Here is a 57,671-nt window from a genome sequence, read left to right as displayed (position 1 = left end):
AACGACGAGCGCGAAGTGCTGGTTATTAGAGTGCCGCGCAGCCCGACTCGTCCGCACTACATCATTCCCGATCCGGCCGAACCCGACAATAAGAAAGCCTATGTGCGTGTGGGCGACAAGTCCGTTCAGGCCAGCCGCGAAGTGCGCGAGATCCTGAAAGGCGAACAGGCCGAGCGGGATATTCGCTTTCATTACGGTGAGAAAGAGCGCAAGCTGATGCAACACCTCGGCGAACACAATAGCATAACGGTCGATTTGTTTGCGTCTATTGCGGGTATCTCACGTCGGATCGCTTCCCGAACGCTGGTCTTGCTGGTGCTGGCGCACGTTCTCGACATTCATCCCAGCGATGTGATGGATAAATACACGACACGGGTGCTTCAATAAAGTTAACGGGTATCGTGCGGTATGTTTGGAGAATGGCTTACTTTGTTGGGTTCAGGAATGAAGCCCAATAAATCTTACGATAATGTCCTTACCCACGCCTGCCCACAAGCCGTTTGTGCCCGCAACGGAATCACCCGCCGAGTTTACCCTTAAAGCGATTATAACCGGTTCGGTATTTGGCGTTTTATTCGGGGCCGCTACCGTTTACCTCTCCTTAAAAGCAGGACTTTCTGTATCGGCCTCCATTCCTATTGCCGTGCTAGCCATCTCGCTGGGCCGCAGGTTCCTCAATACCACCATTCTCGAAAATAATATCATCCAAACCACCGGATCGGCGGGAGAGAGCATCGCATCGGGCGTTGTCTTTACAATGCCAGGTTTCCTGTTCCTGACCAACGGTACGGGTGCTGACTTTTTCAATTACTGGACAATTCTTACGCTCGCCATCCTGGGCGGACTGATTGGCACGCTGATGATGATCCCACTTCGACGGTCGCTGATTGTGCAGGAGCACGGCACGCTTCCCTATCCCGAAGGAACCGCCTGTGCATCGGTACTGATTGCGGGCGAGAAAGGGGGCGACTTTGCAAAAACGGCCTACCTGGGTTTGGGAGCAGCCTTGCTGTATGCTTTTCTACAAAAGGTGCTGCATATCATTGCCGAGGTGCCGATTTGGGCAACGAAACAGACCAACCGCTATTTTCCATCGGCTCAGGTGTCTGGCGAAATAACGCCCGAGTATCTGGGGGTGGGTTACATCATTGGCTTTCGTATATCGGCGGTGCTAGTTGGTGGCGGTATTCTGGCCTGGCTTGGCCTCATCCCGCTGCTGGCATCTGTCGTGCCGGGTGACACCATTGCGTTACAGCTACAAAAACTCGGTTATTTGACCAACCTTCAAACAGCCGGCGGACCCGGCGGCTGGAATCCCGCCACACATACGTTTACAGACACGGCCGCAGCCGTATATCGGGCTTATATTCGGCAAATTGGTGCCGGAGCGGTTACGGCCGGTGGGTTTATGACACTCATCAAAACGATTCCAACCATTATTTCCTCGTTTCGGCAAAGTTTCAGCCGGGCGTCTATCAATGCTATTGAAACCGAAGATGCATTGAGCGGTAAGAGTGCCATTGCCCGTACCGAGCAGGATTTGAATGTCCGAATTGTTATCATCGGTAGCATCGTGTTGGCAATATTGATGGTCGTATTGCCCCAAATTCCGGGTGATTCCATACTGACCAAGTTACTGATTGCCGTCCTGGTCATCGTTTTTGGGTTCTTTTTCGTCACCGTCGCCAGCCGAATTGTAGGGCTAATTGGGTCAAGTTCGTCGCCAGTGTCTGGAATGACCATTGCTACCATTATGGGAACCGCGCTTATCTTTATCGGCTTCGGACTAACGGGAAAAGCATTTGAACCGGCGGTGCTGGTTGTTGGCAGCATGATTTGTGTAGCGGCTGCCAACGCGGGAGCTACCTCGCAGGACCTCAAAACAGGTTATATCGTTGGTGCTACGCCGAAATACCAGCAAATGGCGTTGTTCATTGGTGTCATTGTCTCATCGCTAGTCGTTGGGGCAACGGTAAAAATTCTGGACACGCCCACACCCGATCTGCTGGCGCAGGGAATCACCCACGCCATCGGCTCCGACAAATTTCCGGCGCCACAGGGAACACTGATGGCTACCCTCATTAAAGGCTTATTGTCGTTCAACCTCGATTGGCAGTTTGTATTGGTTGGTGTGTTCATTGCTTTTGTATTCGAGTTATGTGGGGTTAGCGCGCTGGCCTTTGCGGTTGGGCTCTACTTACCGTTATCAACAACGTTGCCCATTTTTGCGGGTGGACTTGTGAAAGCCCTTGTTGACTGGAATGCCAAGCGAAAAGGCACAGTTGAGGAAGATGCTGATCTGGGAAAAGGAAGCCTGTTTGCAACCGGACTGGTTGCGGGTGGAGCACTGGCCGGGGTCGCGGTGGCTTTACTATCGGTTAACGAAGCAATATATAATGGGTTACAGGCGCTCACACTGGAGCCATTTCTGAGCAGAGCCCTGGGCGAGGGGGGCTACATGCTGCTGGGCGCATTGGCCTTTGCAGGTCTGGCTGTCCTATTGTGGCGCATAGCAGAAGGCAAGCAGGAGGTATAGGAACCACCGCTTAGTAAACTAAGTGGACTTTGTTGGTAGGAAGCGGAGAATTAGCGTTTATTGATACGTTATGATCGCCAGACCTAACTTTCATATCCATGCTCAACAACCTGTCCACTCTTTTTTATCGAATCTCATCCTGGAAAACGTTATTACTGGCCATTGGCCTCTTCGTACCTTTTCCAGCTTATTTCTTAAAAAATCTTGAAGCGAGCATTAACGCTCAGGCAGGCCAACCCATCGGGCCAATCGACCTGCTGGTTGGCTATAATCCGACCAGAATTAACCAAATGGTTGCCGAATATGGGCCGACTGGGCGGGCTATTTATACACAGGGCGAACTGACAATTGACGTTGCTTTCCCGTTTATCTACACATTCTTATTTTGCATTTTACTGACCTTGTTGTTCAGACATAGAACGTACACCTCTTTCCGGTTAGTCAATCTGCTACCCGTTAGTATATTGGTTTTCGATCTATTAGAGAACAGTTGTATTGTCTACCTGCTCAACAGTTACCCAGCGACCTCACGGGTTGTTACGGCCTTTTGTTCACTACTGACTAACCTGAAATGGACGGTGACGGCCATTATACTGGGGTTAATAGTATATGGGCTGGTAAAGTTGGCGATGCGTAGCGGACACCAAAAGCTGGAACGTAACTAGCCGTAACCGGTCAATGTAGCTGGCCTGCTTTCCGGATCAACTCTACCACTTTTTCGACAGGTAATTGCTCGACCCGATGACCCTGATCGCCGGTGAGTGTCTGGGCCGCAAACAACGAATTGATAATTGCCTCTTCGGTTGCTTCAATTACAGCCATAAATAGCGGGGAGACATTGTCATTACGCAGAACTTTCTGTTCATCGAACGAGCTGGTTGTCTCGTGCGGAATCTGGTAAGCGGTCGAAACGGCAATGACATAATCCCCGCTGCCGTTCGAGGCAATACCACCGGTTTGGGCCAGGCCCATAAACGCCCGTTTGGCCAGCCGTTTGAGGTTGCGGGCATCTAAGGGTGCATCGGTCAGCACGACCATCATGCACGAGCCATCCAGATTTTTCTTAAAGTCATAACGACCCAATGCCACACCAACCGGAACACCGGCAATTTGCAGAACGCCCCCAAAATTCGTTTGTACCAGTACTCCGACTGTGTAGCCACCCAACGATGCCGGTAATTTACGCGATGATGTACCGATGCCGCCTTTGAAGCCAAAGCAAACGGTACCCGTTCCGGCTCCAACGTTTCCTTCGGCAACAGCCCCCGCTTTTGCCTGCTTCAAGGCATCGAGCACATGTTGTTTCGTAACGTGGCGCCCACGAATGTCATTTAAAAAGCCGTCGTTGGTTTCGCCCACCACCGCGTTGACCGACCGGACCTGTTCGTTGCCTTTTTGCGCTAGCGTGTAGTCAATCAACGCATCTGCAGCGGTGGGCACACTGAGCGTGTTGGTCAGAATGATTGGCGTTTCGAGCGTCCCCAACTCCTCAACCTGGCTGTAGCCCATCAGTTTACCAAAGCCGTTCCCGATATAAATGGCCGCTGGATTTTTCTGTTGAAACTGGTTGCCGCTGTGGGGAAGTATGGCCGTAACGCCTGTGCGAATGGTTTGGTCCTGCCTGAGCGTTACCTGCCCGACAAGAACCCCCGGAACATCGGTAATCGCATTGAATGGACCTGTCGGTAGCACACCAAACCGGATGCCGTAGTCGCGGGGACGTTTGGGTGTCTGGGCCATTGCAGACTGAACAATAGTAAGCAGCGAAGTTGCCAACAGGCAATGAAGGTACGGGATCATCAGGAGCTTTTAGCGCTTTGTCAGGCTAATATACACGGCCACCTGCTATTTGCCCATCGCTCGTACTTAAGAATGCTCCTTCTAACGGTACTCGTCTGGTAGCATATATGCTGACCCGGATGAACGGATTATCTTATCGTTCGTAGAAAATGAGTCTATTCTGTAGCCGCGTTACTTGCTGCTGGAGGTCTTCCATCCGGTCCAGCAGATCGTTTACAACATCGAGGTCATCGGGGTGAATAGCCAGATCCTGGTGAAGCCGAACAAATTTTTCTAGGCGCGGAAGTTGCTCGGGCTGAATGTAAACAGCCTGCTCAATCGCTACGGTTTCGACAAGGCCCTGTTGTGCTAAAAATTGAATAAACGTGATTTCGACATGATTGTGTACGCAGAATTCACGAATGGGGATAAGGTGATTGGGCTGCATAGGAAGAAAGTTTGCGGTTTACGGTAGTTGCGGTTCCCCGCCGGGATTTTCGGTTGACGCGTCATCCACCGAAAATCCCGGCGAGGAACCGCAACTACCGTAAACCTATTTTTTACATACTGGCTAATTGCCGGAATAAGTCTTTCTGCTCATCGGTAAGGTTGGTTGGGAGTTTGACCTGCCATTGCACATAGAGATCGCCAAACGAACCGTCCTGTTTATAAACCGGAAATCCTTTGCCTTTCAGCCTGACTTTGCGGCCATTTTGGGTTTCGGGCGGAACGGTTAGCTTTACTTTCCCGTCCAGCGTTTCAATTACTTTTTCGCCACCCAGTAACGCCGTGTACAGATCAATCTCTTCATCGACGTATAAATCATTTCCTTTGCGCTTGAAGCGGCTATCGTCGGCGATAACAAAGGTGATGTATAAATCACCAGCAGGGCCACCGTTAACGCCCGGAGCCCCGTAGCCCGTCAACTTAATTTTCTGACCGTTTTCGATGCCTGCCGGCACGGTGATCCGAATGTTCTTTCCATCGACCGTCAGTGTTTGTTTATGCGTCGTGTAGGCATCTTTCAGGTTCAGATGCAGCTCTGCCTGATAATCCTGGCCGCGAAATTTAGCCTGTTGGCGGCTTCCTCGCGATCCTGCATCCTGGCCGAACATCGATGCAAAGAAGTCTGAGAAATCGGCCCCGCCGAAGCCGTCCGAGAAATCGTAGTCGCCGGTATCGCCCTGTGTATATTGCGGGCGTGAGCGCTGTTGCTGACGTTGCTGTTCGAACTGGTCGGCATGTTGCCAGTCTTTGCCGTACTGGTCATATTTCTTGCGCTTTTCGGGGTCGCTTAGTACCTCGTTTGCTTCGTTGATCTGCTGAAACTTTTTGTTAGCCTCCGCATCGTTGGGGTTCAGGTCGGGATGGTGTTTCCGGGCCAGCTTACGGTATGCTTTCTTTATATCTTCGTCTGAGGCCGTTTTCGGTAGGCCCAGAACGCTATAATAATCGATAAAGTCCATGTTATGTCGTGGCGGGTATGTATAGATGAATGATCGTTCGTAACTACCCCTGTAAACACATAATTAAGGAGGAAGGTTGTTGAAAAACCTGCAAATCCTACCCGTCAACGTTAGTCATGCGAAGCGAACGGGTGAATTTGCCCGGCTTGTGTTTCGTCAGAAGAACAAGCTGAACCTGACGAATCGGATGATTATTCCGAATGATACAAAACTGTTTGCACAGGCAGATACGGAGGCAAATGTGCTTTACTATCTGTCGTCAGATACCGAAAGCGAAAAGGTTTATGGAGCGTTAAGAACATTGAACGCAGGGCCAAAATTTGAGTTTCTAAACCTGAACGTGCCACCTTCTGAAGCGTTCGGCCTTCTTGATTTACGGTAAATATTCGTGTTTTACTTCTTTGCAAAAAGCCGTCTTGTGGTATCATGAGACGGCTTTCTTGCAAAAACCAGTTCCAACCTTACGTCCCCTTAATTCCATGAATCGACTTTTTTTTATCCTTGCTCTCTTCGTATCCTTAACAACGCAGGCCCAAACAACCAAAGGCTCTCTTTCCGATGTTGCCTTTATGGAAGGCCGCTGGCGAGGGACGTTTAATGGCGGCCCAATTGAAGCTTCCTGGATTGCGCCTGTGGGCGATAATCTCACTGGGTTTATGCGGATGATGAAAGATGACAAAGTTAGCATGTACGAAATGCTGATTTTTGAGCAGACCGAACAGGGGCCTGTGGTTCTGGTCAAACATTTTAAACCTGGTCTGATCGGCCAGGAAGAAAAGGATAAATCGGACCGCTACAAGTTTATCGAAGCTGGTAAGGAAAAGGCGCTGTTCGAGAAAGAGGACGGCTCCATTCGGATTATTTACGAGAAACGTGGGAAAGACCAGCTAGCTATCCAGCGTGGGCAGCAGAAAGACGGGAAGTGGACATTTGCTGATTTATTTGTCTTCAATCGCGTGAAATAAGTCGTGGTTGTTTCCGGGCCAATCTCTGGCTTAGCCCGGACAACAAGTAAATAATTGGCCCGGCCTCTCAAATTAACGAGAAGCCGGGTCGATCACTTTGGCTGACGTAATAGCCTTATTTACCGCTGCTTAATTTCGACGCTTTCGCTTCATTCAATTCTTTTAGTAATTCGGCCACTGCGGTATCCAGTTGTACATTTTTATCCGTAAAGCTCTCCCCAATTGGCCGCGACACGGCGATATCGACCGGGCGGGGTGCCAACTCCATATTTTTGCCCATATTATCCGTAATCTTTGAAAACGGTAACCGCAGGTTCGATCCATCTATAAGTTGGGCGGCTGAGGTGTAAATGATCCAGCCTGCCGTGGGTTCGCCTACGACTTTACCCACCTTAAGCGTCCGATAGCCTTCGGTAAAGTCTTCGGCATCGGATAGGGAATGCTGGTTTGTTACCAGAATCGTTGGCGTTTCCAATGCTCGCTGGCCCAGTTGCGTTCGGGCCGGAGCTGCCGGTAGGCCGCGTGATGTCATGGTCATGTAACCTTTGCGCGTAAACACATCCAGCGCATAGGCATTGACGAACCCGCCGTTGTTATTCCGAACATCGACCACGACACCTTCACGGGCGTGATTGTCGGCATCCAGGTCGAGACTCAGTTGCGCCAGCGATTCGGCCGACATGTCGTACATATGCACGTAGCCAAGTCGACCACCGCTGACTTTTTCAACGTACTGGCGTTGTTGCTGGACCCATTGTTTGTAAAGCAACCCTTTCTCGGTCGTTAAATTGACCGGGCGAACCGTCACTTCCTGCGGTGGCGCCGTGGGCGATGAGGCAATCATAAGCGATAGGCGACGGTTAATCTGGTTCTCCAGTAACTGGTCGAGATTTGTCGTGGCCGTAATTTTTGTGTCGTCAACGCCGAGCAAGTAATCGCCCGGTTTGATGGTTCCGGATAGGGCGGCCGGACTAAGGGCGATGACTTCGGTAATTTTTAGCTTACCGGTATTTTCATATTCGACCCGGTCGAAGCGTAGCCCAAGCCGCCCTGTGGTTGTTTGAATCGAACCCGCTGGGGCCGAAATGCCCGAGTGCGACGCATTCAGTTCTCCCAGCATGAGACTAATCAATCGACGCAACTCGTCGGGTGTTCGAGAACCCGCTGCCAATGGTTCATATTCCGCCCGGATCGCTTTCCAGTCGGCCCCATGGAATGTCGAATCGTAGAAACCCTTATGCTGAATGTCCCAGGCTTGTCGGAAAACCTGCACCTTTTCATCGCCGAAATCGACGTCCATTTCAGCCGTTACGGCCAGTGGTTTTGGCTCGCGCTTGTCCAGCGCAATCGACTGAATCCGACCTTGTTCCAGGTAAAAAATTTCTTTACCATCGGGCGAAAACTGTGCCCCATTTTTACTGCCCGCAGTTGAGGTTAATTGCCGGGCTACACTTTGATCGCGCCCTAATTCATCAAGAGAATACGTGTATAAATTCTGCTGACCCGCTACTGTGGCAATCAGGAGTAATGTTTTGCCATCTTTACTGATCGAATGCGCATCGACATCGACGCCCACCGGCAGAAGGCTCAACCGTTGCCGGATATCGTCAAAGACAATCTTTGTCGCGCCACCCCGGCCTGACTTAGCCGTGTCGCCAAGGGCGAGCGAGCTGGTGTCGCGGGTAGCTGTTTTGGCAACAGCGGGCGATGTGGGTGCTGGCTTCAGCGTTTTGGGTACTTCTTCGTTGAACAAATCCCGGAATTGATCTTCGCGGAATTTGGGTGAACGGGGCACCAGATCGATGCGGGCAATCTGGGCGGTTTCAGTGCGTTGAGTCGTACCAAACAGGATGTATTTTCCATCGGGGCTCCAACTTACATTGCCGCCAAAGGTATTGGCCAGGAAACTCACGGGCTTGCTTTCGCCACCAGCCGCTGGAATAATAGCGATGTTTCGAAAGGTCTTTGCGCCATAGGAGGCAAACGCGATCCATTTACCATCCGGCGACCAGGCAACCGAGCCGTTTGAGCCAAAAGGAGGCCTTCCGAGATACGCTTTTTTTAGCAAACGATCCTTTTTGGTCGCAATGTCCAGCACGCGCAGTTCCTGCCCATTCCGAACGTAGGCGAGTGATTTGCCATCGGGCGAAAATACCGGCGACCCATCATCCAGCGTGCCGTCCGTTAGGCGTGTCTCATCGCGGGTAGCAAAGTCATAACGGTAAAGGTGAGACACACCGTCGCGCGTTGAGGTGTAGACAAGGCTTCGGCTGTTGGGTGTCCAGACGGGTTGTGATTCATTGGCAGCACTATGACTAATGCGGGTTGCATCGCCACCGTCTTTAGCCGAAGCGGCAAACACCTCGCCATGCGCCACAAAAGCCACTTTTTTGCCATCGGGCGACAGGCTAAGTTCGCGAAACTGATTCGTTAGTTTCAGCCGTTCAACGGCCGGGCTTGCGGCTACGCCCCGAAGCCGAACGGCAATTGGGGCGGCCTGACGGCTGCCCATGTCGTATTTCCAGAGCTGAAAGTCGCGCTCAAACACAATGGCTTTGCCATCATACCCGATGGACGGCCACAAAACCCGCCCATTGGTAAATGTTGTAAGCATGGTAGGTTTGCCACCTAAGGGTTGAGTCCAGAGATTCTGCGCCTGTGACCGATCAGAGACGAAAAAGAGTGATTTGCCGTCCTGACTCCACATTGGCCAAAGCTCTTTCGCTCCGCCTTCGGTGAGCCGTTCATAAGCAGATCCGGCTTTTTTCGCGTCGGTATGATATAGCCAAAGTTCGGTTTCGTCGAGGTGGCTATGTCCTTTCCGCCACCATTGGTTGGACGCAATTCCCCGCGCCGAAAAAGCCAGCGTTTTACCATCTGGCGAGGGAGCACCATAAAATTCATTGGCGTATCGGTCGGCGGTAATGGCCATTGGCGTACCACCCGCCACCGAAACCCGGTAGATGTCGTTCATACCGGCAATATCCCGGCTGGTTGATTGAAAATAAATCATCTTTCCATCCCGCGACCAGGCATTGAGTACTTCGGCGCCATCATCGTAAGTAAGGCGCTTTATGGCGCCGGTTTCGAGTGTCAGCAGATACACATCACCGTTGCCAGTGCGAGACGAGACGAATGCCAGATACTTACCATCCGGCGAATAAAGTGGCCTGGATTCATTGTCGGGGTGAGAAACCAGCAGTCGGGCCTCTCCACCGGCGGTGGGAACCGTCCAGATATCGCCACCCGATACAAACGCGACTTCGGCTCCATCGGGAGAAAGGCTCGGCTCGGCAAAGGCGAATTTAGGCGTGGGTATGGCTGGTTGCGATTGCCCGGCTACAGGAAAAGCCATGGCAAAGAATAAGGCAAATCGTAGAAAGGTAAATGTAGTCGAGGTGAACATTGGAAAATGGATCAGTTGATTGATGAGTTGGGTAGTTAGACTTGGAAGGGGTGCTTCGTGAAAGGTTTTTATTCCGGATGCATTACACTATAAAAATACGGCTGTTATACGGAGTTGGCAAATTATATAAGGGTTTGCCAGGCTTTTGCTTCGCGTATGGGATCTGGCCAAACCACTTGGTTTTGCCGAACCGGAGGATGAGCTGGGCGGATTGATCAAGCCAAGTATCGACGAAATGCGGGAGATGCGCTACCAGAGCGACTCGGACTGTTTGATGGGTAGCAGCAAATTCGAGAAACAGTTTTCCCGGCTACCAGCTATAGAGAAGAAATTCGTCGGTGCAGGTATTTGAGGGCTGGTCGATGGGTTACTTCGTTAATTGACCCAGCCAAAACGAAAGCTGACAGATTCGTGTTGATACACCAAATTAGCCACTTGTTTGAACTCGTTTAGTCATGTCTGATTACACCATTCCCGCTCAAACGCGCATTGGTCATATTCACCTGAAAGTCGCCGACCTCGACCGGGCACTGGCATTTTACCGGGACCTGCTTGGTTTCTCGCTCGTCACCATGTATGGGAAGGAGGCCGCCTTTATTTCCGCTGGTGGCTACCATCATCATATTGGCCTGAATACCTGGTACAGCAAAGATGCCCCACCTGCGCCAACGCGGGCTGCCGGTCTGTTTCATACCGCCATTTTATACCCGACACGCCGTGATCTGGCAGTGGCCTTGAAGCGGCTCCTGGACGCGAACTACCCCATTACGGGTGCATCGGATCATGGCGTCTCGGAAGCCATTTACCTCAACGACCCGGACCGTAATGGCGTTGAACTGTATTGGGACCGACCCCGTGACGAGTGGCCACTGAAATCCGATGGGTCCATCGAGATGTTTACGCATCCATTGGATTTAGAAGGACTGCTTGGGGAAATAGACTAGCCGGACGATCCTTTCACTGCTTAATTCTGATAGCACTGATGGCGCAAGGCTCTAGCCTTGCGCCATCAGTGCTATCAGAATTACTACTTGACCAATTCCGCCGGTAACTGGCTAATGTTCCGAAGTTGAATGTTGCGGTAGAACACCTCAGCTCCTTCGGACTGAATCTGAAGTTTACCCTTTGTTAGTGGTTCTACCTGACCGTTGACAATATGCCTTGTTTTGGTCAGGACCAGGTTTACTTTACCATTCATGACGTGTACACAGGTATCACCGAAGCAGTATAACTCCAGCACATTCCATTGACCGGATGGTTTCTCGGCGTCCGGGTTTTTAAGGCATGACCGTCCAACCGGTGTTTTGTCCTGAAATTGTATGATAGAGGCACTTGGATCATACACGTAAGCACCTTTTTCAGTCTTACGGGCGGTAATGTCGGCCAGTACATTCATAACACCCCAGTAATCCCCGCAATCGCCCTCCTGCACTTGTAATTCGAAGGATTCCATCCACAACATGGGCGTTCCGTGCGGACCAACGCTGTGATACAACAACCCACTATCGCGGGGGCGATCGAGTTTGGGAGGCCATTTCTTCGTGCCCCATTTAAATTCCATACGGAGGTGATAGTTGCCATAGTCAGCCAGCGTGTTGATGCCGCCGAAGGTTTCGCCCGAGATTCGCAAGGCTGGTTTACCATCCACCGTAACGACCGAAAAAACGTGGTTTGGGTCGTTGTTCAGCCCGATTGAGGGCGTTTTGTCATTCTCGCCGTCTTTAGCGTAGGGCTTATCCAGATAGGTTTCCCAGCCGCTTAGGTCTTTTCCATTGAACAACGATTGCCATTTAGCCGACGATTGGGCCATGGCAGGTGTAACCATCAGCCAGCAGGCATAAACGGGTAGAAGACGTAATGTCATTGAGATAACGTTTAAGTAAGAGATTTTTCTGGACACGAGGGTATAGGTTTATTTACGTTCCGGGCTGATCACTAAGCATTCCAACTTTTAAGCGAACGTTGGGTTTATGACGAGATATACATACTCGACATAAAATCATGAAACAGTCAATTATTGCTATTCTACTTGGTCTCAGCTTAGCAACCGGTTGCCAGAAGAAAGAAAATGCCAAAGGCGTCGATACGGGTAACCTCGACAGTGCTAAAGAAACGGTCTCAACGGTTGGGGATCCCAAATTGCTTTATACACTTCCTGCCAAATACAACACTCCCGATGGGATGGCACTAGCACCTGACGGGTCCGTTTACTTATCTGTTCCGAATCTGGCTGATAACAGCTACCCTGGTGTTCTGGTGAAATTTGCTGCTGATTCAGTGCAGCTCTTTACGAGTCTTCCTGCGCACCCGGATACAAAACATGCCTGCCCCATGGATTTGGCTTTCGGGCCCGATGGTCATCTTTATTATGCCGATAACCAGTACGAAAATGATAAAAATTACAAATCCCGACTGATGCGGGTTCGAATCAAAGATGGGAAAGCCGTTGGCGTTGAACCCGTTGTGACGGGCTTTGGCTTATCGAATGCTGTTGTCTGGAAGGGAAACACCATTTATGTGACCGATAGCCAGTGGGACATGCCCGATAATGACAAAGGGAGCGCCGTTTTTCACTTTACACTCGATGAACTGAACAAGGGAATTGTTACCCTGAAACCTAAAACGCTGGATCCGCACGTGCTGGCAACGTTCACCACAACGGTCAACGAAACCGGCGTCGACAACGGTGTCGATGGGTTGGATTATGATAGTAAGGGGAATCTGTTTACCGGCACCTTTGGCGACGGGACACTTTACAAACTAACGCTCAAGCCCGACGGGAAGCTGGCATCCAAAGAAGTCGTCAATGTGAGCCAGGAAATTTCCTGTGTCGATGGGTTAATTATTGACCGCAAGACGGATGTCATCTACCTCTGTAACTCACGCATGAACGCCATCATGCGTGTTTTACCCGACGGTAAAGTGGCTACTGTGGTTCAGAACGGCGACACCGATGGGAAAGACGGGCGAATTGACCAGCCGGCCGAAGTTTTGCTGAAGGGAAATCGGCTATTCATCACCGACTACGATAAACCCGAAAAGAAGTTTGTGAACACCAAAGCCGACGATGTTCATACGATGTCATACATCGATCTAACCAAGTAATATAGTGGTTCGGCATTTCGACCAGGGGCCGGAATGCCGAACCACTATATTACTCTTACAATTCCTGCAGTTTGAAATTCTTCCAGCGGACTTTAATGCCGCCACCATCATGAATTTGTAGCGCCACGGAGCCTTCGCCTTTGCCAATTTTCTCATCGGTCAGATCGACCATTTGTGTGCCATTCAGGAACGTTTGAACATGATCGCCCTCTACCCGAATGCGAAGCTTGTTCCACTCGGTAGGTTTCAGGATGTTTTCTTTTTCGTCGGGAATCTGCACAAGCCAGTTCCGGCCGTAGGATTCGTAGATACCACCTGTATCGTGGTTAGGCGGGGCTACTTCTACCTGCCAGCCGCTCACTTTGGTGCCTTCGATGGTAGAGCGGAAAAACACACCACTGTTTCCATTCGCTTCCTGTTTAAATTCCAGCGAGAGATCAAAATTTTTGTAGTGTTTCTCGGTTGCCAGGTAGCCATATTTTTTGTCCGGGCCGCTTTCACAAATGAGTTCACCGTTTTCGACGTACCATTTTTCGGTGCCATAAATTTTCCAGCCAGTCAGGTCCTTACCGTTGAAGAGCTTAATCGTTTTCATGGGTATCGTGAAGGCAAAGGCCGCCATGACGAGGCAAATTGCAATGCAGTATTTCATTGAGTATTGGGTTTGTGAATTAATCGTAAAGAATACACGGGGCAAATTAGTGTGTTATTCGTTATGGCAAAAATGTTAATTGCCCGCCATGAGCACACACACCGGCGCTGGAACCTTCACCGATTGACCCGTGAAGGTCAGTTTTCCGGTTTTTTGGTCCCGTTTAAAGATCGTAATGTTATCCGTATCCTGATTTGCCACAAAAACAAAATCGCCTTTTGGATCGATCAGAAAGTTACGGGGCGTTTTTCCTTCCGTTGGCTGGTCCCCCACTTTCGTAAGTCGACCGTCGGCTCCAATAGCGAAGATAGCCAGCGTATTCGCGCCCCGATTGGAGTGGTAGAGAAACTTGCCTGATGGGTCAACGTGAATATCAGCGCTTGTATTCTGGCCACTGAAACCTTCAGGGAGCGCTTTTACATTATCATCCATCAGAGTTAAGGCACCAGTTTTCGCATTTCTGGCGAATACCGCTACCGTTGAGGTCAGCTCTTCAACCAGGTAAGCGTACTTTCCATTTGGGTGAAAGGTGAAATGACGCGGACCGGAACCAGGTTTCACCGTTACGTATGGCGTGGCAGCTGGTTTTATCGTACTTGTTTTGGTATCTATATCGAAGATGTTCAGCTTATCGGTTGTCAGGTCAGCTACGTACACAAAGCGGTTATCGGGCGCAAGCGTTGCTGAGTGCACATGAGCTTTGTCCTGGCGTTGCGCATTGGGTCCGGTTCCGGCATCCTGAACGCTATCGGTGGGTGCTGCCAGACTACCATCAGTATTGATCGGCAACACGGCCAGACTGCCACCGCCATAGTTGGAAACAAAAGCAGTTTTGCCCGTCTGGTCGACACTGACATGACAGGGACCGGCACCAAGTGAAGACTGGCCGTTTATAAACTGGAGTTTGCCGGTTGCTTTATCAATCGCATACGAACTGACTCCACCCAGTTTGTCAGCTCCTTCGTTTACGGAATAGAGGTACTTACCCGTAGGATGAATGGCGAGAAATGAAGGACTTTTGGCATTTGAAACAGCCTGAACCGGCTGCATAGAACCCGTTTTGCGGTCAAACGTAAATACGTAAATACCTTCGCTGCCTCGCAGTGAATAGGTGCCGACGTACATAATTTCGTTACCCGATTGGGCTTGTGCTGCCAGGCTTATACTGGCCAGAATGCCTACTACTAGTTTGTTCATGGTACAATAATGAGTCGTTTTAATAAGCGCAGAAGTGCGCTAAACTACCGATTCGATTCCTGGTACAGAAGCAGACAATAAACAGTTTTTGAAAAATTGAGTAGTAGATAAGGAAATTATATAGCCAGAATGGTTTTAGATTAAAATGATATAAAGACGATTGATTGGAATGCGTTACTTTTGTGTAACGATTAGTGCCGTTCATTCTCAGCATTTATCATTTAAACCTAACTTTTCGTTAACTCCTCCAGTACTATGAAACGAGTATTGATTCTTTTTGCGGCCGTAGCAATGTTAGCCTCCTGTAATAGCAAGAAGCGCATGGCCGAAATTAAAGCGTTGCAGGATGCACGCGACAAAGCTGTTGCTTCCCTGAATGACTGCGATCAACGTACAGCCACCCTCCGTACACAACTATCGGCGAAAGACACCGATTTGCAGGGGAAAGACAAACAAGTGAGCGATTTACAAGCTCAGGTAGATTATCTTAAAAAGACAAATACAAACCTCCTGGACCGGATGTCAGATTTGTCTATTGTGAGTAAGTCGGGCGCCGAAAGCATTAAAAAATCGCTGGAAACCCTCAATGAGCAAACCAAATACACCAACAACCTGAACTCGACCATCCAGCGGAAAGATTCCCTGAATCTGGCCCTGGTAATGAGCCTAAAGCGGTCGCTGGACGATATCAACGATCAAGATGTTCAGGTTGAAGTGAAAAAAGGCGTTGTGTACGTCTCGATCTCCGATAAACTACTGTTTAAATCAGGTAGCTACGACATTACGCCAAAAGCTGAAGTCGTGTTAGGCAAGGTAGCTAAAGTGGTAAATGACCACAAAGACCTGGACATTCTGGTTGAAGGACACACCGATGCTGTCCCCATTTCGACGGCCGCCATCAAGGATAACTGGGATTTGAGTGCTTTACGCGCTACCTCTGTTGTTCGGACGCTGCAATCTAAATTTGCTGTTGCGCCTGAGCGCCTGACGGCCGGTGGTCGGTCAGAGTTCGCCCCTAAAGATGATAATAGCACTGCGGTGGGACGCCAGCAGAACCGTCGTACAGAAATTATTATTACGCCAAAACTGGATCAATTCTTCAACTTGTTGTCGAGTGGTCAGGCAGGCGGAAGCAAATAATTTTCAGCTTTTCAAACGTAAAAAGGTCCGTTCCAATTCAGGGACGGACCTTTTTACGTTTGAAAAGCTGAAAATTATTTAACGGCTATCTCCTGTGTCCTCACAGACACGGGAGCATCGTGATGTGACGAGGGAATTAGAAGTAATAGGTAGGATATGGCACGTTAGGTTAGTGGTGAGATGTTTGCCGAAGCGTGCTTAGAACGCCCCTTATCCGTGCCGTCAGGTATGCAACCAAAGTGGGTTGCATACCTGACTTAAGTAAGTAAACACAAGGCGTTGACAAAGCTAGGACCTATAGCCGCTTGATTAGCAACGTTTCAGCTTAGTCAACGTTCTGGTAATTCTAATTCGGCGCTCTGCCTGAATAAAATGTGAAGGGCAACCTAAATAAATTAGGCTGCCCTTTTCTATTCGATTTAAGCATTGTTCAGGAGATCGCTTTTCCTGACTATATTATTCAGAACGTTTGGGCTCTTCAGGTTCGGGCCAAACGGATTCCGGCGTTGGCCGCTGACTATCGTCCGCTGGCGTTTCCCGGTCTTCATCAGCGGGTTTTGGCGTTTGTTCTTCGTCGACTAATTCGGAAGCCGGCAAGACGGAGGCTTCCGTCGCGTCGGGGCCTGTAATAGGTAGAAGGCTATCTTCAATGGGCGGCTCACCAAAAAACCGGCGCTGGAAGAATAAAATGATACAGACGCCTACAAAAATGCAGGAGTCAGCGACGTTGAAAATAGGCGTCGAATAATATTGGCCGCCCCAGACTGGTACCCATTCTGGAATGAAACCCTCCCAGACATCCACAAAAATCATGTCGATTACCTGACCATGAAACCAGGGGGTAGGTGAGCCATAAGGCGCATTATTCAGAAAAACACCGTAGAACGTGCTGTCGATGACATTGCCCACGGCCCCGGCCAGAATCATGGCCATAGCCCACAGCAACCCATTTGGCGCGCCCCGGTGCGCCAGGTTAATCAGATAATACCCAATGCCGACCATGGCAAATAAGCGGAAAATGCTAAGCAGAAGCTTCCCGTATTCATGGCCCAGTTGCATCCCAAAAGCCATTCCCGGATTCAGAACATAGTGAAGCTTGAGCCACTCACCAGCCACTTTAATTTGCCCCGCAAAGCCGGGTGCCATGTAAAAATGTACCGCCAGCTTTACGCCCTGATCGAGTGCAATCAGCAGTAGCGTCAGCAGGAAAAACTTATAGGGGCTTTTCTGAATCATGTTAAAAAATACAGCAAGGTACCGATCGACCAACCGGCGCCTTGCTGTCTATGAATACTCGGTTACTTACAGCCCTTACGGCGCTTCAATTCATTACTCACTAACGTAAATTCCCGGCTGCTCTGACCAGCAATTGACTTGTTCTCATCGGCCCGACGGAATAAATAAGGCATAACGGCTTCAACGGGTCCATAGGGCACGTATTTGGCTACGTTGTATCCCGCATTAGCGAGGTTGTACGAGATGTTATCGCTCATACCCAGCAATTGTGCGAAGTAAATATGCCTGTCGGTGGGCTCAATACCCATTTGGCTCATGTGCTGCACACAGTACTGACAACTTTCTTCATTGTGCGTGCCCAGACAAATGGATATGATATCAAGGTTCTGCAGGCAGAAGTCAATGGCTTCGTTGAATGCGATATCGGTGTCTTCTTTCGTCGCCTGAATGGGGTCCTGGTATTCCTCTTCATGCGCCCGAAGCCGCTCTTTCTCCAGATAAGCACCCCGCACAAGCTTAACGCCAAGGTAGTAGCCTTTAGCCTTGGCCTCGGCTGTATCCCGACGAAGGTGTGCCATACTTTCCCAGCGATACATCTGGTACGTATTGTAAACGATGGGACGCTCGTGGTTGTAGCGATCCATCATCTCGTAGGCTAATGTGTCGATCGTATCTTGTATCCAGCTCTCTTCAGCGTCGATAAATACCCGCACATTACGTTCATGAGCTCGCTGACAGATGGTGTCTACGCGCTTCATGACGCGGTCAAATTCAGCTTTCTGGTCTTTCTTCAGTGAATCACCGATCTGAATAGCTTCCAGCAGCTCAGTAGAGGCAATGCCGGTCACTTTAAATACAGAAAATGGAATGTCGTTGGATTCGCTGGCGCGCTCGATGGTACGAAGAATTTCGAGCGTTGTTTCATCAAAACTTTTTTCAGTTTCCTCACCCTCAACGGAATAGTCAAGGATCGTTCCTACATGAACATTGTGCAGGGTCTGAATGGTTTTTTCAGAATCCTGAATGCTCTCTCCCCCACAAAATTGTTCGAAAATCGTGTTTTTAATGAGGAATTTGATGGGGAGACGTAAACGTAGGGCGATCTTTATAAAAAAAGTCCCTAAATTTACCAGCCATCCCTTATTCATCAACGCAAATAACCAGTAGGTCTTTCGGAGTTTGAAATCCGACTGGGACGAAAAAGCAATCGAAGTGTCCTCAAATGATAAGGGGCGTGTGTTCGGCTTTAAGTCTGTAAGGCCCTGGACAGTCTCCGGCATTAAATTACTTCGGTTTGACATATCAGTGCTCCGTTTGGGCGGTGCTACTAGCATAGCTTAAGTGCGTGTCGGCTAACACGACCGAAATATATAACGAAATTTCGGTCAATCGGTTAAAATGCCAGCACGGCTTGGTTCGACAAACTAAAAACGGTTATAGACAAATGAAGGAACCGGCTTGAAAAACAGCCAATTCCCTTACAAATATACTATAAAATTAAATTGAAAGTTCCCCATAGAGTAGCCCTGTTACTCTTAGATTAAGCGTTTAGTATGAAAGTAGAATTAACCGTAGAGCCGCTTGGATCTTGGATTGATACCAATGGCAAACCTCTGATCATTGCAGGGCCCTGCAGCGCAGAGACCGAAGATCAATTAGTAGAAACCGCTCGTCAGTTGAAAGAACTGAACGCGGTGCACGTCATTCGTGCGGGCGTATGGAAGCCCCGCACCCGGCCGGGTAGTTTCGAGGGAATGGGCGAAGCCGCTTTACCCTGGATTCAGCGCGCTAAAGCCGAAACGGGTCTGCCGTTTGCGGTTGAGGTGGCTACACCCGAGCACATCGAACTCGCGCTGAAATATGGTGTTGATATTTTGTGGGTTGGTGCCCGTACGACGGTAAATCCATTTAACGTACAGGAAATTGCCGATGCCCTGCGCGGAGTAGATGTGCCTGTATTGGTAAAAAACCCGGTTAATCCTGATCTGGCCCTGTGGGTTGGTGCATTCGAGCGTCTCGCCGGAGCCGGTATCAGTAAACTGGGGGCTATTCACCGGGGCTTTGCCACGGGTGAAGCCAGTAAGTACCGCAACGTACCGATGTGGCAGATGGCCATTGAACTGAAGTCGATCTTCCCTCAGTTGCCACTCATCGGCGATCCGAGCCACATGGCCGGAAAACGGGCTTATCTGAACGAGTTGGCTCAGATGGCTATGGACCTGAACTACGATGGTCTGATTGTTGAGTCGCACATTGACCCCGATAAAGCTTGGAGTGATGCCGCTCAGCAGTTGACACCGGCTGCTTTTGGCGACATGCTCGATCACCTCCAAATTCGGCAGGTAGAGTCGCAGAACCTGGAGTTCCAGAGCTTTATGGAACAGTCACGTCGTAACATCGACAACGTTGATCGGCAGATTGTCGAAATGCTGGGTGCCCGGATGGCGCTTGTTGAACGGCTGGCTGAATACAAGCGGGATAATAATGTTACATTGTTTCAACCCGATCGCTGGAAGGAAATTCTGAAAACGCGTACCGAGCTGGGTAAAAAGCTGAATCTGTACCCTGAATTGGTGGAAGAAATCTACAAAATCATCCACATGGAGTCAATTCGGAAACAGACTGAAATTATTCACAGCGCAACGCAGGACGTATAGAAATGTAGGCTGATGTAAGTTGGCTTTGACAAACAGCCCCGATTTCATCAGGAAATCGGGGCTGTTTTATTTTAAAGTAAAAGTAGTGGTTGCGTTATTATAACCAGCAAAGCAACCCAGGCCTCCTTCGATGTTGCTCGGAATTAAGACGGGCTCAGCGAAAGGATTATTGCGCACACGTCGTTGACGAATCACCGCTTCCTGAAATCGGTAATATGTCTGCTCGACACTCATCAGGTTTACCGTTACAGATGCTGTTTGGTATTGGCCGTAGAAGCTGGTCGATTCATTCGTTTTAAAGGTGGTTGATGTCAGAAAGGAACGCCCTGAAACCAGTACTGTTCCATCTAAACCTTCGTCGGTGAGCAGACCCCGATTGTCATCGTCATACGTTAAGGGGAAGTTACCGATCTGATCCAGTTTACTTCGGTAGCGAAAATAACCGACCAACTGGTAAAAATTATCCTGTCTGGCAGGGTCTGTCCAAAGGGCTTTAATAAAATACCGGCGCACCAGCGAGCGCCCCTGGTTTTGGGTTAATGAGTCGAAGGTGATGGACTTCAGTTTAACCGGAGCTGGTATGGTGCAGGTGCTGCTGGCGCGCTGACCGTTAGCGGTCACTACGGAAAGTTTGTATGTCCGGCCTGCCAAGATGGGTAATAATTGAGCGCTTGCGCTGTAATAGGACTGCCTGGTTGAATCGGTAGGACGCGTACTGGTGTACTGCAACTGGACCGATTTGTTACCATCAGACAGCGTCACGGTAGCGTCGGTAATGTCATTGCCCGTCTGTAATTGGCTAAGGCTATCGCCCACCACGGTGTTCGAGCGGATTACTTTTATCGCTAACGTGGTATCCTGAGGAGATAAATAACCGCTAATGACAAGTTTAGGCGATGCCAGTCCCAATTGGCTGGGATCGACTTCGTTTCGCAGGCTGCTGCAACCACTCAAAAGCAAAGCCACAGTCAGGCCGTTAACGCATGTGTTGAGCGTAGTACAGAGTTGAGTAAAAGAGTGCATCAGAATTTGATGTTATAGCTGATGGCGGGAACAATAGGGAAAACCGAGTAACGAAACAGAGCCGTTCGGGCGGCTTCCGTCGATGTGGCTGACACGGACTCAAGTCGGTAGAAAAATGGATTTCGGCGGTTGTAGAGATTGTAAACGCTAACCTCCCAAGTGCGTTCATGATGCTTTTTCTGTTTATGGAACTGAATGCCAACGTCAAATCGGTGATAGGGTTCTGCTCGAAAACTGTTCTTCTGTGTGCCATAATCATCAGACGTACGGACATTCTGAAAAAGCAATTGGTTGAGAGCAGGATCACCGCCATACACCAGCGTATTGCTGGCCCGGTATGTACCAAAACGGCCAATAGGCACCGTCAGGGCATTACCGGTGCCGTATACCCAGGTTGCTGATAATGTGATGCGCTTGTTGAGTTCATAAATACCAACCAGTGAAATGTCGTGCCGCCGATCGTAGCGCGGGTAGTAGGGCTTGCCACCATTCAGTTCGGCAAATTGCCATTGCGTCCAGGAAAGCGTATATCCTAGCCAGCCAGAGAATCGCCCCACTTTCTTCTGGAGCAACATTTCGGCACCATACGACCAGCCCCGGCCTGCCGTTACATTGTCTTCCCAACGAACACTGTTGGCCGACGTGGGATCATTAATCAGCAGAAAACTGGCGCCTTCTTTGTAGTTGATGATGTTGTTCATCGCCTTATAATAACCTTCTACGGTGAGGGTTACGCCTTTGTCGACAAAGTCTTTGGCAACGCCAATGGCTACCTGTTGCGACTGCTGCGGCTTGACAATATCGGTCGTCGGCACCCATAAATCAGTGGGGAGGCCAATGCCCGTATTCGAGAGCAGGTGCACATACTGGTTCATCAACGCATAGGAAGCCTTGATGGATAAATCCGGCCTGATGGTGAGAGCCGCTGACAAGCGCGGTTCCGGCCGAATGTACTGCGCCTTTTGTTGCTGAAAATAACTTAGCCGAAACCCCGCGTTCAGGCGTAACCGGTTGGACGGACGCCACGTATCCTCCGCATAAATACCCGATTCCAGCACATCGATGTTATCGACATTGTTGACTGACTGATTAATGCCCGCGTTTTGCAGGACAACAGCGCTGGGCGTAAAGCGATGATAGGTACTTTGCAGCCCCATGCGCACCGAGTGCTGGGGCGTCGGGTAATAGTCTACGTCGTATTTCAGTGAGAAATCCCGAATCCCCGAATTATAGAAAAGCGAATACGTATCCGTTCCCTGTGTGCTCTTCTCGACTGATGAGATCTGAAATTTATAGTCACTGAAAATCAGGGATAGATTCGAAAATAGCTTCTGATTGAATAAGTGGTTCCAGCGAAGTGTAGCCGTTGCGTTGCCCCAGCTCAATCCGGTGTCGGTGCTTTCATCGGTGTCGTTCGCGTAAAACCGGTCTCGGCCAAAGTAGGTGCTTAAGTAGAGTTTGTTTTTTGGCCCGAAGTCGTAGTTTGCTTTGGCGTTGAGGTCATAAAAATAATACCCTGCCGTCAGCGTCCCACCCGACTGCGCTCGAATCAGGGGGGCTGCCAGTATATCCAGGTACGTCCGCCGACCCGAAATAAGAAAGGATGCCGAACGCGGCCCGGCCTTCTTGTTTTTCGTCAATGGTCCTTCGAGCAGAAGTCGGGAGGCAATCAGGCCAATACCGCCTTCGCCATGCAGTTTTTCGCGGTTTCCCTCTTTCATGTTCAGGTCGATAACCGACGAAAGCCGCCCGCCATACCGCGCTGGAAAACCGCCTTTTATGAGTTCGACACTTTTGATCGCATCGCCATTAAAGACCGAAAAGAAACCAAAGAGATGGTTAGCGTTATAAACGACCGCATCGTCCAGAATAATAAGGTTCTGTTCGGGGCCGCCCCCCCGAACATAAATTCCCGTTTGCCCTTCTGAGCCTTTTTGTACGCCCGGCATGAGTTGAAGCACTTTCAGAACGTCTTTCTCGCCCAGAAAAGCCGGTATTTTTTTGATCTGACTAACTGGTATATCAATGGAGCTCATCTGAGCGCTTTCACTGACTTTATTGGTCAGGCGTCCGGCTTTCACATCCACCTCCGTCAAGGCCCGTCCGGGCGTCAGCGATATATTGAGCGTTTGATTGGTTCGCAGGCTAATGGTTCGGCTCACGATGTCGTAGCCCACGAAGGAATAAGCCAACTGCAGACTGTCCTGCGCCGGGATGGTTAACGAGTAGAATCCGTATGTATTTGTGGTAGTACCGGTTGTGGTACCCGGTAAGTATACATTCACCCCAATCAGTGCTTCCTGACTACCCGTTTCATGGACGTAACCGCTAACGGTGAAGCGCCTGGTGGGGATTTGAGCTTTCAATAGGCTGATGGACAGGAGGACTAATAAAAAACCGGGTAAATAATTAGGCATAATGGCGGTTGACAGTGACAACTAAAGACGAGCTAAACGTAAGAATAGTTAGCTTCACTGGGTGAATTGGGCAAGTAACATCGATTAAGAAAGGAATCCTATAACGAAACGATGAGGGTGGCCATCCATTGCTCAATTTATAGGCTACAATTAAAACAAAACAACTGATTGTAAGGTACTATAGTCGGAAAAGATCGGTGTGTCAAACGCCTTACCCGTATGCTTCAATTCGATAAACTTTCACTCAATATACCTGATACAACCAAACCCCGCGTTGTCATCATTGGTGGCGGATTTGGCGGAATGAATTTAGCCAAAAGTCTGCGCAACACCGATGTGCAGGTGGTGCTGTTCGATAAGCAAAATTACAATGGGTTCTGGCCGCTGCTGTATCAGGTCGCTACGGCTGGTCTGGAGCCCGACGCCATTGCCGAGCCCTTTCGTAAAATGTTCGATGGGTTCGAAGATTTCCACTACCGAATGGTGCGGGTCAATAAGGTCGACCCTACGGCAAAAACAGTAACAACCCTGATTGGTGAGTTGCATTACGACTACCTGGTGATCGCCAGTGGCACAAAATCCAACTTTTTCGGAAACGATCAGATCAAAAAATATTCGTTTCCGCTGAAAACGATTCCAGAAGCGCTTAATGTCAGAAGTCAGTTCCTGCAATGTTTTGAGCAGGCCAGCGTCACAACCGATCCGGCCGAGCGGGAGAGTTTGCTCACGTTTGTAATCGCCGGGGCCGGCCCGACGGGTGTAGAGATGGCGGGCTCGCTGGCCGAAATGCGGAAGCACGTACTGCCCAACGATTATCCGGGTCTGGATTTTAGCCAGATGCGCATTTACATTGTGGAAGGGCTGGGGAAAGTGCTGCCACCCATGTCGGATGAGGCCGGGCAGAAAGCGAAACGATACCTCGAAGACTTAGGCGTTATCATAAAGTTGAATACGTTGGTCGAGGCCTATGACGGCGAGACCGTTACTTTCAAAGGGGGCGAGCAAATCAGAACCCAGACGCTGGTTTGGGGCGCTGGTGTAACCGGCGCGATGATCGATGGTATTCCAGCCGAATCGACCGAACGTGGGCGTATCCTGGTCGATCCGACCAACCGGGTTCAGGGATTGACCAATGTATTTGCCATTGGCGATATTGCCTTTATGAAACTGGACGATTATCCTAAAGGCCATCCTGGTGTTGCACAGCCCGCTATTCAGCAGGGTGAGCATTTAGCTAAGAACCTGCGTCGTTTGATAAGAAACGAACCAACCGAACCCTTCAAATACTTTGATAAGGGTTCGCTGGCCATCGTGGGCCGCAGTCGGGCCGTTGCCGATCTGCCCGGCAATATTCACTTGGGTGGGTTCATTGCCTGGATGGCCTGGCTGTTTGTCCACATCTGGTACCTAGTTGGATTCCGCAGTAAACTGGTTGTCTTCAGTAACTGGGTATACCGGCTGTTTACTTACGAGCGGGGCACCCGGATTATCATACGGCCCTTTGTCCGTAAAGATGACAAAGTTGGTCAGGAAATTGTAGCGCAAAACGAAGTAAGCTAATGGTTCCGGGCCTTGTCCCAAAGAGCCGCTGTTGGTTCGTGTGTAACTAGTGGTTGACACACGAACCAACAGCGGCTCTTTGGGACTTAGTTTACAACTTACCGATTGGATAGTTAAAGCCGAAAGCGTAGATGTACTGTAAGGAATAGAAGTGGTGGGTAGCCAGCCCCTGATGATCCGCACCGAGCTTGGTATTTGTGTAATCGACCCAGGCACCCTGCAGGTTAGTTTGCAAAAAGAAGTACTTGAATAAATCCAGCTTAAGCCCCGCACTGAGTGCCGCTACCACACCATGGTAGTGAAAATAGCCTTCGTCGTTATTGCCTAACACGGTAGAGATGGTGTACGAAATGAGTGGCCCGGCCCCTACCTTGCCGATGCCGCTCAGGTCAAGGTACTTTGAATGCCACAACTTCTGTCGTTTCACCAAATTGAGCATCAGATAGTTATTGCCATTCGTGTGTTGCAGGTGGACAAAGTCCGGTGTCACGAGCGTATCCTTGTCAATCTGATGCCCCCTGATCTGGCCCTGCACATGGATAATCTGGTCATCCGTAACGATGTACTTGAGGTGGTCCCAGCTTAGTTCGATGCCCAGATCATGTTTATCGTTAAAGAAATAACCGATATTCATGTCATACTGAGGAACCGTCAGATTATTGAGTTTGTAGAAATCGTGTAAATCGGGACGGTCGTGCGCCTTGGCCTTAATGAAGGTAAAATCGTAGTTGTCGGTTGTCGTATTACGGAAGTGAATTGTGCTTTTCGTGTACCAGTCCCGGTTATAGCCCCAAGTGAAATAAAGACTGCCGGGATGTTTGCCGAGCTTCAACGTGTTGTTGGGTAGTGGCTGTTGCGCAAACGTACAAACGGATTTTAGCAAGCAATAGAAAACCCAAGGCACAAGTAAACGTGTCTGTTTCATACTGTATGTAGTGAATGGTGGTATTGAGGTATGTATCCTCAGAGAGAGAATTGTAAAACAAGCCCAGGAGTTCCAGGAATAAGTAATCAAAAAAAAGCGCTTACTACTTTTAAGTAAGCGCTCTCCTGATTTTTGGTCTCATTTACCAGCCGGGTCGGCCATAATGACCATACCCATAACCACGGTTCCCGTTATAGGGTCGTGGTGGCGGACCGTAATGACGACGGCCATAATGGGGTGTATTTCGGTTCGTATAATAGGTAGGCCCACAACTGGTTACCGAAATCATCAGCATTAGGGCAACTAAGAATCCAAGCACTTTTGTCGTTTTCATAAAGTTAGCATTGTTTTTTTTCAATTCATCTATTAGATAGACAAAGACCCTGGTTGATTAAAATCGGTCGATTAAGCTTACATTAAAGTTTCAACATCCGTGTATGCGTTTAAAGACGTGCCGAAATAGTCGAAACGTTTGAGTTAAATTCACGTTCTAGCACATAGTATTGATTCAATCAATGAAGTATATGAAATTTCGTTCTGCTCAGCTAGCCATTCTGGGTGTTGCCTTACTGGCTGGTTCGGCTTTAGCCCAAAATACGCCTATAACCGGAGTCGATTCCAGCAAAGGCGGCCCACTTGACTTGGGCAAGATGTGGACCTTCGACAATCCACCCTCGGCCTTTTTTCAGAAGACCTATAAGTTCACGGCTGATGAAAAGTGGTTCGACGAAGCCCGGCTGGCCTCACTGCGGTTTGCCGATTACTGTTCAGCTTCGTTTGTGTCGGCCAATGGCCTGGTTATGACCAATCACCACTGCGCCCGCGAATCAGGAACGGGTGTAACGCGCAAAGGTGAAGATTTGAACGCCACCGGTTTTTTTGCCAAAACACCCGCTGAAGAGCGTAAGGTCGATGGCTTGTTTGTGGATCAACTGGTGGAAATCGATGACATCACTAAGCGCGTTCAGGATGCTATGGGCAGCGCAACTTCAGAACAAGCCCAGTTGCAGGCCCGCGAACAGGCGTTTGCGGCCATAAAGCAAGAATATGGCACTAAAGAGGGATGGAAAGGGCTGGAATTGCAGACCATTACCTTCTACAACGGCGGTCGTTACGCGCTGTATGGATTCAAGCGGTATACCGATGTGCGGCTGGTGTTCATGCCTGAGTTACAACTTGGCTTTTTTGGGGGCGATTACGATAACTTCACCTACCCACGCTACGCGCTCGACTGTTCGTTTTTCCGGGTATACGATGAGGGAAAGCCGCTCAAAACAACGCACTTCTTCAGGTTTAACACCAATGGTGTTCGTGATGGAGAGCCTATTTTTGTAATCGGTAATCCGGGCCATACCGAACGACTGAAGACCGTTGCCGAACTTGAATTCGATCGGGATCTACAAACACCGGCCACAATTCAACTCCTTCGCAACCGCTCGGCAGCCTTGCAGGCATATAATGAAACGGCAAAAAGCGACAGTGTACTGAATGAGATTTTTAGCTATGAAAACAGTCTGAAAGCGTATGATGGGCAGCTCGATGGGTTGCGCGATACGGGTTTAATGGCCCGTAAGTCGGTTTTTGAGGAGCAGTTTAAAGCGGCTGCCAAAGCGAAAAACTTACCCACCGATCAACTCAAAACCTGGGATGATATTGCCGCGAATACGGCTCAGCTTCGGTCTATTTTCAAAGACGCTAACTACCTCGCCCCCAGCGAGCGAACGATGGGTGAACTGTTAACCTTTGCTAACGTCGTGAGCCAATACAGCGAGTTGCTGGCTACTCGTCCGCAGGATGCCGAACGCGCACGCTCCCTGATGGAGCCACCGGTTGTTAAAAACAGGGCGTTGGAAGATGCCTATCTGGCAGCCCATCTGGCCGAAGCACAGGCGGCTCTGGGCAACGACGACCCGTATGTAAAAGCCGCGCTCACCGGCGCTGATGGTAAACTTCGAACCCCAAAAGAGACAGCGGCTTACCTGGTAAAAAACACTAAACTGACCGATCCCGCTTTTGTGAGTGAATTGGCCACACGGCCCGGCGCGGCTGCCGTCTCGAAAGACCCAATGTTGGCACTGGCGCGTATTGGCTTCCCCCGGTATATAGCTGCTGGTCGCCAGGCCCGTCAGATCACGCAAAAACAGGAAGTGCTGCGTGGTCAACTAGGTCGGATGTTGTATGATGTATATGGCACGGCTGTTCCGCCAGATGCAACGTTCTCCCTGCGCATCAACGATGGCGTGGTTCAATCGTACAACTATAATGGCACGAAGGCACCTATATTGACCACCTTTGCCGGTTTGTACGACCGCAATTACTCGTTTGCCGACAAGGCTCCCTGGAATTTGCCCACCCGCTGGAAAAATCCGCCAATGGAGTTGTTAAAACAGCCGATGTGCTTTATTTCCACCAATGACATCATTGGGGGCAACTCCGGCAGCCCGATGATCAACAAAAACCTGGAAGCTGTAGGCCTCGCTTTCGACGGCAACATGGAGAGCTTACCAGGCGAGTTTATCTTCGTACCCGATGCCAACCGGACCATTTCGGTCCACACGGGCGGCATCATTGCCGCCATGCGCTACATTTACAAAGCGGATCGGCTGGTTAGCGAGCTAACAGGGGCAACCGGTAATGTGCCCGTAGCTAAGCCCAAAACAGCAAAAAAGTAGTCAATTATAGTGGTCTCAGATCAGCGAGCCGCACAAACTCCCCGAAAGTTCAGTACTTTCGGGGAGTTTGTTTTTTGACTCTACACAACCTGACTATGACCAAATCTGAAATTCCGGTGATGCCGAAGTTCTTTGATCGGTACATCAATCTGGCCGGGAATGACTGGCTACTGCTTGACGCGCTCACCCAGGGTGCTTCGTTTGAAGACCTTATACCGGCCCAAACGCTCGAACGACTTGGTGATCTACGGTATGCTCCCGGCAAATGGACGGTAAAAGATATTTTGCAGCACATTATTGATACCGAGCGGATTATGAGCTATCGGGCCATGCGGTTGTCCCGAAATGACCAGACGCCACTACCTGGTTTTGATGAAGAAAAATTTGGTGAAATGGCCATGGGCTCCCGACGTACCATTCCTGATCTGTACGACGAATATACTGCTGTCAGAAAGTCGAATATTGCGTTGTTTAGTAGTTTCGACGAGGAGATGCTCCTGCGGACCGGTACCTGTTCAGATCAGAAAATTTCAGTATTGGCCCTCGGGTTTGTGCTGGTTGGCCATGCTACGCACCATGTGAATGTGATCAATGAACGTTATCTCCCTCTTCTAGCTTAATCAACAGGTCATGAAAGCAACCTTTATCGTCCTGATTGCCCTTACGGCACAGACCGTTTTTGCCCAAACGAAAGCCAAAGTTACGGCCACGGATTTGACTCGAATCAAACAGGTTGGTGGTATCGAACTGGCTCCTGATGGACAGCGGGCCGTGTATGCGCTCGCCACTATAGAGCCGAATCCCGATCAGAAAGAAGAGTACGAATACAAAACACACATTTATCTAACCGGTCTGAAACCCGGTGACGGCAAAGCATTGACCCGCGGCTCCGAGTCAGCCCGGCAGGCCGTATGGTCGCCCGATGGGCAGCGGATTGCTTTTGTGCGGTCGGTGAAGGGGAAGGGACAGATTTTTGTTATGTCGCTCGATGGGGGCGAAGCCTGGCAGTTAACGAACAGTACGTATAGTGCTTCTTCGCCACTTTGGTCGCCCGATGGCAAGCGTATTGCGTTTACGGCGGGCCTGACGATGAACCAGGTGCTAACGGACTCGTTGGTGAATCCCGCTAAAAACGCGCCACTCTGGTCGCTCGAAAAGCCGGGTTTTTCAACCAATGATTTCATTAAGAAAGACAAGAAAGTAAAGCCCAATCCCGATGGATCGCTGGCCGAAGTACGGGCTTATCTGGAAAAAGATGTCGAAGACAAAAAAGCGAAAGTCATCAATCGACTGAACTTTCAGGGCGAATCGACGACGGAGCCCGAACTCAACTTCACTCATTTGTATGTTGTGGACGTCATGGAAGGTGCAACGCCAAAGCCCCTCACCCGTGGTTTTTCATCGTATCAGGGCGCTAACTGGTTGCCAACGGGTCAGGGATTGCTGGTCGTTACGGATCGGGATTCATTGAAACACCCGGATCGGGAACAGGATAACGCGATTGTTTATGTGCCCGCCGATGGAACCGGTACGCGGAAAGTTGTCCTGGCCGAAGCCGGCAAGAGTTATCGCTCCCCCGAAATCTCCCCCGATGGCAAGCAACTGGCATTTTTGGTTAGCCCGTCAGAAGGGGTCAATTTCGCTCAAATCGGCTTGGCAACGTTAGCCGGTACAAGTGTATCGGGCATTGAACTCGTCACCTTCGACCGGGCAGCAAACGCGTTGAGCTGGGCGACAGCCCCTACTTCGGCAAAAGGTAAGAAAGGGACCGCAGGCTACACGATTTATTTTACCGCCCCGGCCAATGGCGGATCGCCCCTTTATCGACTCGATCCGGCCACACGGCAGGTTACTCAGCTAACAGATTTTACACAGGGCGTTACCAGCTTCGATGTAAATGGTAATCGGGTGGTGCTGGCCAGAACGGAAGTCGCTAATCCGTCGGAATTGTACCTGACAGACGCTTCGGCCAAAACCCAGACGAAACTGAGCAACCACAACGATTGGGTAGCCCAGCGTCAACTCAGTACGCCAGAAAAACGGACGTATAAAAATTCGTTGGGTCAGACGGTTGATTACTGGATTATGAAACCCGCTTTTTTTGACGCTTCTAAAAAGTACCCACTTCTGCTCAACATGCATGGTGGCCCGACGGCCATGTGGGGACCCGGCGAGCCGTCTATGTGGCATGAGTTTCAGTATATGTGTTCACAAGGCTATGGCGTCGTGTATGCCAACCCTCGTGGATCGGGTGGATACGGCCTCAATTTCCAGCGGGCAAATATCAAAGACTGGGGAACCGGCCCCACTGAAGATGTGCTGGCGGCCGTGACTGATGCCGCGAAAGAGAAATGGGTAGATACCAGTCGGCAGGTAATTACGGGCGGCTCCTACGCCGGTTACCTTACCGCCTGGATTGTTAGTCACGACAACCGATTCAAGGCAGCTTTTGCCCAGCGGGGCGTTTATGACTTGACTACGTTTCTGGGCGAAGGCAATGCGTGGCGGCTTATCCCGAACTACTTTGCCTATCCCTGGTCGGCTGATGCTAAAGTACTCGATGCAAATTCGCCGTACACCTTTGTTCAGAATATCAAAACTCCGCTGTTGATCAAGCACGGTGAAAATGACCTTCGAACAGGGCCGATTCAAAGCGAGATGATGTACAAAAGCCTCAAAATTCTGGGTCGGCCGGTTGAATATGTTCGGATGCCCGGTGCCACGCACGAACTGAGCCGGTCGGGGAATGTGCGGCAGCGAATCGACCGCATCCTGCGCATTTATGAATTCTTTGAGCGGTATGTAGGGGCTGATGCGCAGGCGCTGACCCAGAAGTAGGGAGGACCTCTCCGGTTGCCCCAGGTGTCAACTAGTCCGGACGGGGTCAACCGGAGAAGTGTAAATTAGTATTAATAAGCTTTTGGCTTGTCTAGCAACGGTTTATCGTTCTTTTTGAACGCGTTTCAGCCACTGTTTTATGGCTTAGCTGAACATAATTGCATTTACATAACAGTGAAGTTCCAACCCTATCATCTTAGTTTAGGTCAGTTCAGTAAAAAACCATATGACTATGAAATATATTGGATCGTTGCTGGCCTTATTACTCATTTGGAGCTGCCAATCCAAGGTATCAATTGAACCTACAACGGTGGGGCCTGAGCCTGAACCGTACCGGATCGTCCGAGATAGTGTCAAGACGGGGGCTTATCTGGACATAGCAATTGGTGAAGAGGCAGCCACTGCTTATCCCAAAATTCAAGCCCTTCGCACAACCAAGGGTGTTGCCTATCTGAACATAGTTAGCAACGTATTTGCCGATCTGTCTCCCTTGAAAGAGCAATTACCCCTTTATCAGTACATTCTACTTGATCAAAGGCCAGGTACTGACACCGGTGTACAGATTACCATCGAGGGCCAAACCGTTAAAAGTATCTATCTAAACAGTGGTCAACAGCTTAGTCAATGGCCTGAAAAGCAAAAAGCTAGCTCATCGGTGCGGGTGGGTGATGCTGTCTCAGACTTGTATGATAAACTAATTAATGTGCGTAATATAGACCGTTATACTAACAAGTTTGAATACATCTCCTTACTGACCAAAAACCTGTCTACCAAGTATGATGAAGTTATGAGTCTATCTCCACAATGGTACTTTGGGTACTCGACCGGCCAAAACCAGATGGATCAGATTCAAGTCCATTTTCAGAGGAGTAAAGTCAGTAAAATTTACATCGACCACTACTCCAAATAGTAACTCAATCTCTGATTTCGAGGTGTATCGAAACGTTACAAGTGAAAGGGTATTCATAAAACTATGTCAAGAGCTGGTCAGGCAAATGGGATTTTTGCTCATCTATCAAGGCTTTATCGTTCTAGTTGATGGCTGTCCCTGACTGGAAGTGGTAACTAATATAGATACGTTTGTCTGAAAACTTGCCGCAAACTAAAAGAAACGATTTGGCAATTAGTGGATTGGGTTAATTTGTCTTTAGTCAAAAACAGGTCAACTCAATCCAATGAACAAACAGCACATTTTACTCGCTCTACTTTTCGTCACGACGACCACCTTCGGGCAAATTGCCAACAGCAACACGCTGAAAGCCCAGATTGACGGTAAAGAATTTTCGACACAGCCACGACGGATCAGAATTGGTAATTTCTGGTGGATCACGGCCAATACGGTCAAGCCTGATAAGTCGCTGAGAATATGGCTGAGCGCTTACAATAAAGGCGATATTCTCGAAACAGGTACGTATCTGGTTGTCGATGCCGACAAGCCAGACACCAAAGAGAACCGCAAAAAGGTGGAGGATTTGACCAAGTATAAAGGCTTGGCGGCCATAAAGTACGTGGAAGAAACCCGGGAACCCCGCATGGAATACCATACGGGCAAATCGCAAAACGCCGACGAAACAATCGAAGTAAAAATGGGAGCCGATGGGTATCTCGAAGCCACCTTCAGTACTACCCTAGTGGGCAACTACTGGAAGGAGAAAGCTACCGCAACCGTTTTTGGCGGTATGGGCCGACTGGTCAGCAAAATGGAAGACAAGGCTATTACAAAAACGTCCGGCTATGATTCGACCATTGACCCCGAAGGAAACGGCTACAAAAAACAGGATAAACAAGACCAGATTGTGATCACAAACGGTAGCTTTAAGCTGAAAATGAACTAGGGAAAGCACGTAACCATCCCGATAAGTGCCTCGTTACGTCTTTAATCTGATGCTGTTTGTCAGATTAAAGACGTAATTTTTTGTATACTTGATCTATGAGCAATCACAAAGAATCACTTGACGAAGCGCCCAAGTTTCGGTACTGGAAAAGCCAGGCTGAAGCTAATGGGTTAAAAATTAACGCTGTAAACGATTTTTATATTCGTCGTCGGCACAATGGCGAGGTGCTGTTTGCCATGCTTGAGGTAGACGCCGACACCCCCGAAGGGGATAAAATTCCGCCCGCGCTCTTTCTGAAAGGCCATGCTGTTTGTATGCTGGTGTGTTTACTGGATAAAGAAACGCGGGAGAAATTTGTGGTTCTGGTGAAGCAACGGCGCATTGCCGATGGCTCACAAACCTACGAACATCCAGCGGGTATGGTCGATGCCAGCGATGCCCCCGACGAAGTGGCGGCCCGCGAATTGGAGGAGGAAATCGGCCTCACCGTTACGGCCGCTGAGCTAACTAAATTAAATGCCAGGGTGTGGCATCCCAGCACAGGCACCAGCGACGAAGGTATGCACTTTTTCTATATCGAAAAGGAAATGACCCGTGATGATATTATGAAGTTTCACCTTAAAAATATGGGAAATCAGTTCGAGCACGAGCGCATTACGAGCGTTGTGGCTACCCTGCCCGAAGCCCATAAACTGATCACGAACGTAAATGGGCTATTGCTTCATTTTCTGTACCTGCAACATGTTGGCGATTACGAAACAATGAAATTGTTGTGATTTACGGTTTTGGGTATTCGCTATACCGATCAGAACGGTGCACAGGCGTCAGCATGAGGGAGTCCACCGTAAACCGTATACCTCAAACCAACTACCCTATACACAAACCCAACTAGTATGGATGAATTTATGCAGGAGGCCATCAATCAGGCCCGGAAAAGTTTGAGCGAAGGCGGTATTCCCATTGGGTCTGCGCTGATCAAAAACGGTGAGCTGGTGGCGTCGGGGCACAACAAGCGTGTGCAGGAAAACAATCCCATTCTACACGGGGAGATGGATTGCCTGAACAATGCGGGGCGCGTTGGCTCCTTTCGGAATACCGTCATCTATTCAACGCTGATGCCCTGCTACATGTGCGCCGGGACAATTGTGCAGTTCAAGATTCCTAAAGTGATCGTCGGTGAATCCCGGACGTTTCCGGGCGCAAGGGAATTTATGGAGCAACATGGCGTTGAAGTGATTGACCTCGATCTGCCCGAATGCGTCGATATGATGAATCAGTTTATTGCCGAGAAACCAACCCTTTGGCATGAAGATATTGGCGAATTATAGAAGATTACTAAATTAGTTACCTTTCTTTGCCAAGAACGTCACATAGCCTCTCCTTAATCAACTGATTTTGTGAAGCTTCTGTGGCGTTTTTTCTTTCTGGCTTCCTCCCTTGGCAGTTTTGCCGACTGTCTGGCCCAGCGTTCTGTAATTTGGCGGGAAAAACCAGGTACCTGGCTCATGAACGTCGGGTTGGGGGCTACTTATTATTTAGGCGATTTGACCGAAGCAGGTAATTTTGGCCACTTGCGGCTGGGTGTAGCGGTCAGTGCGGCAGTTGCTTACCGCTACTCCCCCCATCTGACGCTTCGGGCCGAGGGCCAGATTTATTACATTAGGGGAAGTCAGAAAAATACGCACCTTGCTTACAATAACCTGTCCTTTTTTAGTGTAAATCCTGATGTCTGGGCGGGTGCGCAGTGGGATTTCTGGCCGGAAGATGACCGCAACCATGTTATAATCCCCTACGTGCTGGCAGGTGTGGGCCTTACTCACATGACGCCCAAGGCCAATTATGGCGGCCGGTCCGTTAGTTTGGCTCCTTTGCAGACTGAAGCGATAGCCTACAATCGCTGGCCGATGATTATACGCTACGGACTAGGTGTGCCGATTACCGCTGGCGAGCGATTCAAGTGGAATCTGGAGGCTACTTACACGCACGTACTGAGCGATTATCTGGATGATGTAAGTACCGTGTACCCTGATCAAAGAAATAGGAGCGTTCTGGCGGTTGCCCTGTCGGATCGACGGGCTGAACTGGGGCAAGGGCTTAATCCGCCGGGTGCACAACGAGGGAACAGTAATCGGCGCGACGGTTATCTAATTGTGTCGGCCCGGCTTGTTTACGTTCTCATAACACCCTTGCAGCGGAATTACCGCCGGATATTCCATCGTTAGGCTTTTGGGGGCTTTTGCTGTATTTTTGGCGTAAAACCCTCGCCTTGCCGAATGAATCCAGCTATTTTTATTGATGCCCTTCACAACGAACTTCAGTCTATTCAATACGGGCAGAATCCGCCTGAACTTTACGATCCCATCCGGTACATTATGAATTTGGGCGGTAAACGAATGCGCCCATTACTGACCTTGATGGGGGCTTATTTGTTTACCGATGACTGGCAGAAAGCTATCCGGCCTGCCTTGGGCGTAGAGGTGTTTCACAACTTTACGCTCATGCACGATGACATTATGGATCAGGCTCCTTTGCGCCGGGGTCAGCTAACGGTGCATGAAAAATGGAATGGTAATGTGGCCATTCTGTCGGGCGATGTGATGCTCGTCAACGCCTACCAACTCCTATTGAATGTAGAAGCCGCTAAACTAGCGCCTGCACTGGCTCGCTTTAGTCGTACGGCGGCCGAGGTTTGTGAAGGTCAGCAGCTAGATATGAATTTCGAGACCCGATGGGATGTTTCAGAAGCCGAGTATATCGAGATGATTCGCCTTAAAACATCGGTTCTGCTCGGCTATGCGCTTGAATTGGGCGGATTGATTGGGGGCGCCGACGACGAAACGACCCAGCATTTGTACAGCGGTGGCGTGAACATTGGCATCGGCTTTCAGTTGAAAGATGATCTACTGGATGTTTATGGCGACCCGGTCAAATTTGGCAAACAAGTTGGCGGGGATATTATCGCTAACAAAAAGACGTTTCTGCTGATCGAAGCACTAGCTCAGGCCAAAGGAACCATTCGTGACGAGCTAATCGACTGGCTGACCCGGACCGAGTTCAGTAAACCTGAGAAAGTACAGGCTGTCACGGCAATTTATGACCAGTTAGGCATTCGAGAGCTGACTGAATCCCGGATCAATGAATACTTCGCTCTTGGATTTGCTAACTTCGACCAGATTGACGCCGATTCTAGTCGCAAAACGTTACTTATTCAATTTGCCCGTCAACTCGTTGAACGGGAGAGCTAGAAAGAGATGTATGGTATACGATATAGGCTGTATGGTAATCTAAAGTTATACATCCTATATCATACATCATCTATTATACGTCTTACATCGTACTATGAGTATTACCCTGATTATCATTGTTGTTACGGTTATCATTAGTGTAGCCGCCTGGAACAACTACAGCCTGATGGACCGATGGATTATGAATCCATACCAAGTCGCAAGCCGTGGGCAGTATTACCGGCTGATCACATCGGGCTTCCTGCATGCCGATTGGGGACATCTGTTTTTCAACATGCTTAGCCTCTATTTCTTTGGTGGCTTTATTGAACAAGTATTTGGTTTGCTATTCAACAATAATGCGCCAGTTTTCCTGATCGGGTTTTACCTGGTGGCTATTTTGGTTTCTGACATTCCAAGTTTTCTCAAACACCGCTATGATCCCGGTTATAACTCATTGGGTGCCTCGGGGGGCGTGTCGGCCATTATTTTTGCTGCTATTCTTTTTCGTCCCTTAACCCCTATTTATCTTTACTTTATTCCGATTGGTATTCCTGGGTTCATCTTTGGCGCTTTGTACTTAGCTTATTCCTATTATGAATCCCGGCGGGGGGGGAGCCACATTAACCACGATGCCCACTTTTATGGAGCCTTGTTCGGGGTGTTGTTTATGATTGTCATTTACCCAGCCGTAATCCCCAGCTTTATTGAGCAGATAGCCGGATGGCGACCGTTTTAATTCAGGTGCACAACGACCATGTTTGGGCTTCTCAACCAACCTTACCCATTAGATGACTCGTCTGTCCGGCAGCTTCGCAAGGCGGCTCTAATTGGCTTATTTGTGGGCCTGTTTTTGTTGGTCTTCCAACCGTTTGGGCTGAATAGTTGGGAAACCAGCAGCAAGGCTATCAAAATTCTGGGTTTCGGTCTGGTTACGTTTGTCATCACATCGGTCAATTTCGTTTTACTGCCGAGAGTAACCCCCCGATTATTTGCTGAAGAGCGCTGGACTGTGGGTCGCGAGATAACGCTCGTCATGGCAAATATCCTATTGATTGCGCTGGCAAACCGATTGTACCTGGCCTGGCTTTTAGATTCGAAAGAGGTAAGTTCGATCAGTTGGGGAGGCATGATTCTCGTTACATTCCTGGTTGGTTTTTTTCCAGTCGTCGGCCTGGTTTTATTGAGCTACATCACTCAACTCAAAAAATACAGCAACGCAGCCGCTACCATCCCAATCCATGCCCAGGGAGCCGACAGCGTACCACCCGCCGAAGTGCCCACTGCTCCATCCGCGCAACTTGCCGGGAAGACGGTGACGCTCATTGCCGATAACGAAAAGGATACCTTAACGGTAATGTCCGACGATCTGCTGTATATCGAATCCAGCGATAACTATTGTACGATCGTTCACCTGAAAAACGCGCAGGCCGTAAAACCGCTTTTACGCAGTAGCCTAAGTCGGTTGGAAAAACAGATAGGTAACCCGCACATCGTCCGGTGTCATCGTTCGTATGTTGTCAACCTTGACCGGGTCGAGCGCATAACGGGCAATGCACAGGGCTACAAACTTCATTTAGGTGGCGGGCAGTCTGTAGTGCCCGTAGCTCGCCAATACAACGAGACGATTATTGCGGAGCTAAAGGCTTTGTAGAATAGCCCACCATTCGTCCCAATGCCCGGTTTTGTTTGCCAAACGCCCCAAACCGTGCTATCTGGCCCATTTATTTGCTGTGGGCTATCTGCTTGCCGTACGTTTGTCTCAACGAAAAACAAACCCGGCAACGGCCATGAAAACGCTCATCATTTCCCTGCTTATTACCCATATCGCTACCGGCTGCATCGCCTTGCTGGTGGGCCTGATTCCTATGTTCTCCAAAAAGGGTAGCCTGTTGCATAACCGCGCCGGATTGATTTATGTCTACTGCATGATTACTGTAGCGGTTACGGCTTTATTGTTATGTGGTCTACAGCCGTTCAGAATGATGCGGGTATTTTTGACCGGCATTGCGGTCTTCAGCTTTTACCTCTGTATGACTGGCTGGCGGGCTACGAAGCAGAAAAAGTCGGGCCCTACGCAGTTTGATAAACTGCTCACTTACCTGACTCTAGTCGTCAGCGGACTCATGATCAGCTTCGGAATTTACCTGATGCTGGTAAATGGAGGGGCATTCTTCCCCATCGTCTTCTCATTCTTCGGTGTGCTAACGGGCGTTTTTGCCATGAAAGATGTTCGGCAGATGGCGCGCCCTACCGAAAAGATGCACTGGTTTTTCCAGCACTTTACCCGCATGGGCGGTTCGTACATTGCAACGTTCACGGCTGCTCTGGTAACGAATATGGACCGGATGATACCCGCCAATGCACCCGATTGGGCAGCAACTATTGGCTGGATTGCACCCAGCGTTATTGGTGGACTGATTATCAGCCGGACAGCGCGGTTCTATAAACAGAAGTACAGCGGCTCGAAGGCACCAACTCTTGCATAGGCTACTTTTTCAACAGTTCCTTTGCAACGGGTAGCGCTTTTTCGGCCCACTGTTTCATCTGCTTGCCCGAATAATGTAGGCCATCCGAGGCAAACTGGCTATCATCGCCAGCCGCTGAACGGCTAAGGGGCGTAATATCGACATAGACAATGCCCGCTTTCTGACATTCATCCTGCGCGATGGCATTAAACTGATCAATCTCACGAGACACTCGGGCTTTATCTCCACCAGCCGCAAAAGGCGAAACGCCCCAATCGGGGATAGACAAGACAAAAACGCGGTTGGTTTTTCCGGCCGCAAATTTTGTCGCCGTTTGCAGCAACTCCCGAAACTCCGTCCGGTACTGATCCTGACTTTGCCCCCGATACTGGTTGTTGACGCCGATGAGCAGCGAGACAAGGTTATAGGTTTTCTGGTTACCACTGGCCTTGATGGCCTCCTGTAATTCGGCAGTTGTCCAGCCAGTGCGGGCAATAATGTCAGGGTTACCGACATCTACATTGTCTTTTCGCAGCAGCCCGGCCAACTGAACACTCCATCGGTCAGTTTCAGAAACCCGTTCACCAATTGTGTATGAATCGCCAAGCGATAAAAAAGTATACTCGGACTTAGCTGCGTCAGGGTTTATAATCATGTCCGGCTCGGTTGGGCGCGACGTGCAGGCTAGTGAGAAAGTCAGAATCGCGACGGCGACCTGGCAGATTTTTGTGATTTTATTGATTACCATGATTTCGTGGGTGCGTTATTGATCATTAACAATAAACGCTTCTAGTCAAGAACTGGATTTAGCTTAGAAATCACGGTAATCAATAAAATCTGCCGGGTCGCCATTCAGAATTATTCCTGCTCCAGCAAGAATGCCTTGATAAATGGATCTATATCGCCATCCAGCACCGCTTCGGTATTCGAAGTCTGATAACCCGTCCGGTGGTCTTTTACGCGTCGATCATCGAGAACGTAAGAGCGGATCTGGGAACCCCACTCAATTTTCTGTTTGCTGGCCTCTACTTCCGCGCGGGCTGCGTTTCGTTTCTGAACTTCAATTTCGTAGAGTTTCGATTTCAGAAGCCGCATCGCAACTTCTTTATTTTGTAGCTGGCTACGTTCCTGCTGGCATTCGATGATCAGGCCCGATGGCTTGTGTCTCAACCGCACCGCCGTTTCAACCTTGTTTACATTCTGGCCACCCGCACCGCCTGACCGGAACGTGTCCCACTCAATATCAGCCGGATTTACGTCAATCTCGATGGTATCGTCGACCAGTGGATAGGCATATACGGAGGCAAAGGACGTGTGTCGACGGGCGTTGGAATCGAAAGGCGAGATGCGCACCAGCCGGTGAACGCCGTTCTCGGACTTCAAAAATCCGTAGGCCAATGGGCCATCCACTTCAATCGTTGCTGATTTGATACCTGCCGTATCGCCATCCTGGTAATCAACCTGTTTCAGACCGTAACCATGTTTTTCGGCCCAGCGCATGTACATGCGATAAAGCATATCGGCCCAGTCCTGGCTTTCGGTACCACCCGCTCCGGCATTGATTTCGAGAACCGCACTGAGTTGATCTTCCTCGTTGCCAAGCATCTTTTTGAGTTCCAGGTCTTCGAGCGTTGTAGCCACGTTCCGGCCTTCCTGATCGACCTCTTCCTCAGATACGTCGCCCGCTTCGTAGAACTCAAAAAGGGTTTCGAGATCACCGAACTGGCTGTTCAGTTTCTCATAGCTCGTTGTCCAGCCTTTCAGCGTTCGAACCTGCTTCATAACGCCTTCGGCACGGGCCGCGTCGTTCCAGAATTCGGGCTGGAAGGTTTGCTGCTCCAGCTCAGCTAATTGTTCTTTCTTGTTATCGTAGTCAAAGATACCCCCTCAGGGCCTCTACTCTGGCTCTCAAGTCGGTCAACTGGTCGGTTGTCATGAACTTGTCGTACTTGTTTGAAAAATAAATTGTTACACCGAGATACACTGAGAAGCGCAGAGACTTACAGCGAAAAATTAAAAAATACCTCTGCGAGTCTCTGCGCTTCTCAGTGGAACAACTCTAAACCACAAAGATAGAACAAAACAAGGCGGGGTACGGGTTTACTTCGGGTATCAACTTTTCAGCCTACCTTTGCGTTCTCCTCTTGAGACGAGTTTATTTATTCATTCTACAAATTCATTCATTAACTAATGGCTTCACAGTACGATGTAATCGTTGTGGGTAGCGGACCGGGCGGCTATGTAGCTGCTATCCGGGCGTCGCAGTTGGGTATGAAAACAGCCGTTATCGAGCGCGAAAGCCTGGGCGGTATCTGTTTGAACTGGGGCTGTATCCCAACCAAAGCCCTGCTGAAATCGGCGCAGGTTTTTGACTATATAAAGCACTCTGCCGATTATGGGATTACCATTTCGGGCGAATCGCAGGCCGATTTCGGCGCCGTTATCAAACGGAGCCGGGGTGTTGCCGACAGCATGAGCAAGGGTGTTCAGTTTCTGATGAAAAAGAACAAAATCGACGTGATCAATGGCGTCGGTAAAGTGATACCCGGCAAAAAAGTAGCCGTTACGGCTGCCGATGGTAAGGTGACCGAATACGAAGCAAAACACATCGTCATTGCTACAGGAAGCCGCGCCCGTCAGTTACCGAATGTGCCCATCGATGGCAACAAAGTCATTGAATACCGCAAGGCTATGTCTCTCGAAAAACGGCCCGATAGCCTTCTGGTGATCGGTTCCGGGGCTATTGGGGTCGAGTTTGCTTATGTGTATGCCAGCATGGGGACAAAAGTGACCATAGTTGAGTTTCTGCCAACCGTTGTCCCGATTGAAGATGAAGAAATCTCCAAAGAACTGGCCAAACAGTATAAGAAACTGGGCATCGACATTTACACCAGGTCGGAAGTAACGAAAGTCGATACCAGTGGTAATGGTTGTAAGGTGTTCGTAAAGACACCAGACGGTGAGAAAACCTTTGATGTGGACATTGTACTGTCGGCAGCGGGTATTGTGGCTAATATCGAAAATATTGGGCTCGAAGAGCTAGGCATAACTGTTGATCGGGGTAAGATCGTGACCGATGATTATTACCGCACCAACGTTGAAGGTTACTACGCCATTGGTGACGTAACGAAAGGGCAGGCGCTGGCACACGTAGCCTCAGCCGAAGCGATTATCTGCATCGAGAAGATTGCCGGTCTGCCTCATGTTGAACCCCTGAATTACAACAACATTCCGGGCTGTACCTATTGCACCCCCGAAATTGCATCGGTGGGCTATACCGAAAAAGCTGCCCGTGAAGCCGGATACGAGCTCAAAGTGGGTAAATTCCCTTTCTCGGCATCAGGAAAAGCCAAAGCGGCTGGTGCACCCGAAGGCTTCGTCAAAGTTATTTTTGATGCTAAATACGGTGAATTTCTGGGCGCTCATTTCATCGGCACGAACGTAACCGAAATGATTGCTGAGGTCGTAGCCGCCCGTAAACTGGAAACGACGGGCGAAGAAATCCTGAAAACGGTTCACCCGCACCCAACCATGTCGGAGGCTATCAAGGATGCTACCGAAGCGGCCTATGGCGAAGCCATTCACCTGTAAGCTTTAGATACGAGCGAATATAAAAAACGCCAGCCCTAAACGGATTCCGTTTGTAGCTGGCGTTTTTTATGAAAATAGTAAAAATTTATTTTTTGAGTACTTTCCAGTTTGCCAATCCAATTTTCGTCAGGAAATAAAGCGCGGAGGTTCGCAGAACGCCCAGACCGTAAATTGAACTGCGTTTGAAGTTGATCGACGATGCTTCCTCAAAATACTTGGTCGGGCAGGTAACTTCTCCGATCTCGTAACCTTTAAAGAAAATCTGGGCAACCATTTCGTTGTCGAAGATGAAGTCGTCGGAGTTGTGCGTGAAGTCCAGACTGCGTAATACATCGCCCGAGAAAGCCCGATAACCCGTATGGTATTCAGAGAGCTTCTGATTCATCAGCAGGTTTTGGGTGAACGTCAGAAAACGGTTGGCAATGTATTTATACATAGGCATGCCCCCTTTCAACGCGCCTTTACCTAAAATCCGGGAAGCAAATACCACGGGATATAGGCCGTTACCAATGATGGAAATGATAGCGGGGAGCAATAAAGGCGTATACTGATAGTCGGGGTGGAGCATCACAACGATGTCGGCCCCGAGTTCCATGGCTTTTGCGTAACATGTTTTTTGATTACCGCCGTAGCCCTTGTTTTTATCGTGGCGGATGACATGACGAATGCCTAATTGCTTGGCTACCTCAACCGTATTGTCGGGACTGGCATCGTCGACCAGAATAACATCATCTACAAGATCAAACGGAATTTCCTGATAAGTACGCCCTAATGTCAGAGCTGCCCGGTAGGCGGGCATTACTACAATAACTTTTTTGCCATTAAACATAGGCCAAAACTAATGGGTTGTTGTGAATATGCCAATTATTTACCCCAAGAAGCCCACAGCTTCAACGGATTGGGCGTAGATTTGTAAAGTTTTCTCATCTTTTGGAGCGATAGATAATTGATTTTCTATCCGCCGTTTTTGTATGCTTTCCAACGAAACTTTGTTTTTTCTGGCGTTTGCGGCATTCGTCCTGATCATCATGGCCTTTGATCTAGGTATATTTTCCAAGCAAAAAAGCCACGTCGTACAGTTCAAAGAAGCGGCTATCTGGAGCGCGATCTGGGTTGCCTTATCGGTTGCCTTTTACTTCTTCCTGCAACGCTTTGGCTACCTTGTGCATGGCATTACCGACATGGCCCGGCTTGAAGAAGTTCGCAATAAGTATGCCGAACACGTTGAGCTAATTCCCGGCAACTTTGCCGCTAGTTTGGCCCGTTTTCAGGCCAACATGTCTTTGGAGTATATTACCGGTTATCTGGTTGAGTATTCACTTTCGGCCGACAATATATTTGTATTCATCCTGATATTCAACTCCTTTGGTGTTCGGCAGCGCTACTATAAAAAAATCCTGGTTTGGGGAATTCTGGGCGCTATTGTCCTGCGATTTATTTTTATTTTCCTGGGGTCGGCTCTTATTCAGCGGTTCGAATGGATCATGTATCTGTTTGGGGCATTCCTGGTGTATACAGGTATTCAGCTATTTTTTCAGAAAGAAGAAGACGAGAAGATTGAGCCCGCTACCCATCCTGTGGTGCGTTTTGCCAGTAAATACCTGAATGTCTACCATCGAAATGTTACCGATAATTTCTTCGTCCGCCGGAAGTCGGATCATAAATTATTTGTGACGCCCCTATTTTTGATCGTTATCGTTATCTCGTTCACGGACCTCGTGTTTGCGGTTGATTCCATTCCAGCTATTTTCTCGATTACGAAAGACCCTTACATTGTATTTTTCTCGAACGTTTTTGCCATCATGGGACTTCGGTCTATGTTCTTCTTTTTATCCAGCATTATGAGTCAGTTCCGCTTCCTGAAAGTAGGATTAGCCGTATTGCTTACGTTCATCGGCGCCAAAATGCTGGCCGAGCACTGGCTGGCTGATCACGGTTTCAAACCTGTCTATTCGCTATACATTATTGTTGGCATTCTGACAGTCAGTGTGCTGGCCTCCTGGCTCATACCCGAGAAGAAAACAACGGAGGGATAAGAATTCAAGTGAAGAACCTGAAGGGAAAGCCATTGAAGTAGATGCTTTAATGGCTTTTTCTATAGTCACGACCGGTGATACGTGCTGAATGACTATAGTAAATGGCCCTGGCGCATACTTTCCGCCTGATAAACGTTAGTTTTGAGAAAGACACTTCGCATATCAGATGACGTTTGCGCATACTGCCGTACTAAAAACCTTTCGCCGACGCTTAACGAACCTCAGCAGTCGTAATCGTTCTCTGTTACTCACTACCCTGCCTGCCAGTCAATTTCTGGATTTACACGAAACAGATTTTCTGCTCAATAAACCCTCATTTACCATTATTGCGGATTTGCTTGGTCGTAAATCGTCGGTGTCGCTATGTGAAGTGCTCGACCCCAGGCAGGAGCGAAGCAATGAAGTGAGCCGTAAACTCCGGCGTATTGACCGAACGGCCCGTTTTATTGAAGAGGAGCGGGGTACGGAAGACTTATACATTGGCTGGCCGTTTGTGAAAGGTAAGTTTCTGAATGAGTCGGTTGTGCATGGACCCCTTCTGTTTTTCCCAGTGCAGATCGAGCAACAAGGAAAATTCTGGAAGCTAGTTCAGCGAGGGGATGAACTGGCGTTTTTAAACCCGACATTCGCGCTAGCCTATCAGCAATTTAACCAGGTAAAATTGTCGGATGAGGTTGTTGAAAAAACAGTCGATGAGTTTGACCGCGATCCGCTTGTTTTCCGGACACAGCTTTATGAGTGGCTCAAGGCAAGCCAGCTCGAAATTAATTTCAATCAGGACTTATTTACCGATACGATCCAGTTTTTCAATAAGCAGCCAGCCAAAGATCTTGCTCAACTTGAGCGAACGGGCGAGTTAAAGCTTTACCCGGAAGCCGTATTAGGCATTTTTCCACAAGCTGGTTCGTTTCTGGTGCCGGATTATGACACACTTATAGAAAGGAGCGAGGAGCAGGGAGTAAGCCGTAAGGAGATATCCAGTGGAGAACAGGAAGAAAGTGAGTATGGAAAATCGCTGCTTCCGAATGGCTTCTCCCTGCTTACTCCTCGTTCCTCATTCCTGAAAGAAAACTCCTTACTTCCGGAAAAACACCTCTACACGCCATTGCCTATGGATGCGTCGCAGGAAGCGGCTGTGCGGACGGTAAGGGCTGGACAGTCGCTGGTGGTGCAGGGCCCTCCGGGAACCGGAAAATCGCAACTGATTGCTAACCTGATGGCCGATGCGGCTGCGTCAGGCAAGCGGGTTTTGCTGGTATGCCAGAAACGGGCCGCCCTTGATGTGGTTCAAAAACGGCTTAAAGACGTAGGGGTGGACCCTTTTCTGGCCCTTATTCACGATTTTCAGAATGACCGGCGGGCCTTGTACGCCCAGATTGCGGCCCAGATCGAACAGATTGATGCCTATAAGCAGCAAAACAACAGTTTGAACGCGGTATTGCTCGAACGCGACTTTGATGTAGAGAGCCGCCGGATCGATGAGACGGTTGCTGCTTTACAACTCTTTAAAAATGCGCTGTTCGATACAGCAGAGAGTGGACTCTCGGCCAAAGAGCTATACCTGACAACAGTACCCGTGGGAAGTAAAAGTCCATTGATTGTACTGGATGATGTTTATCAACAGTTTCATCTGGATCATGTGGATAACTTCATCCAGCGGCTGACCAGTTTCGTGGCTTATCAACAAGCGCTGGAAACAGCGTCAGCGTGGGCCGACCGAGTCAGTTTCTCCTCGTTTACTACTGCCGATTTGCGAAAAGCCGATCAAACGATTGGTGATTGGGAACAACTTCGTCAGACTGTTACAGAGCAATCGAAAGCCCTCATTGGGCGCCCGCTTTCGCTTCACGAGCTACAGACCTGGCAGGCGCATGATTGGGACCTGGCCGCCCTGCTTGCCCTTCTCGATGTACCTGATGCGCCGATTCTTTGGGAAATCGTAACGCATCTGCGCAAAGCAACCACGCACCCAGCCTTAACGATAAACGAAACGCGCCTGGATGAACTGGCAGATAGCTGGAATGAGGCCCTAACCGCGCCTGGCCCGGAGTCGTCACTGGCAACGACTGATCTACGCGCCTTTCGCGATTTATTGACCGATGCCTTAACCGCCCGTTCGTCGTGGGTAAGCTGGAACTGGTGGCAATTGACGAACGCGGGGAAAACGCAAGTACAAACCGTCGCTACGGCCAATACACTGAGCCTGTCCGAGCCGGATTTACAAACCCTGGCTTCGAAAGTTAATCAGCGAATTCGGCTGGAAGCGATAAAGCATGAAGTAGCTCCATTGCTTGACGGATTACCCTTGCCCGCCTTGCCCGAAAGTTTACGAATTTTACGCCGGGTGCAACACCTGACCGAGCGCCTGACAACCCTTGACTTGTTGCACTTATTATCCGTTTCGGCCTGGCAGTCTCATTCGGTGTTCGTCGATCAGGTAAATATGATTACGCAATTAGCTGCGACCGTTGTGCAGCAGCAGGCCGAAGCGTCCACCTACCTTACACCGGAACAACTGGCAACAGGATGGGCTGATCCGGCCTATGTTGTTCGGCTTCGTGAAACCCTTCGGACTGATTTTGATTTGCTAGTGGAGGCAGATCGCCTTCAGGAGGGATTTTCAGAAGCTGAGCAACTGATTATCGACCGATTGGCTGGCCTGAATCCAGCCGTCTGGGTTGATACGGTTCAAAATAGCCTTCGAACCGCCTGGCTGGAACATATTGAGCAGCTATACCCCGAGCTTCGATGTGTGTCGTCGCTTAAAATGAGCCAGCTGGAGCAAACATTACAGGAAAGTATTCAGCGTAAACAGGGGTTGAGCCGGGACATTCTGCTGGTAAAATTACGCGAGCAGACGTATCGGAATTTGACGTTCAACCGACTAAACAATGTGGTTACCTATCGGGATTTGCTGCATCAGGTGACCAAAAAGCGAAATGTCTGGCCGGTGCGAAAACTGATGGAATCATTTGCCGATGTAGTATTCAAGCTCGCGCCCTGCTGGTTAGCTTCGCCCGAGTCTGTATCAGCGATGTTTCCGTTGCGAGAAGGCTTATTTGATCTGGTTATTTTTGATGAGGCCTCGCAGTGTTTTGCCGAAAATGGCGTGCCTGCTATGGCTCGTGGTAAGCAAGTCGTTATTACCGGTGATAGCCAGCAACTACGGCCAAGTGATCTCTATCGAACCCGTGTGGACGATGCCGAGCCAGATGAAGAAGTACCAGTTGCTCTTGAAGTTGAATCCCTGTTAGAACTGGCTGCTCAGGAACTACCGCAAATGGCGCTTACGGAGCATTACCGTAGTCGTTCGCTTGACCTGATTACCTTTTCAAACGAGCAATTCTATCAGAACAAGCTGTCTCTTTTACCGCATTTCGACGAGATTAATCAACATGAGCCAGCCATCCGGTACATAAATGTGAAAGGAACCTGGCAACAGAATACAAATCCTGCTGAAGCTACGGCCGTCTTACAACTCCTAGATCAGCTCGTAACCGAGATGCCCGGCCGTTCGGTAGGTATCGTGACGTTCAATTTTCCGCAGCAGCAACTGATTCAGGATATGCTGGATAGTAACCCGGATGGCTTACTGGCAACTCCGCCTGAGAAGTGGACTGCGTTACAGTTATTCGTCAAAAACATCGAAAACGTGCAGGGCGATGAGCGTGATATAATCATTTTTTCGATTGGCTACGCACCTGATGAGCGCGGCCGCTTGTCGATGCAGTTTGGTAGCCTGAATGCCAAAGGGGGCGAAAATAGATTAAACGTAGCCGTTACGCGGGCGCGGGAACGGGTGTATGTGGTAACGAGTTTGTGGCCCGATCAACTAGCCATAGCTGACACGGCCAATGAAGGGCCAAAGCTGCTGAAAGCCTACCTAACATATGCACTGGCCGTGGCTCAGGAGCAGTTTAAACCTACGCAAAAAGCCAGGCAGGATCTGCCATCGGGCAGTTTACTAAAAGATCGGTTGGCCGGACAGAACCCTAGCTGGCAACCTGAATTACCGTTTGCCGATTTAACCGTAAAGGGCACCGATGATACTTACCAGTCGCTCATTCTGACCGACGATGATATCTACTATCAACAGACGATTAAGCAGGCACATGCCTATCTGCCCAGTGCACTCCAAGCCCGAAACTGGCCATTTGTCAGAGTTTGGAGTCGGAACTTTTGGCAGAGAGGGAATAAATAAAGAAAGCCTGGGTTTCGCCAGGCTTTCAATTTATTCCTTCATCATACCGATAAACTGATCGAACAGATAATGGGAATCGTGCGGACCAGGAGAAGATTCCGGGTGATATTGCACTGAAAAGGCTGGTTTATCTTTTCGACGAATGCCTTCAATGGTTTTATCATTCAGATTGATGTGTGTCAGCTCAACGTTGGCATGATCCATCACTTCTTCGGCACGAACAGCGAAACCATGATTTTGTGAAGTAACCTCGCAGTGCCCCGTGATCAGGTTTTTGACCGGATGGTTCAGACCCCGGTGGCCATTATGCATTTTGTAGGTCGATATACCACTCGCCAGCGATAGTATCTGATGGCCAAGACAAATGCCGAACAAGGGCTTTTCAGTTTCCAGGGCTTGTTTAACGGTTTCAACCGCATAAGGCATAGCGGCCGGATCACCCGGTCCGTTCGCAATAAAGTAGCCATTCGGTTTCCAGGCCGCCAACTCAGCGTGAGACGTCCGGGCCGGGAATACCTTGCAGAATACACCCCGTTGATTAAAATTGCTAAGAATGCTCCGTTTGACGCCCAAATCCAGCACAGCTACGCGCAGGCTTGCTTCTGGATCACCTTGTTCATACGCTTCCCGGGTGCATACTTCCGACGAGAGTTCGAGCCCATCCATATCCGGCACCTTGTTCAATTCGGCAAGCAGCACGGCCGGATCAAGAATTTCGGAAGAGATAATGCAGTTCATCACTCCTTTCGAGCGAATGTAGCGGACAAGTTGCCGGGTATCGACACCATGAATACCAACGATGTTTGCTCGCTCGAAATAATCCTGCAACGACCCATCGGCGGTGTATCGGGAATGAATGTTCGAGAAGAAATTGCATACCATCGCCCGGATTTTCACCCCATTCGATTCCTGTTCGGCATTGTTCAGAATGCCATAGTTACCGATGTGTGAGGTTGTATTGATGATGACCTGACCATAGTACGAGGGGTCGGTATAGATTTCCTGGTAACCGGTCATGCCCGTATTGAAGCATATTTCACCGCCGGCTGTACCTATTTTACCGAGCGCTAAACCTTTATAAACGGTCCCATCTTGTAAAACCAGCAGGGCTTCAGGTTGTTGCGTATGTTTCATGTATGCGTTTTGGCTTGAAAGACTAAAAAAAAGGGCTAACCGTTGAACGGCTAACCCATTTCTATATGATTTGTGTGTAAGTCACCTGGTTTTCTGTTAGCATCGGTGGAACGATTCGGCAACTCGTTCAGGTCGACTCCCGTCGCCATATAAAGCTGTTTTCTCGTTTCAGGTCGCTTTTTTGTGAACATTAACTATGTGGTTCTCTTAAACTCATTGACAGTAGGCTTTGCCTTCGGTCAGTTTTGCAAAAGTAGTCATCCCAGCCGTGTTCCGCAACTTAACACACGTTGACTTATGCCTTAGGCTCGGTCGAATCGTCTTCAGCGGCTGGAGCAGCAGGAGCTTCTTCCGTTGGAGTCGCTTCAGCTACTGGAGCGGCTGGTGCTTCGTCTTCAACAACTTCAGCAGAAGGCTCTTCAGCGGTTGCTGCAACAGCTGTTTCAGCAACAGGTGCCGCTTCGGTTGCTGTGCGAGCGCCTGTTCCACGGCGGCTACGACGGGTTTTTGTTGTCGTTGCAGCTGCTTTCTCAGATGCTGCTGCTAACAGTAACTCGTTGAAGTCTACCAGTTCGATTAAACAGGTTTCAGCGTTATCACCTAAGCGGTTGCCCAACTTGATGATGCGTGTGTAACCGCCCGGACGGCTGGCAATCTTGTCGGCCACTGTTCCGAACAATTCTTTCATCGTGTCCTTGTCATTCAGGGCCCGAAATACTTCGCGACGATTCACGAAGGTATCATCTTTGGCCCGTGTCAGGATAGGTTCCACGAATTTGCGGAGTTCTTTCGCCTTAGCAAGCGTAGTTTCAATACGCTTGTGCAGGATCAGCGACGACGCCATATTCTGCAACATCGCTTCGCGGTGCGAATGTGTCCGACTTAGGTGATTATCTTTTTTACCGTGTCTCATTATAGTAAGTGTGTGGTTTGTAGTTTGTAGTCTGTAGCTACGAACTACAAACTACAAATCACAAACTAGCTTAGTCTTCGTCTAATCTGTACTTTGCAACGTCCATACCGAACGTCAGGTTTTTCTCTGCAACAAGTTGCTCAAGCTCCGTCAACGACTTTTTACCGAAGTTGCGGAACTTCATCATGTCGGAAATTTCTAACCGCACAAGATCGCCCAATGTCCGAACGTCGGCCGATTTGAGGCAGTTGTAAGCCCGTACTGACAGATCGAGATCAGCCAGCGACGTTTTCAGAAGTTTCCGCATGTGCAGTACTTCTTCATCGACTACATTTTCCTCTTCCGGTTTCGCCGTTTCAAACGTCATCGTCTGATCTGAGAACAACATAAAGTGCTGAATCAGAATATAAGCAGCACCTTTCAGGGCTTCTTCGGGGTGAATCGATCCATCCGTCTCGATGTCTAGCAGTAACCGCTCATAGTCAGTTTTTTGCTCAACCCGAGTGTTTTCAACGCTATATTTCACGTTTTTGATTGGCGTGTAAATAGCATCAATTGGAATATGACCGAAGGGTAACTCGTTGGCCCGTGGTTCGTCAGCTGGTACATAGCCACGACCTTTTTCCACGAAAATTTCCATTTCCAGATCCCGCGTGTCGTCGATATGGCAAATTTCCAATTCTGGATTCAGCACTTCGAACGATGGCGAGAACTTGGATATATCACCGGCTTTCAGAACCGATTGCTTCTTAATGTTGACGGTGATCTTGTTGTCGACCATGTCATTGATCTTCTTGAAGCGAACCATTTTCAGGTTCAGAATGATCTCTGTCACGTCTTCAACGACGCCCTCGATTGATGAAAACTCGTGTAACACACCGGGGAATTTTACGCTGGTAATCGCGTATCCTTCCAGAGATGACAGCAAAATACGCCGTAGCGCATTGCCGATTGTTACACCGTATCCTTTTTCAAGGGGTTTGAATTCAAATACCCCGTGAAAGTCGTCAGCTTTCTCCACTACGACTTTGTCGGGCATTTGGAACGCTAAAATTGACATACGTTTCGTATTTTAAAGCAGTTCTCTGCCTTGGCGTGAAGACTGAAATAGTGTTTACGGTTTTCAGGTCTTCGGTGGTGGTATTGTTGCGGGTTAATGACCAGCCTCTTCCCGAGAACCAATCGCCCATAAACCGTAAACTATAGAAAGATGGCAAGCACTCGCATGAGTAGTTGCCAACCCAAATTATTTCGAATACAATTCGACGATTGCTTGCTCGTTGAAGTTCTCTGGAATCTGGTCACGCTCTGGGTAGCTGATGAATTTACCAACCAACTCCTGACCATCCCACTCAACCCAGTTATACCGTTTGGTATTACGGGCCGATAGGCTAGAAGCAACAGCTTCCAACGACTTCGATTTTTCACGAACACCGATCAATTGACCAGGTTTGAGCGAATAAGAAGGAATGTTAACAACTTCGCCATCAACAATGATGTGCTTGTGGGAAACCAACTGACGGGCCGCCCGACGAGAAGAAGCAATGCCCAGGCGATAAACCGTGTTATCTAAACGGGCTTCACACAATTTAAGCAGGTTCTCACCCGTGATTCCTTCCCGAACCTGTGCCCGGTGGAATAAGGCGCGGAACTGACGTTCTAAAATACCATAGGTATACTTTACCTTCTGCTTTTCCAGCAACTGGAGCGCATATTCAGACTGTTTCCGTTTGCGACCCCGACCGTGCATACCCGGTCCGTAATTTTTTTTCTGAAGCGCTTTGCTCGGACCCATGATAGGCTCTCCGAACTTGCGCGAAATCTTGGCCTTAGGCCCTATGTAACGTGCCATTCTTCAATGAATGAATAAGTGTGAAACATTGGACAGACACAACTAAATGTCGCCTGTCCCTATTCATGCCATCCGTATTATACGCGACGACGTTTTGGCGGCCGGCACCCATTGTGCGGCAGCGGGGTAATATCACGGATTGTCGTTACTTCGATACCCGAGTTCTGAATGGTACGGATGGCCGATTCACGACCTGATCCAGGACCTTTCACGAAAACTTCTGCTTTGCGCATACCCAAATCGTGGGCAACGGCAGCACAGTTGGAAGCGGCTGTCTGAGCAGCGTACGGCGTGTTTTTCTTAGAGCCACGGAAGCCCATTTTACCGGCCGATGCCCAGGAAATAACCTGGCCGTTCATGTTGGTGATCGAAATGATGATGTTGTTGAACGTAGCCCGGATGTGTACCTGACCGACGGGTTCAACAATTACCACCCGCTTTTTCGCTTTGTCTTTGCGTTTTGCTTGAGCCATTGTTTGTAGGTAATCGTCAATGTGTCATCGGTTTTCATTACTTGTTATCCTAAAAGATTCATTGGATAACCACAAATGAGTCGTATGACGATGAGCGACCGATTAATTATTTCGTTACTTTCTTCTTATTGGCAACTGTCTTCCGCTTACCTTTCCGGGTACGGGAGTTGTTTTTCGTATGCTGACCACGAACGGGCAAGCCTTTCCGGTGCCGCAGACCCCGGTAGCAACCGATGTCCATTAACCGTTTGATGCTCAACTGTACTTCTGAGCGCAGTTGACCTTCAACCTTGTATTCGTTCGAGATCGCGTTACGGACAGCGCTCGCTTCGTCATCTGTCCATTCGCTGGCTTTCTTATCAACGCTGATACCAGCATCGGTCAGAATTTTCTTAGCACGGCTACGACCAATGCCGAAAATATACGTCAGCGCAATTTCGCCACGCTTTTTATCTGGAATATCAACACCTGCAATACGTGCCATGCTTAGCCTTGTCTTTGTTTATAACGGGGATTCTTTTTGTTGATCACGTACAGCTTTCCTTTCCGACGGATCACGACGCAGTCTTCACTACGTTTCTTGATTGACGCTTTAACTTTCATGATTTTAAAAGTTTTCGGTTTTCGGTTTTCGGCTTTCAGTATTCGATTGAAAACAACCGTAAACTACAAACCGTAAACTATAGACCTATTTGTACCGATACACAATCCGCGCCTTGCTTAAATCGTAAGGCGACATTTCCAACTTTACGCGATCTCCGGGCAAAATCTTGATGTAATTCATCCGCATTTTGCCAGAGATGTGAGCAATTACCTCATGCTTGTTGGCCAGTTCGACCCGAAACATTGCATTCGATAATGCCTCTAAAATCACACCATCCTGTTCTATAGAATTCTGCTTTGCCATATGTGCTTTAAGCCGCTATCAGTTCCTGTGTATCAACCATCAGGCTTGTATTGGCGGTAACTGCTTCTATGTATTCAAAGGTTGTCAGAATTTCGGGCTTCCCTTTTCGTACGGCCACCGTATGCTCGAAGTGGGCCGAAGGCTTACGATCAACAGTCCGAATGGTCCAGCCATCACGTTCCTGAACAACCCCTTTTTTGCCGAAGTTAATCATAGGCTCAATCGCCAGAATCATCCCTTCACGCAATTTAGGACCTTGTCCGCGTTTACCGTAATTAGGCACCTCAGGTGCTTCGTGCAGGTCCTGGCCAACGCCATGACCAACTAACTCACGGACCACGGAATACCCGAACTTCTCTGCGTACGTTTGGATTGCGAAGCCAATGTCTCCAACCCGATTTCCATCAACCGCTTTGTCAACCCCAAGATAAAGGGACTCTTTTGTGCGGGTCAGCAACCGACGAACAGCTGGGCTAACGTCACCAACAGGATAGGTATAAGCACTATCACTATGGTAGCCGTTTAGCTTGACCCCGCAGTCAATCGAAATAATATCACCGTCGCGGAGTTCATACTTGCTCGGAAATCCATGCACAACAACGTCGTTAACCGAGATACAAAGTGAAGCCGGAAATTTGTTGTACCCTAAGAATGATGGAGAGCCACCATTATCTTTAATGAACGTTTCTGCAACCTTATCAAGTTCCTTCGTGGCAATGCCAGGACGGATAAGCTTGGCTACTTCTGCGTGGGCTTTCCCAAGTACCTGTGCGCTGATTTTTATCAAAGCAATTTCTTCATCGCTTCGGTAAAAAATCATTTTATCCTTTTTGTCGGAACTACTCATGTTAATTAAGCGGCTACTGTCTCGCTATTGGCACGTCCCTGTACTCGGCCTGACTTCATCAACCCTTCGTACCGACGCATCAATAGATAGCTTTCAACTTGTTGCAGTGTATCAAGAACAACACCGACCATAATTAAGAGCGATGTTCCACCGAAAAACTGTGCAAACCCGCTTGTCATACCCAGTAAATTGGCAATAGCGGGTAAGATAGCCACAATTGCCAGCATAACGGCGCCAGGCAAGGTGATACGATCAAGAACAGTTCCGATGTATTCCGATGTCTGAAGACCTGGCTTAACACCCGGAATAAACCCACCACTACGCTTCATGTCGTCAGCAATCTGAACCGGGTTAACCGAAATAGCTGTGTAGAAGAACGTAAAGATGATAATCAACAGGGAAAAAAGCAGGTTATACTGCCAGGTTGTATAACTCTGAAATGCGTTTTGCACACTGGCGGCAAAATCACTTTTCTCAGCGAATAAACCTGCAACGTAAGTCGGAATAAACATCAATGCTTGAGCGAAGATAATTGGCATAACACCAGCTGCATTCAACTTAAGCGGTAGATATTGACGTTGGCCACCAACTACTTTATTACCAATAACCTGTTTTGCGTATTGAATAGGAATGCGACGGACAGCCTGTGTCAGTACAACAGCGCCCATAATTACGAAAAACAGACCGACCAGCTCCAAAACGAAGAGTAAGCTACCGCCCGTACCACGGGAAAGTGCTTCTCCATAGATAGCGCCTGGTAGACGCGATACAATCCCGATCATAATGATCATGGAAATACCATTGCCAATGCCTTTATCCGTAATCCGTTCGCCCAGCCACATGCAGAAGATGGTACCGGCCGTCAGAATGAACAAAGAAGAAATGGTGAACAATCCCCGATCAATCAATAACGCTTCTTGAGGAATCGTCGTACGAATGTAGGTAATTGCCTGTACTGCCGTTACACCAATCGTAAGCACCCGAGTAATTTGATTCAATCGCTTACGACCTGATTCACCTTCCTTCTGCATTTTCTGGAAGTAAGGCAAGGCCAGGGTAAGCAACTGGATAGCAATCGAAGCCGAAATGTACGGCATGATTCCCAATGCAAAAATCGACGCCTTACTGAACGCGCCACCTAAAAAGGTGTCCAGCAAACCAAGTAATCCCTGCGGATTAAGATTTAGTTTGTTAGGGTCAACGCCAGGCAATACAATGGCCGAACCAAGACGAAACGCTGTTATAAATAACAACGTGTTCAGGATACGACCCCGCAGCTCGTCAATTGCAAAAATATTCTTAAACGTGGTGATGAGTCGATTCATAAAAGTATGTCGGCCGTTACGGTGCTCACAACTTAGTTAGCTGCTTCCTCTTTTGCATGTTTGGCAGGCACGATCGCCTTACCACCCGCTTTTTCAATTGCTTCTTTAGCGCTGCTTGAAAAAGCATGGGCGTGAACTTCGATTGCTGTTGTCAATTCACCCCGGCTAAGTACTTTAACAAGGTCTTTTTTGCTTACCAGACCATGCTGAAGCAGAAATTCCATGTCAACTACAGTAACGTTGGTTTCATCGACCAATGCCTGAATCGAATCCAGGTTAAGAGGTTTATATTCGACGCGGTTAATGTTCTTAAAGCCGAATTTCGGTACACGACGTTGAAGAGGCATCTGACCACCTTCAAAGTGTGTTTTACGACTGTAACCTGAGCGTGACTGCGCTCCTTTGTGACCACGCGTAGACGTACCGCCCATGCCTGATCCTTGTCCGCGTCCGACTCGCTTGCGCTCTCTAACGGAACCCTTTGCCGGTCTAAGGTTGCTTAAATTCATTTGATTGTTTAGACAAAAGAAGCAGAATACTGAATGTATGAGTAGCTATAAACCGACTCTTACCCATTTATTGTACCGCTTTTGCCGCTATTTAGTGTTAAAAAGATGATTCTTTTGGCTCTTCGATGCCAAGGCAACCAACGGTCGCTATGGCCTGAAAACCAAAAGAATCGCAAAGATAATTAAATTTCTTCAACCTTCACTAGGTGCTGCACCTTATTGATTGCACCTTTCAACGCGTCGTTGTATTCTAACTCGACGCTGCGGTTGATTTTGCCCAAGCCTAACGACTTGATCGCGTTTTTCTGAGATAGCGGTCGTTTAATGGTGCTGCTGACCTGCGTGATGCGTACTCGTGCCATGTCTATTGCTCCTTTAGATTAACCGTTAAATACTTTTGCTAAGCTGATCTGACGCTGGAAAGCTACCTGGTGTGGTAACCGCATTTTCAGCAGTGCGTCGAGCGTAGCTTTAACTACGTTGTGAGGATTCGACGAACCTTTCGATTTCGCCAGGATATCGTGAATACCAGCCGATTCAAGAACGGCCCGCATAGCACCACCTGCGATTACTCCTGTACCCGGAGCGGCTGGCTTCAGCAGGACAAAGCCACCGCTGAATTTACCTTCCATTTCGTGAGGAACCGTGCGCTTCAAAAGAGGAATCTGTACCAGGTTTTTCTTGGCATCTTCCACTCCTTTAGCAATGGCATCAGTTACTTCATTGGCTTTGCCTAATCCGTAACCAACGACACCGTTACCGTCTCCAACCACGACAATTGC

The 57,671-nt window shown here is 49.1% G+C and carries 55 protein-coding genes (2 of these 55 running past the window's edge); 26 read left to right on the top strand and 29 right to left on the bottom strand.

What is annotated here, in order from left to right; translation table 11 throughout:
* From SD10_RS25600 to SD10_RS25590, 3 genes are all read left to right on the top strand, one after another.
* Positions 1-387, top strand: the 3' portion of a protein-coding gene (locus SD10_RS25600; protein ID WP_046577931.1) for an AlbA family DNA-binding domain-containing protein. 282 nt of this gene lie to the left of the window's left edge; the window shows 387 of its 669 coding nt (coding positions 283-669); the start codon falls outside the window, past its left edge; it ends in the stop codon at positions 385-387.
* 82 nt (positions 388-469) lie between these two features.
* Positions 470-2,536 carry an OPT family oligopeptide transporter gene (locus SD10_RS25595; protein ID WP_046577929.1) on the top strand — a complete coding sequence of 689 codons (2,067 nt, stop codon included), beginning with the start codon at positions 470-472 and terminating at the stop codon, positions 2,534-2,536.
* A gap of 98 nt (positions 2,537-2,634) precedes the next feature.
* Entirely contained in the window at positions 2,635-3,201 is a 567-nt protein-coding gene (locus tag SD10_RS25590) for a hypothetical protein (protein WP_046577927.1), read from the top strand.
* 10 nt (positions 3,202-3,211) lie between these two features.
* Here the strand turns inward: SD10_RS25590 and SD10_RS25585 are convergent, their stop codons facing one another.
* The 3 genes from SD10_RS25585 to SD10_RS25575 form a co-directional block, all read right to left on the bottom strand.
* A complete protein-coding gene (locus tag SD10_RS25585; protein ID WP_046577925.1) occupies positions 3,212-4,336 on the bottom strand; it encodes a DmpA family aminopeptidase in 1,125 nt (374 codons plus the stop codon).
* Positions 4,337-4,469: 133 nt separating this feature from the next.
* Positions 4,470-4,763, bottom strand: a complete 294-nt coding sequence (locus SD10_RS25580; RefSeq protein ID WP_046577923.1) for a chaperone modulator CbpM — start codon at positions 4,761-4,763, stop codon at positions 4,470-4,472.
* 112 nt (positions 4,764-4,875) lie between these two features.
* Positions 4,876-5,781, bottom strand: coding sequence for a DnaJ C-terminal domain-containing protein (locus SD10_RS25575; RefSeq protein ID WP_046577921.1), 906 nt, complete (start codon positions 5,779-5,781; stop codon positions 4,876-4,878).
* Positions 5,782-5,860: 79 nt separating this feature from the next.
* On the opposite strand from SD10_RS25575, the gene SD10_RS25570 reads away from it, so the two are divergent.
* Positions 5,861-6,163, top strand: coding sequence for a hypothetical protein (locus SD10_RS25570; RefSeq protein WP_179945476.1), 303 nt, complete (start codon positions 5,861-5,863; stop codon positions 6,161-6,163).
* 97 nt (positions 6,164-6,260) lie between these two features.
* The gene (locus tag SD10_RS25565; protein WP_046577918.1) at positions 6,261-6,746 is read left to right on the top strand and encodes a DUF6265 family protein; all 486 of its coding nucleotides are present in this window, start codon (positions 6,261-6,263) and stop codon (positions 6,744-6,746) included.
* Between the two features lie 115 nt (positions 6,747-6,861).
* On the opposite strand, the gene SD10_RS25560 is transcribed toward SD10_RS25565, so the two are convergent.
* Positions 6,862-10,152 (bottom strand): S41 family peptidase, encoded by a 3,291-nt coding sequence (locus SD10_RS25560; protein ID WP_082111690.1) that lies wholly within the window; start codon positions 10,150-10,152, stop codon positions 6,862-6,864.
* A gap of 145 nt (positions 10,153-10,297) precedes the next feature.
* Here SD10_RS25560 and SD10_RS25555 point away from each other — a divergent pair, with 145 nt between their 5' ends.
* Together SD10_RS25555 and SD10_RS25550 are read left to right on the top strand one after the other, a co-directional pair.
* Positions 10,298-10,504, top strand: coding sequence for a hypothetical protein (locus SD10_RS25555; RefSeq protein ID WP_046577916.1), 207 nt, complete (start codon positions 10,298-10,300; stop codon positions 10,502-10,504).
* A 103-nt stretch (positions 10,505-10,607) separates the two neighbouring features.
* Positions 10,608-11,096, top strand: coding sequence for a VOC family protein (locus SD10_RS25550; RefSeq protein WP_046577914.1), 489 nt, complete (start codon positions 10,608-10,610; stop codon positions 11,094-11,096).
* Positions 11,097-11,179: 83 nt separating this feature from the next.
* Here SD10_RS25550 and SD10_RS25545 read toward each other — a convergent pair whose 3' ends face one another.
* Positions 11,180-12,016, bottom strand: a complete 837-nt coding sequence (locus SD10_RS25545; RefSeq protein WP_046577912.1) for a 3-keto-disaccharide hydrolase — start codon at positions 12,014-12,016, stop codon at positions 11,180-11,182.
* 137 nt (positions 12,017-12,153) lie between these two features.
* Here SD10_RS25545 and SD10_RS25540 point away from each other — a divergent pair, with 137 nt between their 5' ends.
* Positions 12,154-13,257, top strand: coding sequence for an SMP-30/gluconolactonase/LRE family protein (locus tag SD10_RS25540; RefSeq protein WP_046577910.1), 1,104 nt, complete (start codon positions 12,154-12,156; stop codon positions 13,255-13,257).
* Positions 13,258-13,312: 55 nt separating this feature from the next.
* Here the strand turns inward: SD10_RS25540 and SD10_RS25535 are convergent, their stop codons facing one another.
* Positions 13,313-13,909, bottom strand: coding sequence for a 3-keto-disaccharide hydrolase (locus SD10_RS25535; protein WP_046577908.1), 597 nt, complete (start codon positions 13,907-13,909; stop codon positions 13,313-13,315).
* A 75-nt stretch (positions 13,910-13,984) separates the two neighbouring features.
* Positions 13,985-15,106 carry a lactonase family protein gene (locus SD10_RS25530; RefSeq protein WP_046577907.1) on the bottom strand — a complete coding sequence of 374 codons (1,122 nt, stop codon included), beginning with the start codon at positions 15,104-15,106 and terminating at the stop codon, positions 13,985-13,987.
* A 255-nt stretch (positions 15,107-15,361) separates the two neighbouring features.
* On the opposite strand from SD10_RS25530, the gene SD10_RS25525 reads away from it, so the two are divergent.
* Positions 15,362-16,246, top strand: a complete 885-nt coding sequence (locus tag SD10_RS25525) for an OmpA family protein (RefSeq protein WP_046577905.1) — start codon at positions 15,362-15,364, stop codon at positions 16,244-16,246.
* 456 nt (positions 16,247-16,702) lie between these two features.
* On the opposite strand, the gene SD10_RS25520 is transcribed toward SD10_RS25525, so the two are convergent.
* On the bottom strand, positions 16,703-17,482 hold the full coding sequence (locus SD10_RS25520; protein WP_046580160.1) for a lipoprotein signal peptidase: 780 nt from the start codon (positions 17,480-17,482) through the stop codon (positions 16,703-16,705).
* Positions 17,483-17,544: 62 nt separating this feature from the next.
* Positions 17,545-18,762, bottom strand: coding sequence for a proline dehydrogenase family protein (locus SD10_RS25515; RefSeq protein WP_046577901.1), 1,218 nt, complete (start codon positions 18,760-18,762; stop codon positions 17,545-17,547).
* 273 nt (positions 18,763-19,035) lie between these two features.
* On the opposite strand from SD10_RS25515, the gene SD10_RS25510 reads away from it, so the two are divergent.
* Complete coding sequence (locus tag SD10_RS25510) at positions 19,036-20,139, top strand: chorismate mutase (protein WP_046577899.1); 1,104 nt, start codon at positions 19,036-19,038, stop codon at positions 20,137-20,139.
* A gap of 66 nt (positions 20,140-20,205) precedes the next feature.
* On the opposite strand, the gene SD10_RS25505 is transcribed toward SD10_RS25510, so the two are convergent.
* A complete protein-coding gene (locus SD10_RS25505) occupies positions 20,206-21,162 on the bottom strand; it encodes a DUF4249 domain-containing protein (protein WP_052731295.1) in 957 nt (318 codons plus the stop codon).
* Positions 21,162-23,579, bottom strand: coding sequence for a TonB-dependent receptor (locus SD10_RS25500; RefSeq protein WP_082111689.1), 2,418 nt, complete (start codon positions 23,577-23,579; stop codon positions 21,162-21,164). The genes SD10_RS25505 and SD10_RS25500 overlap by 1 nt, the downstream gene beginning before the upstream one ends.
* A 219-nt stretch (positions 23,580-23,798) precedes the next feature.
* Here SD10_RS25500 and SD10_RS25495 point away from each other — a divergent pair, with 219 nt between their 5' ends.
* Positions 23,799-25,139, top strand: coding sequence for an NAD(P)/FAD-dependent oxidoreductase (locus SD10_RS25495; RefSeq protein WP_046577897.1), 1,341 nt, complete (start codon positions 23,799-23,801; stop codon positions 25,137-25,139).
* Positions 25,140-25,230: 91 nt separating this feature from the next.
* Here SD10_RS25495 and SD10_RS25490 read toward each other — a convergent pair whose 3' ends face one another.
* Positions 25,231-26,064, bottom strand: a complete 834-nt coding sequence (locus SD10_RS25490; RefSeq protein ID WP_227699069.1) for a hypothetical protein — start codon at positions 26,062-26,064, stop codon at positions 25,231-25,233.
* A gap of 142 nt (positions 26,065-26,206) precedes the next feature.
* Complete coding sequence (locus SD10_RS25485; RefSeq protein ID WP_148562511.1) at positions 26,207-26,398, bottom strand: hypothetical protein; 192 nt, start codon at positions 26,396-26,398, stop codon at positions 26,207-26,209.
* Positions 26,399-26,579: 181 nt separating this feature from the next.
* Between SD10_RS25485 and SD10_RS25480 the strand changes: the two genes are divergently transcribed.
* From SD10_RS25480 to SD10_RS25425, 12 genes are all read left to right on the top strand, one after another.
* Complete coding sequence (locus SD10_RS25480) at positions 26,580-28,736, top strand: S46 family peptidase (protein WP_046577893.1); 2,157 nt, start codon at positions 26,580-26,582, stop codon at positions 28,734-28,736.
* A 95-nt stretch (positions 28,737-28,831) separates the two neighbouring features.
* Complete coding sequence (locus SD10_RS25475) at positions 28,832-29,356, top strand: DinB family protein (RefSeq protein WP_046577891.1); 525 nt, start codon at positions 28,832-28,834, stop codon at positions 29,354-29,356.
* A 10-nt stretch (positions 29,357-29,366) separates the two neighbouring features.
* Positions 29,367-31,574, top strand: coding sequence for a S9 family peptidase (locus tag SD10_RS25470; RefSeq protein WP_046577890.1), 2,208 nt, complete (start codon positions 29,367-29,369; stop codon positions 31,572-31,574).
* Positions 31,575-31,806: 232 nt separating this feature from the next.
* Positions 31,807-32,484: a hypothetical protein gene (locus SD10_RS25465; RefSeq protein WP_046577887.1), complete on the top strand. Its 678-nt coding sequence runs from the start codon at positions 31,807-31,809 to the stop codon at positions 32,482-32,484.
* A gap of 265 nt (positions 32,485-32,749) precedes the next feature.
* Positions 32,750-33,409 (top strand): hypothetical protein, encoded by a 660-nt coding sequence (locus SD10_RS25460; protein WP_046577885.1) that lies wholly within the window; start codon positions 32,750-32,752, stop codon positions 33,407-33,409.
* A gap of 95 nt (positions 33,410-33,504) precedes the next feature.
* The gene (locus tag SD10_RS25455) at positions 33,505-34,185 is read left to right on the top strand and encodes an NUDIX hydrolase (protein ID WP_046577882.1); all 681 of its coding nucleotides are present in this window, start codon (positions 33,505-33,507) and stop codon (positions 34,183-34,185) included.
* Between the two features lie 117 nt (positions 34,186-34,302).
* Entirely contained in the window at positions 34,303-34,737 is a 435-nt protein-coding gene (locus tag SD10_RS25450; RefSeq protein WP_046577875.1) for a nucleoside deaminase, read from the top strand.
* Between the two features lie 69 nt (positions 34,738-34,806).
* Complete coding sequence (locus tag SD10_RS25445; protein ID WP_227699068.1) at positions 34,807-35,631, top strand: hypothetical protein; 825 nt, start codon at positions 34,807-34,809, stop codon at positions 35,629-35,631.
* Between the two features lie 51 nt (positions 35,632-35,682).
* Positions 35,683-36,654 (top strand): polyprenyl synthetase family protein, encoded by a 972-nt coding sequence (locus tag SD10_RS25440; RefSeq protein WP_046577873.1) that lies wholly within the window; start codon positions 35,683-35,685, stop codon positions 36,652-36,654.
* 94 nt (positions 36,655-36,748) lie between these two features.
* On the top strand, positions 36,749-37,372 hold the full coding sequence (locus SD10_RS25435) for a rhomboid family intramembrane serine protease (RefSeq protein ID WP_046577871.1): 624 nt from the start codon (positions 36,749-36,751) through the stop codon (positions 37,370-37,372).
* An 18-nt stretch (positions 37,373-37,390) separates the two neighbouring features.
* Entirely contained in the window at positions 37,391-38,287 is an 897-nt protein-coding gene (locus SD10_RS25430; protein ID WP_046577869.1) for a LytR/AlgR family response regulator transcription factor, read from the top strand.
* A 136-nt stretch (positions 38,288-38,423) separates the two neighbouring features.
* Entirely contained in the window at positions 38,424-39,122 is a 699-nt protein-coding gene (locus SD10_RS25425; RefSeq protein WP_046580153.1) for a DUF2306 domain-containing protein, read from the top strand.
* Position 39,123: 1 nt separating this feature from the next.
* Here the strand turns inward: SD10_RS25425 and SD10_RS25420 are convergent, their stop codons facing one another.
* Positions 39,124-39,756: an SGNH/GDSL hydrolase family protein gene (locus SD10_RS25420; RefSeq protein WP_046580151.1), complete on the bottom strand. Its 633-nt coding sequence runs from the start codon at positions 39,754-39,756 to the stop codon at positions 39,124-39,126.
* A 203-nt stretch (positions 39,757-39,959) separates the two neighbouring features.
* Positions 39,960-41,037 (bottom strand): peptide chain release factor 2 gene (gene prfB, locus SD10_RS25415; protein WP_148562510.1). Its coding sequence is split into 2 segments (ribosomal slippage): positions 39,960-40,976 and positions 40,978-41,037, totalling 1,077 coding nucleotides; the frame shifts between segments, so codons are not numbered across the junction.
* Between the two features lie 254 nt (positions 41,038-41,291).
* Between prfB and lpdA the strand changes: the two genes are divergently transcribed.
* The gene (gene lpdA / locus SD10_RS25410; protein ID WP_046577865.1) at positions 41,292-42,692 is read left to right on the top strand and encodes a dihydrolipoyl dehydrogenase; all 1,401 of its coding nucleotides are present in this window, start codon (positions 41,292-41,294) and stop codon (positions 42,690-42,692) included.
* Positions 42,693-42,777: 85 nt separating this feature from the next.
* Here the strand turns inward: lpdA and SD10_RS25405 are convergent, their stop codons facing one another.
* Positions 42,778-43,521 carry a glycosyltransferase family 2 protein gene (locus SD10_RS25405; protein WP_046577863.1) on the bottom strand — a complete coding sequence of 248 codons (744 nt, stop codon included), beginning with the start codon at positions 43,519-43,521 and terminating at the stop codon, positions 42,778-42,780.
* A gap of 142 nt (positions 43,522-43,663) precedes the next feature.
* On the opposite strand from SD10_RS25405, the gene SD10_RS25400 reads away from it, so the two are divergent.
* Positions 43,664-44,728, top strand: coding sequence for a TerC/Alx family metal homeostasis membrane protein (locus tag SD10_RS25400; protein WP_046577861.1), 1,065 nt, complete (start codon positions 43,664-43,666; stop codon positions 44,726-44,728).
* A gap of 166 nt (positions 44,729-44,894) precedes the next feature.
* A complete protein-coding gene (locus tag SD10_RS25395) occupies positions 44,895-48,929 on the top strand; it encodes an AAA domain-containing protein (protein WP_046577859.1) in 4,035 nt (1,344 codons plus the stop codon).
* Positions 48,930-48,959: 30 nt separating this feature from the next.
* Here SD10_RS25395 and carA read toward each other — a convergent pair whose 3' ends face one another.
* The 13 genes from carA to rpsE form a co-directional block, all read right to left on the bottom strand.
* On the bottom strand, positions 48,960-50,063 hold the full coding sequence (gene carA, locus SD10_RS25390) for a glutamine-hydrolyzing carbamoyl-phosphate synthase small subunit (RefSeq protein WP_046577857.1): 1,104 nt from the start codon (positions 50,061-50,063) through the stop codon (positions 48,960-48,962).
* A 295-nt stretch (positions 50,064-50,358) separates the two neighbouring features.
* The gene (gene rplQ, locus SD10_RS25385; protein ID WP_046577855.1) at positions 50,359-50,976 is read right to left on the bottom strand and encodes a 50S ribosomal protein L17; all 618 of its coding nucleotides are present in this window, start codon (positions 50,974-50,976) and stop codon (positions 50,359-50,361) included.
* Positions 50,977-51,046: 70 nt separating this feature from the next.
* Positions 51,047-52,036: a DNA-directed RNA polymerase subunit alpha gene (locus SD10_RS25380; RefSeq protein ID WP_046577854.1), complete on the bottom strand. Its 990-nt coding sequence runs from the start codon at positions 52,034-52,036 to the stop codon at positions 51,047-51,049.
* Positions 52,037-52,222: 186 nt separating this feature from the next.
* The gene (rpsD, locus tag SD10_RS25375; RefSeq protein ID WP_046577851.1) at positions 52,223-52,828 is read right to left on the bottom strand and encodes a 30S ribosomal protein S4; all 606 of its coding nucleotides are present in this window, start codon (positions 52,826-52,828) and stop codon (positions 52,223-52,225) included.
* A 77-nt stretch (positions 52,829-52,905) separates the two neighbouring features.
* On the bottom strand, positions 52,906-53,301 hold the full coding sequence (gene rpsK / locus SD10_RS25370) for a 30S ribosomal protein S11 (RefSeq protein ID WP_012930219.1): 396 nt from the start codon (positions 53,299-53,301) through the stop codon (positions 52,906-52,908).
* A gap of 106 nt (positions 53,302-53,407) precedes the next feature.
* On the bottom strand, positions 53,408-53,785 hold the full coding sequence (gene rpsM, locus SD10_RS25365) for a 30S ribosomal protein S13 (protein WP_046577849.1): 378 nt from the start codon (positions 53,783-53,785) through the stop codon (positions 53,408-53,410).
* Positions 53,786-53,787: 2 nt separating this feature from the next.
* Positions 53,788-53,904 carry a 50S ribosomal protein L36 gene (rpmJ, locus tag SD10_RS25360; RefSeq protein WP_046577847.1) on the bottom strand — a complete coding sequence of 39 codons (117 nt, stop codon included), beginning with the start codon at positions 53,902-53,904 and terminating at the stop codon, positions 53,788-53,790.
* A gap of 85 nt (positions 53,905-53,989) precedes the next feature.
* Positions 53,990-54,208 carry a translation initiation factor IF-1 gene (infA, locus tag SD10_RS25355; RefSeq protein WP_009284801.1) on the bottom strand — a complete coding sequence of 73 codons (219 nt, stop codon included), beginning with the start codon at positions 54,206-54,208 and terminating at the stop codon, positions 53,990-53,992.
* A 7-nt stretch (positions 54,209-54,215) separates the two neighbouring features.
* The gene (gene map, locus SD10_RS25350) at positions 54,216-55,028 is read right to left on the bottom strand and encodes a type I methionyl aminopeptidase (protein WP_046580150.1); all 813 of its coding nucleotides are present in this window, start codon (positions 55,026-55,028) and stop codon (positions 54,216-54,218) included.
* A 32-nt stretch (positions 55,029-55,060) separates the two neighbouring features.
* On the bottom strand, positions 55,061-56,380 hold the full coding sequence (gene secY / locus SD10_RS25345) for a preprotein translocase subunit SecY (RefSeq protein WP_046577843.1): 1,320 nt from the start codon (positions 56,378-56,380) through the stop codon (positions 55,061-55,063).
* A gap of 32 nt (positions 56,381-56,412) precedes the next feature.
* Complete coding sequence (rplO, locus tag SD10_RS25340; protein ID WP_046577841.1) at positions 56,413-56,889, bottom strand: 50S ribosomal protein L15; 477 nt, start codon at positions 56,887-56,889, stop codon at positions 56,413-56,415.
* A gap of 182 nt (positions 56,890-57,071) precedes the next feature.
* Entirely contained in the window at positions 57,072-57,251 is a 180-nt protein-coding gene (rpmD, locus tag SD10_RS25335; protein ID WP_046577840.1) for a 50S ribosomal protein L30, read from the bottom strand.
* Between the two features lie 18 nt (positions 57,252-57,269).
* Positions 57,270-57,671 carry the 3' portion of a 30S ribosomal protein S5 gene (rpsE, locus tag SD10_RS25330; RefSeq protein ID WP_012930225.1) on the bottom strand. 117 nt of this gene lie beyond the right edge of the window, so 402 of the gene's 519 nt are visible here — the last part of the coding sequence; its start codon lies beyond the right edge, outside the window — the gene reads right to left on this strand; its stop codon occupies positions 57,270-57,272.

Source organism: Spirosoma radiotolerans, assembly GCF_000974425.1.
GTDB classification, from domain to species: Bacteria; Bacteroidota; Bacteroidia; order Cytophagales; family Spirosomataceae; genus Spirosoma; species Spirosoma radiotolerans.
This window is presented reverse-complemented; position numbering and strand designations above follow the sequence as displayed.

Coding starts and splice junctions, on each gene's coding strand:
- SD10_RS25595 (WP_046577929.1), top strand. CDS start 470: ATGTCCTTACCCACGCCTGCCCACAAGCCGTTTGTGCCCGCAACGGAA.
- SD10_RS25590 (WP_046577927.1), top strand. CDS start 2,635: ATGCTCAACAACCTGTCCACTCTTTTTTATCGAATCTCATCCTGGAAA.
- SD10_RS25585 (WP_046577925.1), bottom strand. CDS start 4,336: ATGATCCCGTACCTTCATTGCCTGTTGGCAACTTCGCTGCTTACTATT.
- SD10_RS25580 (WP_046577923.1), bottom strand. CDS start 4,763: ATGCAGCCCAATCACCTTATCCCCATTCGTGAATTCTGCGTACACAAT.
- SD10_RS25575 (WP_046577921.1), bottom strand. CDS start 5,781: ATGGACTTTATCGATTATTATAGCGTTCTGGGCCTACCGAAAACGGCC.
- SD10_RS25565 (WP_046577918.1), top strand. CDS start 6,261: ATGAATCGACTTTTTTTTATCCTTGCTCTCTTCGTATCCTTAACAACG.
- SD10_RS25560 (WP_082111690.1), bottom strand. CDS start 10,152: ATGTTCACCTCGACTACATTTACCTTTCTACGATTTGCCTTATTCTTT.
- SD10_RS25550 (WP_046577914.1), top strand. CDS start 10,608: ATGTCTGATTACACCATTCCCGCTCAAACGCGCATTGGTCATATTCAC.
- SD10_RS25545 (WP_046577912.1), bottom strand. CDS start 12,016: ATGACATTACGTCTTCTACCCGTTTATGCCTGCTGGCTGATGGTTACA.
- SD10_RS25540 (WP_046577910.1), top strand. CDS start 12,154: ATGAAACAGTCAATTATTGCTATTCTACTTGGTCTCAGCTTAGCAACC.
- SD10_RS25535 (WP_046577908.1), bottom strand. CDS start 13,909: ATGAAATACTGCATTGCAATTTGCCTCGTCATGGCGGCCTTTGCCTTC.
- SD10_RS25530 (WP_046577907.1), bottom strand. CDS start 15,106: ATGAACAAACTAGTAGTAGGCATTCTGGCCAGTATAAGCCTGGCAGCA.
- SD10_RS25525 (WP_046577905.1), top strand. CDS start 15,362: ATGAAACGAGTATTGATTCTTTTTGCGGCCGTAGCAATGTTAGCCTCC.
- SD10_RS25520 (WP_046580160.1), bottom strand. CDS start 17,482: ATGATTCAGAAAAGCCCCTATAAGTTTTTCCTGCTGACGCTACTGCTG.
- SD10_RS25515 (WP_046577901.1), bottom strand. CDS start 18,762: ATGCCGGAGACTGTCCAGGGCCTTACAGACTTAAAGCCGAACACACGC.
- SD10_RS25510 (WP_046577899.1), top strand. CDS start 19,036: ATGAAAGTAGAATTAACCGTAGAGCCGCTTGGATCTTGGATTGATACC.
- SD10_RS25505 (WP_052731295.1), bottom strand. CDS start 21,162: ATGCACTCTTTTACTCAACTCTGTACTACGCTCAACACATGCGTTAAC.
- SD10_RS25500 (WP_082111689.1), bottom strand. CDS start 23,579: ATGCCTAATTATTTACCCGGTTTTTTATTAGTCCTCCTGTCCATCAGC.
- SD10_RS25495 (WP_046577897.1), top strand. CDS start 23,799: ATGCTTCAATTCGATAAACTTTCACTCAATATACCTGATACAACCAAA.
- SD10_RS25490 (WP_227699069.1), bottom strand. CDS start 26,064: ATGAAACAGACACGTTTACTTGTGCCTTGGGTTTTCTATTGCTTGCTA.
- SD10_RS25485 (WP_148562511.1), bottom strand. CDS start 26,398: ATGAAAACGACAAAAGTGCTTGGATTCTTAGTTGCCCTAATGCTGATG.
- SD10_RS25480 (WP_046577893.1), top strand. CDS start 26,580: ATGAAGTATATGAAATTTCGTTCTGCTCAGCTAGCCATTCTGGGTGTT.
- SD10_RS25475 (WP_046577891.1), top strand. CDS start 28,832: ATGACCAAATCTGAAATTCCGGTGATGCCGAAGTTCTTTGATCGGTAC.
- SD10_RS25470 (WP_046577890.1), top strand. CDS start 29,367: ATGAAAGCAACCTTTATCGTCCTGATTGCCCTTACGGCACAGACCGTT.
- SD10_RS25465 (WP_046577887.1), top strand. CDS start 31,807: ATGAAATATATTGGATCGTTGCTGGCCTTATTACTCATTTGGAGCTGC.
- SD10_RS25460 (WP_046577885.1), top strand. CDS start 32,750: ATGAACAAACAGCACATTTTACTCGCTCTACTTTTCGTCACGACGACC.
- SD10_RS25455 (WP_046577882.1), top strand. CDS start 33,505: ATGAGCAATCACAAAGAATCACTTGACGAAGCGCCCAAGTTTCGGTAC.
- SD10_RS25450 (WP_046577875.1), top strand. CDS start 34,303: ATGGATGAATTTATGCAGGAGGCCATCAATCAGGCCCGGAAAAGTTTG.
- SD10_RS25440 (WP_046577873.1), top strand. CDS start 35,683: ATGAATCCAGCTATTTTTATTGATGCCCTTCACAACGAACTTCAGTCT.
- SD10_RS25435 (WP_046577871.1), top strand. CDS start 36,749: ATGAGTATTACCCTGATTATCATTGTTGTTACGGTTATCATTAGTGTA.
- SD10_RS25430 (WP_046577869.1), top strand. CDS start 37,391: ATGTTTGGGCTTCTCAACCAACCTTACCCATTAGATGACTCGTCTGTC.
- SD10_RS25425 (WP_046580153.1), top strand. CDS start 38,424: ATGAAAACGCTCATCATTTCCCTGCTTATTACCCATATCGCTACCGGC.
- SD10_RS25420 (WP_046580151.1), bottom strand. CDS start 39,756: ATGATTATAAACCCTGACGCAGCTAAGTCCGAGTATACTTTTTTATCG.
- lpdA (WP_046577865.1), top strand. CDS start 41,292: ATGGCTTCACAGTACGATGTAATCGTTGTGGGTAGCGGACCGGGCGGC.
- SD10_RS25405 (WP_046577863.1), bottom strand. CDS start 43,521: ATGTTTAATGGCAAAAAAGTTATTGTAGTAATGCCCGCCTACCGGGCA.
- SD10_RS25400 (WP_046577861.1), top strand. CDS start 43,664: ATGCTTTCCAACGAAACTTTGTTTTTTCTGGCGTTTGCGGCATTCGTC.
- SD10_RS25395 (WP_046577859.1), top strand. CDS start 44,895: ATGACGTTTGCGCATACTGCCGTACTAAAAACCTTTCGCCGACGCTTA.
- carA (WP_046577857.1), bottom strand. CDS start 50,063: ATGAAACATACGCAACAACCTGAAGCCCTGCTGGTTTTACAAGATGGG.
- rplQ (WP_046577855.1), bottom strand. CDS start 50,976: ATGAGACACGGTAAAAAAGATAATCACCTAAGTCGGACACATTCGCAC.
- SD10_RS25380 (WP_046577854.1), bottom strand. CDS start 52,036: ATGTCAATTTTAGCGTTCCAAATGCCCGACAAAGTCGTAGTGGAGAAA.
- rpsD (WP_046577851.1), bottom strand. CDS start 52,828: ATGGCACGTTACATAGGGCCTAAGGCCAAGATTTCGCGCAAGTTCGGA.
- rpsK (WP_012930219.1), bottom strand. CDS start 53,301: ATGGCTCAAGCAAAACGCAAAGACAAAGCGAAAAAGCGGGTGGTAATT.
- rpsM (WP_046577849.1), bottom strand. CDS start 53,785: ATGGCACGTATTGCAGGTGTTGATATTCCAGATAAAAAGCGTGGCGAA.
- rpmJ (WP_046577847.1), bottom strand. CDS start 53,904: ATGAAAGTTAAAGCGTCAATCAAGAAACGTAGTGAAGACTGCGTCGTG.
- infA (WP_009284801.1), bottom strand. CDS start 54,208: ATGGCAAAGCAGAATTCTATAGAACAGGATGGTGTGATTTTAGAGGCA.
- map (WP_046580150.1), bottom strand. CDS start 55,028: ATGATTTTTTACCGAAGCGATGAAGAAATTGCTTTGATAAAAATCAGC.
- secY (WP_046577843.1), bottom strand. CDS start 56,380: ATGAATCGACTCATCACCACGTTTAAGAATATTTTTGCAATTGACGAG.
- rplO (WP_046577841.1), bottom strand. CDS start 56,889: ATGAATTTAAGCAACCTTAGACCGGCAAAGGGTTCCGTTAGAGAGCGC.
- rpmD (WP_046577840.1), bottom strand. CDS start 57,251: ATGGCACGAGTACGCATCACGCAGGTCAGCAGCACCATTAAACGACCG.